We start from the raw sequence: 57,671 nt of genomic DNA on the forward strand, positions 1-57,671 counted from the left end.
ACGAACTGTTAGAATCAATATGCTTTTTTATAAGTTGTTTTTAACGCAGTTTTAATGCGATAAAAGATTAATTTTAAAGTATTAAAAAAATTGCATTGCGTTGAATAACAGCAGTGAAAAAGAGATCCAAAATATTAAGAGTAAAAGTCAGGACAGACTTATATACACAGGACCCGTGTTAAATGAAACAATTTAAGAAGAATGCTTTAGTTGTCACACTATCTATGTTCAGTAGCGCTGCATTACATGCGCAAAGCAATACTACGACAGAAGTTGAACAACTGAGAAATGAAGTAAATGCGTTAAGACAAATGCTTCAACAGTACACTCAGCAACAACAGCAGCAAGCTGTTCAACTGAGTGCTGTTGAGCGACAAGTGTCAACAGCGCCTAAGACGGTTGAAAAAACGGGTTTGGGTTTAACCAAAGGTGGGGCAGAGTTCAATTTATACGGTAATGTTCGTATGGACGCATCGTATCAGGCTGAAGGTGGTGCTCGTGATATGCCCTATAATCAGATCAATAGTGTGCCTTTAGAGGGTAATGCTGAAAATAGCGATCGTTTAAGATCAACACTTTCAGCAACACGATTAGGTTTGGATTTTAAGGCACCCATGGCCGATCAGAACTTAAACGCTAAAATTGAGGTTGACTTTTTAGGCGGTACAAACCTTGATAATTTACGTATTCGTCATGCGTATTTAAATTATGGGAACTGGTTAATTGGTCAAACCTGGTCAAACTTTGCAACCCCAGACTATATCCCTGAAACGATTGATGCTTTGGCTTATGTGGGTGCTTCAATTAAACGTACCCCTCAAGTGCGTTATACTCATAAATTCACGCCAAATACCAACTTAGTTGCAGCCGTGGAAGATCCGAAAGATAGCAGCATTAGCCAACGTATGCCTGCATTTACCGGTCGGCTGAACCATAAGTTTAATGATGCATTATCAGTCAGTGGACGTGCAATGGCGCATGAAAAACGCATTCAAAATGAAGAAAAGTGGGCGTATGGCGTAGGTGTTGGTGCCAAATTTGACATCTCTCCGGTCACTTCGGTAAAAGCCGATTATTATCATGTCAAAGGCGATAGCAGCTTTGTATCCTTTACCAACTCGGGTGTTGTTTCAACGGGTACAAGTATTGAACAAAGTGAGTTTGACTCAATTACTGTCGGTTTAACGCAGAAGTTTAATGACAAGTTACGCGGTACGTTAGCTTATGGTTATATGACTTTTGATAAAAATCAGGACTATCTTGATGCTGTCGCTGATGATACCAAAATCAATAAAAACTTATGGCAGGTATGGGGGAATTTATTCTATAGCCCTGTTCAGCCTGTTAGTCTTGGGATTGAGTATGTCTACGGTGAGCGTGAGGCGTTTGCACCTGCGGCAAATGGCAGTAAGAAAGGTGAAGACAACCGTGTGAACTTGGTTGCGATTTATAACTTTTAGTCTTTGACGTGAAACTTCGCGCATAAGAACTGAAGGAATAACCCTTCAGTTCTTATTTTTTTTATTCAATGTTTCGGTTTTTAAGCGGCTAATAACTGTTTAGCTGCAATACGATGTTCAGCTTGTAAGCGTTCTAAATCTACCGAGACTAGGTTTTGATTTTTTACGATCCATTGACCTTTGATCATTACATGTTCTGCTCGATCAGCGCCACAAAGCAATAGTGCAGCAAGTGGATCATGTGCACCTGAAAAACGAAGTTCATCTAGACTATAAAAAGCAAGATCTGCCTGATAGCCAACAGCAATTTGCCCTAAATGCTGTTCACGCCCCAACAGTTGTGCTGACCCTTTTGTTGCCCAGCCAAGAGCTAGCTCAGGCGTGATGGTTTCGGCACCATATTTTAAACGCTGTAAATACATAGCTTGACGCGTCTCAAGTATCAAATTAGAAGCATCGCCAGAAGCAGAACCATCCACACCAAGTCCAATAGGAACACCTGCTTGTATGAGCTCAAAGGTTGGGCAAATACCTGAAGCTAAACGCATATTAGAATGCGGACAATGACAAATTCCGACATGGGCTTGTCCTAAGCGTGTAATTTCCTCGGCATTAAAATGAATACCGTGAGCCAGCCATGTTCTGCTATTGAGCCAGCCTACGCTTTCTAAATAATCAACGGTTCGCATACCAAACATATGCATGCAAAAGTTTTCTTCGTCAAGGGTTTCTGCTAAATGGGTATGTAGACGAACGTCGTAAAAATCCGCCAGTTTAGCGCTTTCGCGCATAATATCTTGTGTCACAGAAAAAGGAGAGCAAGGTGCAAGTGCAATATTCACCATGGCGTCTTCACTACGCTGATGATAGCGCTGAACCAGACGCTCAGAGTCTTTTAAAATAGTATCTATTTCTTGAACAGTATGTTGTGGTGGTAAACCACCTGCATCTGAGCCTAAGCTCATTGAACCGCGAGTGAGCATAACTCGTAAACCAATTTGTTGTGCAGCTTGTACTTGAATATCAATCGCGTCAGTTAATTGTTCTGGAAATAAATAATGGTGGTCGGCTGCGAAGGTACAACCTGAAAGCACAAGTTCTGCCAAAGCTACTTGTGTCGCTAAATGCAGTTGCTCTGGATTAAGCTTGGCCCAAACTGGATAAAGGGTTTTCAGCCAAGGAAAAAGTGGCGCATTTACAACAGGAGCCCAAGCCCGAGTTAGAGTTTGATAAAAATGATGATGGCTATTAATAAGCCCTGGCGTAATGACAAGATTTTTGGCATCAAATATTTCTTCAAAGGGTTGAGTAGGGTTGGCTCCTAGAGCAATCAGCTCAGTGATTTTCCCATCTGAAATCAGTAGTCCCCCGCGCGCATCAAATGCATTTGCAGTATAAATAGCCATTGGGTTTTTAATCCATATTGAAGCCATAGATCAACCTAAATATTTTATTTGATAGAACTACAGCAACTTTTATACCAAGCTTATAATTTATCAACACAAAAAATTAGAGCAGCGTCATACTGTTTTTGACTTTCTCCATTTGCTCAACTAAATGCTTAATCATGACCTGAGAAATGCGTGAAATTTGTCTTTTAGGCGCAACACAAAGTGCAATAGTGAGAGGATATAGACCCTTTTCATGGATTGGGCTAAAAATTAGCTTTTCATTTTGGATGAGGGGATATGCATCAATATACGACAGTAAGCCAATGCCCAAATTACGTTTTAACAGTGATGTCAACATATGGATATCATTGCACTCTGTTTTCTGCGATGGCGTAAATTTATGGTGCTTATACAATGCGTTGGCATAGTCATGAATAATGAGTGGTGCGCACGGAATTAAATGCTTAAAGCTAACTGTATCTGAAAAATTGATTTTTGGGGCTTTAGCTAATGGATGTTGTTCGGACATGACAAATCCGAGTGGGATTTCGATAAATGCCAAAACATCTAGATGATGATGTTCTTTGGGATTCAGCAAAATACCAAAATCAATTTCGGCATTGGCAATCATTTTTGCAACTTGATCACTGTCTTGAATTTGAATATTAAAATTGATCCAAGGATATTGCTGGTAAATATACTCAATAGAGTCAAGTACGAAACCATCACTTAATGCTGAAATTAATCCTAACTCAATATTCCCTCGTGACAAGCCCTGAATTTCATCAAACCTGACTCGTGTCATTTGGAATTCTTTTTGCCACTTTAAAAGGTCAGCATATAACATTTCACCTGCAAGCGTGAGCTTTAGGCCATTGGGCAAGCGTTCAAATAATGGTACTCCCAGCTCTTCTTCAGCAAGAGCAATTTGGCGATGGACTGCAGACACTGAAATATAAAGTTGATCTGCGGCTTTTCTTAGACTTCCTGTTCTGGCAACAGCAATGAAATAGTCTGAAAAACGTGAAAATGGAGTGCTAATCGTCAAATGGATATACCCCAAGTATGTTTAAAAGCAAGGTAGAAAATGATTGAGCATTTTCCTAGACCGGAACAATCATAAGAATTAAGCGATTTCCATGCCAAAAACTGCAAAATCTCAGAGTTATGCGCTATGTGCAAACAAAAGGTGTTCTTATTTTTAGAATGAAATGTACGAAACATTCTAATAGACAGAATGTTATAAAAATCTTTATTTTTTAATCAAATACAACGGTTTTATCAACGAGGAAAAAATAGCTTGTTGATAGATAAATTGATGAAATAAAGAACCTTTTGTGAGTTAAATATGAATGCAATTCCAGTGCTTAATCTCTTTAGTCAACCGCATGGCAGCGACTTTGATCCAACGGATTGGAATATTTTAGCGCAGCATTGGTATCCAGTAGCGCGCATTCAGGATGTTACAGATAAACCGCAACAAGTCATTCTTTTAGACGTCAAGATGGCGTTGTATAAAACGGAAAGTGGCAGTATTCATTTAGTTCGAGATATCTGTCCACATCGAGGTGTACCTTTGACTAAAGGCTGGGTTAAAGGCGAAGACTTAGTCTGTCCATATCATGGCTTACACTACAATACTGATGGCAAGTGCGTCAAAATTCCTGCGCAACCTGAATTAACCCAAATTTCAGACCGTTTTTCTCTAACCAAATTTCCTGTGGTTCTAAGGTATGGTCTGATCTGGACCAGTTTATTTGGTCGCAATGAAACAGATGCGAATTTCCCAAATTTAGATACATGGGATCATGGTGAACATCAAGCAATTTTACCGCCATATGTAGATATCGGTGGTTCAAGTGGACGTCAACTTGAAGGTTTTATTGATGTCGCTCATTTTGCTTGGGTACATAGTGCTTCCTTTGCTGATGCCGATAATCCTGTGGTGCAAAAGTATTCAACAGTAAGAACAGACTATGGTTTACATACGGAATATGTCAGTGATGTCAGCAATTACCCACATGGCATGCAGCATTTAGCACCTGAAGGATTTTTATGGAAGCGGGTATTTGATGTTTATCCACCATTTTCAGCGATCCTGACCATATATTTCCCAGAAAACGGGGTGTTGAAAATTTTAAACGCCTGTTGCCCAGTCTCGCACAATAAAACCCGTTTATTTGTACCACTGACCCGTAACTTTGATACCACTGGAGACTTAGAAGCTGTTTACGCCTTTAATGCACAAATTTTTGCAGAAGATCAAGACATGGTTGAAAGCCAAAAACCAGAAGAACTACCACTTGATATTGGTATGGAGGCGCACTTTGAAGCAGACCGTTCTTCGACCACATATCGTCGTATTCTGGCGGAGTGGGGTTTAAGTAAGCGTTATATCGTTTAGTTTTTAGAAATGGAGTAGATCATTGTGAATCAGCCGAGCCATGAACAGATTATTCGATTTTTAAAGCTTTCAAATGATGTTGGAAGGCGTGCAATCAGTTTAGGGCACCACCCATTTGGTGCAGTATTGGTTGCACCTGACCATGAGACTGTCCTGTTAACTCAGTGCAATATTGACACTGTAAATCATGCAGAGTCGACCTTAGCACGTGTGGCTGCAACCAATTATCCACCAGAATATTTATGGAACTGCACACTATATACAGCTGTAGAGCCATGTTGCATGTGCTCAGGTACGATTTACTGGGCAAATATTGGACGCGTGGTTTATGCCATGACAGAGGAAAAACTTTTAGTGTGTACAGGTAATCATAATGAGAACCCAACCATGAATGTTTCTTCACAATATATATTTTCTCATGGGCAAAAAAATATTGATTTAATTGGTCCAATCCTTGAACTTGAAAAAGAAACAGTAGATCTACAAATGAGTTTTTGGGCCAATAGATAATATTATTATTTATTTAAATGTGGTTGATTGTCGATTTTTTATAATGCAATAATTTAGAGTTGATAATAATTTTTACTTGGTTAAATAATCTATGGTGGAACAGAAATGCATTTAAAACGAAGATTATTAAAAAGTGTTATGTTGTTTTGTGTCAGTGCTGGGACATGGATGAGTCATACCGTGTATGCACAGGATAAAGCCGCTTTTGTTTATTTAGGACCGACCAGTGATCATGGCTGGTCATATTCACATGACCAAGGGCGGATCAAAGCAGAAAAAATATTGGCAGGTAAATTTAAGACGTCTTATATCGAAAATGTACCCGAAACAGCCGATGCAGAACGGGTGATTCGTAATCTTGCACAACAAGGAAATAAAGTCATATTCGGAACGTCTTTTGGTTATATGAATGCTATGGAGAAAGTTGCGAGGCAATTTCCTAATACTGTATTTATGCATGCAACTGGCTATAAGCAAGCTAAGAACTTAGGGGTGTATGAGCTTAGAACTTATGAAGGGGCCTATTTGTTGGGCGTGCTAGCGGGACAGAAAACCAAGACTAATATCATTGGAGTTGTTGCGTCATTTCCTATTCCAGAAGTTGTTAGAAACATCAATGCATACACACTGGGTGCACAAAGTGTAAATCCAAAGGTGAGCACCAAAGTGATTTGGGCAAATACATGGTTTAATCCAGGAAAAGAGCGTGATGCTGCAATGGCACTCATTGCACAAAAAGCAGATGTGCTCATGCAAAACACAGACTCTCCTGCTGTTGTGCAAGCTGCACAGCAAAAAGGGGTGTATGCATTTGGTTGGAACTCAGACATGAGCAAATTTGGACCAAAAGCTCATTTGGCAGCAGCTGTATTACACTGGGAAAAAATTTATGAGCCAGTGATGAAACAGGTTCAGAATAAAACTTGGAAATCAACTGCTTATAAGTATGGCGTGAAACAAAATGCAGTGAATATTGAAAATTTTGGAGTAGCAGTTTCTACCGCTGAAAAAAATAAAGCGCTAGCAGTTCGAGACTCACTCAAAACAGGGGCAATTCACCCATTTTCAGGACCGTTGTATAAACAGGATGGCAGTTTAATTATAGCCAAAGGCAAAACGCTGACAGATGTAGAACTCAGCAAGATGAACTATTACGTCAGGGGTGTAGACGGCTCACTACCTAAATAAATAGTCATGACTAAATCGAAAAATAATCGCCTAGAGCTGTATGGCACACTCTGGGCTTTACACATGAGGGTTAAATATGAGTATTCCTGTTATAGATCTTCACTATGCTTTCCACCCAAATGCCAATCAGTTAGATGACATTGTGCGATCAATCCGAACGGCTGCAATGAGCTCAGGCTTTTTCTATGTGAAAAATCACTCGATAGATTTGGCTTTGGTGCAACGGCAGTTTGAACTTGCAAAGGAGCTTTTTGATTTACCTCAAAGTGTCAAAAAAAAGTATGACCAAAATAATAGTCCAAGTCATAGAGGTTTTGAGGAAATTGCAGCGCAAAAGCTCGACTTTACTGCTAAGGCCGACATTAAAGAAGGATTTTATTGTGGTAAGAACTATGCTCCAGATCATCCTTTTGTGGTCGCAAAATATCAAAATTATGGCTTAAATCAATGGCCGCATACGGAAGTGCCTGAAACTGAGGCGTTCTGCCAAGCATATATTGATGCCATGATGGGGCTCTCTGAGAGAATTATGCAGCTTTTGGCTTTATCATTAAATTTGCCAGAGCATTATTTTGATGAATGCTGTATAAATCCAATGGTAACACTAAGAATGCTACGCTATCCCGCTCATCCGAAAGATGCCGCTGCTGATACTTTTGGTGCAGGTGCGCACACAGATTGGGGTTCAATCACCATTTTAGCGCAAGATGATTTGGGCGGCTTAGAGGTCTGTATGCCTGATGGCGTTTGGGTTTCTGCACCACCGATTGCTGATACCTTTGTGGTGAATTTGGGTGATTTAATTCCAAGATGGACCAATGGCTTATATAAGTCCAATCCACATCGAGTTCGAAACTTATATTCAAATGGAAAGTCACGTTATTCCATTCCATTTTTCTATGGTCCGAGTTATTTCACACAAATTGATGCACTTCCTGGAACAATTCAGCAGGGAGAGCGCTCCAGTTACACATCATGTACGGCAGGAGAACATATGGAAGAGATGTATCAACGTTCGTTTGATGTAAAACCACAAGAAATTCCTGTTTATGAATAAAATCCTTACGTTCACTTTTTATTATAAAATTTATTTTATATAAATAATGACTGATGTGTATTTAAAATAAAAAACCACCATAAATAATGGTGGTTTTTTTATTTAATTGAAAAATTATTAAAATAATAAATATATTTATAGTGGTGCAGTTCTATTTTTCTAAATAGTTGGAACGAATATTGCTATTTATTAGAAAGAGGGTATGAAAGATCCATTTATATCGAGTCAATATATTTTTAGGTTAAAACCTAGGGAGCCGATGATGTCAAAATGTTTAGAAAATAAATTTTCGATGAAAAAAACAGCTATAAAAATAGTACTCACAAGTCTATTGGGGTTGATGGGGGCTACACAGGCATTTGCTGTAGATAAAGCTGCTTTTGTATATATTGGCCCGACCAGCGATCATGGTTGGACATATTCACATGATCAAGGACGAATAAAGGCGGAAAAAGCCTTGGCTGGAAAATATAAGACGTCTTATATCGAAAATGTACCCGAAACGGCTGATGCAGAACGTGTGATTCGTAATTTGGCACAACAAGGTAATAAAGTAATTTTTGCAACTTCTTTTGGCTATATGAATGCCATGGAAAAAGTGTCGAAACAGTTCCCTAATACTGTATTTATGCATGCAACTGGCTACAAACAGGGTAAAAACCTAGGGGTCTATGATGTGCGGACTTATGAAGGGGCGTATATGCTTGGAGTCGTCGCTGGTCAAAAAACCAAATCGAATGTGCTCGGTGTAGTTGCCTCGTTCCCAATCCCCGAAGTGGTGCGCAATATCAATGCTTACACATTGGGTGCACAAAGTGTTAATCCAAAAGTTAAAACGAAAGTCATTTGGGTGAACTCTTGGTTTAACCCAGGTAAAGAACGTGATGCTGCACTGGCCTTAATTTCACAAAAAGCAGATGTATTAATGCAAAACACTGACTCGCCAGCAGTTGTACAAGCGGCACAACAAAAGGGTGTTTTTGCCTTTGGCTGGGACTCTGATATGAGTAAATTTGGTCCTAAAGCACACTTGGCTGCATCGGTTTTGCATTGGGAAAAAATTTATACTCCAACCATGACTCAAGTGGCAAATAAAACATGGAAACCAAGTGCAACTTGGTATGGCGTCAAACAAAGTGCAGTCAATATTGAAAATTTTGGACCTTCTGTTCCTGCCAATGTTAAAGCCTCAGCACTCAAAGTACGTGATGACATTCATTCAGGCAAACTTCACCCATTTTCAGGACCGATTTATAAACAAGATGGCAGTTTGGTGATTGCCAAAGGAAAAACTTTAGATGATGCGACGCTGAGCAAAATGAACTATTACGTCAAAGGTGTAGAAGGTTCACTTCCGAAATAACGCATCGTTTGAGACGTCACGGTTTTGTCCATTTAGTACGATACGAGCTGAATGGACATTCAATGCAGAGATTCGAAAGAGCATCACAATCATGAATACACCAGACAGTCATATCACTAAGGTCATGCATAGAGAACCTCAACAAGCAAGTACTCGCTTAGAGTTAATTAATATTTGCAAAAGTTATAATTCGCTACGTGCAAATGATCAAATTCATCTCAAAGTTCATGCGGGTCAAATCCATGCCATCTTAGGCGAAAATGGTGCTGGAAAAAGCACACTCATGAAAATTATTTATGGTGCGACCAAAGCCGATGAAGGCCAAATTCTTTGGAATGGTAAAGAAGTCAAAATAGATAGCCCTTCGACAGCGAGAAAATTGGGCATTGGCATGGTTTATCAGCATTTCTCTTTGTTTGAGACTTTAACTGTTGCAGAAAATATTCAACTTGGTCTCGATGAGAAAATTGACATAAAAACGCTCAATGAAAAAATCATTGCAGTATCTGAACAATACGGTTTACCTGTTGATCCGCGCCGTGAAGTGTATTCACTCTCAGTGGGCGAACGGCAACGTGTGGAAATTATCCGCTGTCTATTACAAAGCCCCTCCCTCATTATTTTAGATGAACCAACCTCAGTACTTACTCCACAAGCGGTTCAACAATTATTTAAGACATTGAAATTACTCGCTTCACAAGGTGTCTCTATTTTGTATATCAGTCATAAACTTCATGAAATTAAAGAGTTATGTGATGAAGCAACCATTTTACGAAATGGTAAAGTTACAGGCCATGTTAGACCAGAAGAAAATAGTACCAGTGATTTGGCACGTTTAATGATTGGACGTGAGTTACCTACGTATATTCACGATGAATATCTAGGTGAGAAGCAAGTATTGTTTGAGGTTTCGAGTTTAAATCAACCCACAGATGATCCTTTCGGTGTTGCGCTAGAAAATATCAGCCTGAACTTAAAAGCGGGAGAGATCCTCGGTATTGCAGGCATTTCGGGCAATGGGCAAGCAGAACTTTTGTCTTTAATCTCTGGAGAGAAAATAACCACAAATGGCAGCATTTATCTAGAGGGGCAAAATGTCGGCAAGATATCCGCAGGTGCACGTCGTGATTTGGGCTTAGGCTTTGTCCCCGAAGAACGTTTAGGGCGAGGTGCTGTACCCAATATGACACTGTCTGAAAATGCGCTATTGACTGCATTTAGGCAGGGTTTGACTAAATTTGGACTGATTAACTTTGAAAAAACCAAACTATTTGCAGAAAAATGTATTGAAAAATTTAGTGTAAAGGCTTCTGGTGCACAAGCAGAAGCACGCTCACTTTCAGGTGGTAACTTACAAAAATTCATCGTGTGTCGAGAAATTTTACAACAGCCCAAAGTTCTCATTATTTCTCAACCTACTTGGGGCGTTGACGTAGGAGCATCAATGTTTATTCGACAAACATTGATTGATTTATCTAGACAAGGCGTTGCGATTTTGGTGATTTCTGAAGAGCTCGAAGAATTGTTTGAAATTAGTGATTACATTTGTGTATTGGCTGCTGGAAAACTATCCGAACCTATGCAGACCCGTAGTACCAATGCAGAACAAATTGGGTTGTTGATGTCAGGGATTACCAGTGTTGCACACACTGTAGATTTAGCTCATTCACAACAAGTTCAAGCTTAATCATTTCATCTAAAGGTGGTCACATGTATTTATTAGAACCTAGAGAAAAGCCTTCTCAAGTCATGAAATGGTTATCACCTGTTATTGCACTAAGTGCAATGCTGGTGGTCAGTAGCTTACTGTTTCTGATGCTTGGGGTAGATCCTGCGCGCGCACTGTATATCTTTTTTGTTGAACCGCTAACTTCACTATATAACCTCAGTGAGCTCACCATTAAAGCCAGCCCATTAATTCTCATCGCACTTGGCTTAGCTATTGGCTTTCGCGCAAAACTATTCAATATCGGTGCCGAAGGTCAACTGACTATGGGGGCTATTTTTGGTGGCGGAATTGCAATTTTATTTCATGACCATACAGGTTGGTGGATCCTCCCTTTAATGGTGGTCATGGGGGCCATTGGTGGTGCATTTTGGGGACTGATTCCTGCATTTTTGAAAACACATTTTAATGCAGAAGAGACCCTTACGACCTTAATGATGAACTATGTTGCACTTTTTGTTTTGTTATATCTGGTGAATGGGCCGTGGCGAGACCCAGATGGTATGAACTTTCCACAATCGGTCATGTTCAATGAAAGTGCGACTTTGCCTTTTGTCATTGAAGGTACTCGTGTGAATGCTTCGATTTTTATTACCTTTCTGGCTGTGGTTATTTTTTGGGTATTTATTAAAAAAAGCATGAGTGCTTATAAGTTAGAAGTCAGTGGTCAAGCACCGATGGCTGCAAAATATGCCGGCTTTTCATCAAAAAAAGCGGTCTGGCTTAGTTTAGGGTTATCTGGTTTTATGGCGGGTATCGCAGGTCTTTGCGAGGTTGCAGGACCGATTGGACAGTTAAATCCAAACATTTCACCAGGCTATGGTTATGCAGCCATCATCGTGGCTTATTTAGGTCGTTTAAATCCTATTGGAATTGTACTCTCTGGTTTTTTAATGGCTTTACTTTATTTGGGCGGTGAAATGGCGCAAATGGAACTGCAATTATCTGTTGCTATTACAGGGATTTTCCAAGGTCTATTGCTGTTCTTTTTATTAGCTTCAGATGTGTTGATAGAAAAACGTTATCGGTTTGCAAAAAAGAAGCTCAAATCAAAGATGTCAGAAACTGACCCAACTGTCGCTTAAACTTAGAGAGGAAAGTTCATTATGAGTATAGAAGTAACCGCTATTTTGGCAGGTACGATTGCAGCTGCAACTCCTCTGGTTTTTGCTGGTTTGGGGGAGTTAGTTGCTGAACGTACTGGGGTAATTAACTTAGGTGTCGAAGGCATGATGTTGGTCGGAGCAATTGCGGGTTTTGCTTTTGCAGCCCAGTATGAGGCCAGCGTAGCCAGCGCATTGTTAGTCGGGGCTTTGGCTGGGATGTTGATGTCTTTGATTTTTGCATTTTTTACACTCTCACTCAGTACCAATCAATCTGCTTGTGGCTTAGCCCTTACTATTTTTGGTATCGGTATTTCTGCATTTATTGGACAGAACTATGTCAGTACGGCTTTACCCGGACTACAAAATTTAAATATACCTGTATTGTCAGATATTCCATTGATTGGCCCCATCTTATTTCAACAAAACTATGTGGTGTATTTATCCATTTTGGCCTTTGTATTTGTTTGGTGGGTCTTGGCAAAGACGCGTTTAGGGCTGTTACTTAAAGCAGTTGGGGAGTCACCTGAAAGCGCACATGCAATGGGTTATAACGTTCTAGGTATTCGTTACTGTGCTGTTTTATTTGGTGGGGCAATGGCAGGTATTGGGGGGGCATTTTTATCGACTGTTTATACCCCAATGTGGATTGAAAACATGGTTGCGGGGCGCGGTTGGATTGCAATTGCTTTAGTGGTTTTTGCTGCTTGGAAACCAGCACGTTTAATGTTGGGTGCTTATCTTTTTGGTGGAGTGACAATTTTACAGTTTCATGCTCAAGCATTGGGTTTAAACATTCCCAATGAGCTTTTGTCCGCGCTGCCATATGTTGCAACGATAGTGGTCTTGGTGGTGATTTCTCGAGATAAAAAACTGTTGAAGCTGAATTTACCTGCATCACTTGGCAAAACATTTACCCCTTAAATTGGATCCATTGAGAAAGCTATGAAAATATTAAGTGCAGATTATGTACTCACCATGAATCAAAATTTGGATTGCATCAAAAATGGTGCCATTGTAGTAGAGGGTACTTTGATTCAGCAGGTTGGTAAACTGGAAGAGATCCGTGCTCAATTCCCTAATCTAGTGGTAGAACATTATGCAGATGCTGTGCTCATGCCAGGCCTTGTGAATACACACTGTCACTCAGGTTTACTGCGAGGTACTGCCGAAGGTTTATCTGTATGGGACTGGTTACAGCAGTTTATCGACCCAATGCACCGGGTTTTATTACCTGAAGATGCGAAAATGGCATCTTATCTGTGCTATGCGGAAGCGCTACTTTCTGGCACAACAACGATTGTAGATATGTGGCGGTTTATGGATGGCAGTGCTGAAGCTGCCAAGGAACTAGGTATTCGTGCAGTACTGGTGCCTTATGTCGCAGAGCATCCTGATCATAATTATTTTGAAACGTTGCATAGCAATGAAGTGCTGATTCAACAGTGGCATCAAGGTGCAAATGGTCGTATCAATGTTTGGGTGGGTTTGGAGCATTTATTTTATGCAGAAGAGCAAGCATTAAAACGTATACAACACTTATGTCAGGACTACCAAACAGGCTTTCATACGCATAGTAATGAAAGTAAGTTTGATGTTGAAGAAAACCTTAAACGCTATAATAAACGCCCCATTCAAACCTTAGAACAACTTGGTTTACTCGATGCACCGCAATGCTTATTGGCGCATTGTGTATGGGCTAACTCCACAGAAATCGACATCTTAAAAAACTATCAGGTGGGAGTGGCACATAATCCAATATCGAATATGAAATTAGCATCAGGTGCAGCACCTATTCGAGAAATGTTAGCTAAAGGGGTAGCGGTTGGTTTGGGAACAGATGGTGAAAAAGAAAATAATAATTTAGATATGTTTGAAGAGATGAAAACAGCATCATTGTTGGCAAAATTTGCAAATTTAGATGCTTCCGCACTAGATGCATGGTCTGTATGTAAAATGGCGACAACTCTTGGGGCTAAAGCTTTAGGTATGCAAGAAAGCATCGGTTCTATTGAAACAGGGAAGCAGGCAGATATTATTGCAATAAAAACAGCAACGCCACGAATGACCCCTTTAATTGGTGAAGGGAAATTATTCAATTTACATCATAATTTAGTACATGCAGTTCAGGGTCAAGATGTTGTCATGACCATGGTGGCAGGTCAAACAGTCGTACAAAATGGCAAGCTAATGAATGCTGACTTACAGCATTTAATTGATCAGGTGAATCGAGCAGCGCCATTACTGTTTAAAAGACGTGAAGATTGGCTTAGTCTTCGTGGGAATGCCGTCAATGAGTTACAACGTGAAATTGGATGAGAACTTAAGTTATTCATCACATAATAATAAGTCATGAAAATAAAGTACATGTTCTGCCTTTAAGCAGGTAAATTATGTTTTATAAGTAATGACATATTGGGTGCTTGATGGGAGTTACATGGATTCTTTTTACGCTTATGGCTGCATTTATGCAGGCTTGGCGAAATGCTTTCCAAAAGCAACTCAGTACGACTGTCGATGTATATGGTGTAACACTCGCAAGGTTTATTTTTGCTTTACCTTTGGCATTTATATACATCGTGAGTCTTTATCATTTTCAACCTATTGTTGAAGTTGTTCATTTTAATCCACGTTTTGCTACTTATATCTTTATTGCTGCAATTAGCCAAATTGCAGCAACTGCATTAATGGTTCAGTTATTTAAACAAAAAAACTATGCAATTGGTGTTGGGCTTGCTAAAAGTGAGGCCATTTTGGCAGCAATTGTTGCAGTTATCTTTTTATCTGACCACCTGAGTATTTTAGGCTGGGTAGGAGTCGTGATTGGCGGTTTTGCGGTATTCCTCATGTCCAAAGGTCGCGGCTTTTCCGATTTTTCATTACAGACCTTATGTATAGGTATTGGTAGTGGCTTATGTTTTGCTATCACATCGCTTTTGGTACGTGAAGCCAGTTTAGAACTCACTAATTTACCGTTTATTCACCGTGCGGCGTGGGTTCTTATCTGTGTGATTGGTACACAGTGTTCATTGCTCTTAATTTACTTAGGTAGGACTTACGCACTATTACTTATAGATTCTCTGTGGTAGCAGATGATTTTTATCGAGAATAAAGTCATCAATGAAGTTTTTGATAATTGGTCTAAATAATTTCTTCTGCCAACGATATATATTTTCAAAGATCCGCTCAAACTGGTTCTTTTGTATCTCAACGTAGGCCATCAAGGCTGAAAAAATATGATTCAAAATCAGTTTAGATCGTCTTACTTGAAACTTTTCAATATGACAAACCTGTTTAATCACCCGGTGATATTGCTCTATTTTCCAATGACTTGAATGTAATTCATGAAAACCTTCAAAGGACAATAAATCATCTTCATCTTGATGCACAATATAAAACCTCTGCTGTTCTTTTAACTGAGTCTTAAATAATTGTACAAAGCCAAAATCTTTGAGCCAGATCACTTGACCCTGATGGAAATCTGGCAATAAGCGCAGTTGAAACCATTGTCCTTTTTCTGGGGAAACCTTACGGTTACAGTCGATACCAAACATAAATCGAATACCATATTTTCTTATGGTTTTTAGATTTCCAGTCGATGAATACCAACTATCACCTGTAATAAATTGAATCTTTGCACCCCAACTGAGTACTTCACTTAACATATCCATAAAGTAATCATTCTTGGTTTTACTTTCAGATTTGTCATAAATTCGGAAATTAATTGGAATATTTTGACCATTTCGATCTGTCGCATACAAGGTAATGAGATTAATACCCTTGACGGATCGGTGGTGTTTGCCTGACCAAAAATAGCTAACCAAGTCCATATGTTGACTATATGGTTTATCTAAAACAGTATCATCAATACTGACTATAAGTTTATTATTATCAATATGTTGAATTGATTCTTGATATAGGTCGTGAGGTGTGTAGTCTTCACGCTCTAGAAAGCGATTTACACTATCATGCGAGATATTATAAGTCTCGGCAAGTTGTGTGCAGCTAATAGAGTTCGGTTCTGTCATGAGAAAGCCCATATAAATGGGTAATGTACAAGTTGCTGTAGAAGCATGTTTAATTCGTCTGATCACAGATACTTTATAAAGTATTTTAATACTTTTTTGAATCCGTCAATGCGTAAGTCCTATTAGGTATATTTCGTCGTGTTACTTTATGGGCGATGTGGCAGCGAGTGGGACTTACATTTCGCGTCAGTTTATGTAGTTTCCTTGCTTCATTGGGCTGGTTTAGCGCGATGAGTATGCAGTCCGTTCCAATTGTTAAAACATTAGGGCAAGTTGAGATCATTTTTAGTATGTTGATCTCTGCCTTTTTCTTTAAGGAAAAATTGGCACGAGCTGAACATTTAGGCATTATTTTGGTGGTGATTGCCGCTTTTCTAGTGATTTGGGCTTAATCAATAAGGCATTGTCATTTATTTGTAATGACATTGGTTATACTAAATAAATGGGATACGGAATTAACCCATATTCTATCTGCGTGTGAAGAGCTTAAACGGATATGTAGCTTAAGCTCGTACCAGTATAGATAAAGTCAAAATGTAGATTTGAAACTCTCATCTTAGCCTACAGATATGTTTTCCAACTATATGGCTTTGCTTTAAGACAAATAGTTTTTATCTGCTCCAATAACAAAAATAACGCCCAAGCAAAATAGCCCACAATAAATAGCAAACCAGATAATCATGTTTTTAAATGCTTTGTCCGAAATAGAACTATCCGCATATTTTGCTGGTTTTTTAGGGTCTAGATCTTTCATGGTTACTGCACTCAACTGAGGTGATGTGTACATTATGCAAAGCACAGACAGCATGAAACAGATACAGAACATGATTAAAAAAATATAACAGCGTATTGGCAAATATATAGAACTGTTATGGTTTTCATTATTGCCTGTTAAGCAAAAGTGAAAGAATATTCACTATGAATTTTATACATACTGAACCATGAGAGAATTCCATTTCATTCATGATCTAAATTTTTGTACATTAAATACAGTGGTACTTTGTATGTGTAGAGTTAGCCTAATTGACCTAAGCATAAAGTTTAAAATGATAGCTAGAGAGCATGATGAAAAATTTTGAGAATAAAGTTGCTGCGATCACGGGTGCAGGTTCTGGTATCGGACAGCAGTTGGCTATTCAATTAGCCAAACAAGGTGCGCATTTGGCACTCAGTGATGTCAATGAGCAAGGTTTGGCAGAAACATTAAAGCTTGTCAAAGATTATCCTGTTTCGGTCACACTTACAAAACTAGATGTTTCAGACCGCAAAGCTGTTGAGGACTGGGCCAAACAATGTGAACAAGACTTTGGCCAGATCAATTTAATTTTCAACAATGCAGGTGTTGCCTTAGCCAGTACTGTTGAAGGCTTGAGCTATGAAGATGCGGAATGGATCTTTAAAATCAATTTTTGGGGTGTGGTGTATGGAACCAAAGCTTTTTTACCCTACTTAAAGAAAAGTGGTGCTGGGCATATTGTGAATATTTCAAGCTTATTTGGACTCACTGCACAGCCTACCCAGAGTGCCTATAATGCGACAAAATTTGCTGTTCGTGGTTTTACCGAAGCACTACGTCAAGAACTAGACCTAGAAAACTGTGGTGTCAGTGCGACTTGTGTTCACCCAGGTGGTATACGAACCAATATCGCCAATAGTGCTCGAATGAGTGACAGTATTCATGCGCTAGGTATGAACCCTGAGCGTGCTAGCCGTTCTTTCAACAAAATGCTTAAAACTCCGCCAGATGTGGCAGCACAGTCCATTTTAAAGGCTGTGGGAAAAAATGAGCGCCGTGTCTTAATTGGAACAGATGCCAAAATTATGGATCTGGTACAACGCATTACACCGACAGGTTATACACAAGCCATGAACTTTTTGACTGGGAAAAAGCGTCAAAAATAAAGACTGGCAAACTTGAAGGATGATTTTATTGTTTTAACCGAGTATGCTGAATCGAGTAATTTTTCAAATCAAAAAAAGCTTCGATTTCAATGCTAAAGCATTGCATCCATTAAAATGATAAGGAGTCCTACATGAGTGGTTCTCATAACCATGATCACAGCCATGTTGAAGTGACTGCAAAAAATGCCAAGAAATTAACGCTTGCACTTGCCTTGACCACGACATTTTTAATTGTTGAGGTTATTGCTGGATTTATCACACAAAGTTTAGCCTTATTGTCCGATGCGGCGCACATGTTTACTGATGCTGCGGCTTTGGCGATTGCCTTAGCCGCCATCAAAATTGGACAAAAACCTGCCGATGATAAACGTACCTTTGGCTATCAACGGTTTGAAATCTTGGCAGCATTGTTCAATGCCATGATGTTGTTTGTTGTAGCGATTTACATTTTATATGAAGCTTATCAGCGCTTTAGCCAGCCCCCCGAAATCCAAAGTATAGGCATGTTGGTCGTTGCTGTTTTGGGTTTAATCATTAACCTAATTTCAATGAAAATTTTGGTGTCGAGCAGTCAAGACAGCTTAAATGTGAAAGGGGCTTATCTTGAGGTGTTGAGTGACGCCTTGGGCTCTGTGGGTGTGATCATAGGCGCATTGGTGATTTATTTCACGGGTTGGATGTGGGTAGATACCGTTATTGCGGTGTTGATCGGCTTTTGGGTCTTACCTCGAACTTGGGTGCTACTGAAGCAAAGTATCAATATTTTGCTCGAAGGTGTACCAAGTGAAATTGATATCGAATCCCTACGCAATGACTTGTTGGCTTTAGACGGTGTACAAGGGATTCATCAACTTAAAGTTTGGGCCATTACCTCTAAAAATGTGCATTTAACCGCGCATTTGATCGCTCCTGATGTAGATCAGAGAGCTTTATACCACCAAGCTGTGGAGTTATTAGGACATGAGCACGGCATTACCCAAGTGACTTTACAGATTGAAGATGATGAATGCCATCCACACCAACACGAACATAGTCATTAAAAAAGGCTTGACCTTAGACTTAGTCTAGGCTTTACAATAGCATCAGTTTTTTTCAGTACGACATTATGCGTTCTACCACGTGGATTAGCGTCTTAGTTGCTTTATTCATGTTCCAAAGTCTTTGGAACGTGGCGGCAGCTTTTTGCGTCCATGAAGAACAAAAAACTCAAGTCGTGACGCAACAAAATTTTCATTTTGGGCATCATCAATCCACTTTGTGTGTATCGGATGCGAAAGCACATCAACAAAGTAGTATTGATGACCATACTCAAACGGCAAATGATCAGTTTGAATTAGGTGAAGACCATCAAGATCATTTGCCTTCAATGGCACATTTGATTATTCCGAAAGAAAAAAACTATCAACTGCCGCTCGCGCTTGAGATAAAAGAACCGCCACAATTTTTTTGGCACAATGCCTATCAAGCTCCTGATTTACTGGGGCAACATCCGCCTCCTGAACTTTCCCCGCTAATGGTGGGGTAGCCTAAAACATTTCCCACCACTTCTTCTAAAAATTAGTGGGAAAAAGCATGTCGAATCAATTCAAGGCGTTTATACGCCAAGCTCTTGCTGTGGGCATAACAACAGCTACGATGCAATGGAGCTTTGCCGAACCAGTCAAGACTTTAGATGAGGCTTTGGCAAAAGTAGAGCGCTATCAGAACCAAAGTGAAATTGGGCAACAGCGTCAAAGCATTTCAGAGCTGAACATCAAAAACAGTGGTTTATGGCAAAACCCTAGCTTAAATATCAATCAAGATGGTTTTGGTTCAAATACCGATCGTGAACTCAGTATTGCCATTAGCCAACCTTTAGATGTTTTTGGACAGCGTAAGCTCGATCAAAAACTCGCAGAAACAGCACACCAACAAGGCCAATTACAGCAACAACTGTGGACAGCACAAAGCCAATTGGTGGTGAAATTTGCATGGTCGCAGTTGGCTTTAGCACAAGTTGAAAAATCGCTATTTGCCGCACAGCTCAAAGTGAGTCAAAATAATTTAGACAGTGCCAAAAAGCGCTATCAGGCGGGCAGTATCGCTTTGGTTGACTATGAACGTGCGCAAATCGAAAGCTTAGATATGCAACGTTTATATCAACAAGCAATACTGGCTGAACAAGTAGCACAGCGTCAACTCTCAAACCTTTGGGGCGAAACCAAAGCCGACATTCAACTCAATGCGACCACCATGCCATGGCCAGATCAAAGTGAAGCCACAGTACAGCGTTATATTGCTGAAGGTTGGTTGGAAAAGCTGTATGCCCTGAATATTCAACAGTCCAATTTAAACATTGAAAGTTTAAAAGTGCAGGCGCGTCCCAATCCGACCTTAAATGTCGGCATGAAACGGAGTCAAGCACCGAATGAAAATAGTGATACCACATTAGGTGTTGGCGTGGATATTCCGCTGAATATCTTTAACCGTCAGCAATACAGCATTCCGATGGCACAGCGTCAGCAAAGCTTGTTGAATCAGCAGCAGCAGCGTGAGTTAAAACAGCAAATTTTAGATATCGCCAATGCCATGCATGAGCTCAAAGGACTAAAACAGCAGTTCGGTGCGATCAGTCAACAAACAACTTTGGCAGAACAAGTACAAGTACGTACATTACAAGGTTTTAAAGCCGGAAAGCTGTCTATTACCGACATTCAACAAGCCAATTCGCAACTACAAAGCATACGTCTTGGGCAGTTACAGTTATTGCGTCAAGCATGGCAGACCGCATTGACCGCAGAAGCGCTTAGCCTCGGCACTAGTTATGAACAGATCAGTAGTTCAGATGCTTATAGCCAAATCAGTAAAAACTCAATCGCACAAATACAAGACCTCATCCTTGGCGGAGCACAATAATATGCAACTGAAGAACCAACTTGGAAAAATATCACAGCCATTGATGATTGGGCTTTTGCTTCTAGTAACGCTCCTGATTGCTATAGGAATTTGGTTTAGCTCGAAAGATAAAACCACCGATGAACATGAGCATGGGGAACATGAAGAATCTGAACATGCGGATGAGCCCGAGTCAGAAAAAGGACATGCTGAGGAAGGTGAAATTCAACTGACAGCGCAGCAACTGACAGAGCAAGGCATTCAAATCGCTTCGGCTCAACAAGGCGCGGTATCTCAAGTCACTGTTTTACCTGGAAAGCTTGTGGTGAATACCGATCAGCAAGCCCACATTTCGCCAAACTTTGGTGGGCATGTGGAACAAGTACATGTTGAACTTGGTCAAAACGTACAAAAAGGACAAACTTTAGCTGTACTGTCCGTACCTGAACTGATTGATCAACAAGCCAATTTACGGATGGCCCAAGCTAGCTTGGACTTGGCACGTCAGGATTATCAACGTGAACAGCAGTTATGGTCACAGGGCATTTCAGCTAAACAAGACTACCAACGGGCAGAAAATGCTTACCGACAGGCACAGATTACTGTGCAATCCGTGCAAAGTCGTTTAAATGCACTGGGGGCAACAGGTGGTATAAATGGTCGTTTTGCCATTAAAGCACCCATCTCAGGGGTGATTAGCCAAAAAGATATCGTGGTGGGTGAAAACGTACAATTGGCCGATCAGCTTTTTGTGATTGAACAATTTAAAGAGTTATGGCTTGAGTTTAATCTGCCTGCACAGTTATCGAGTCAATTACAAACCAATCAAAGTGTAACGTTTAAACCAAATGCCTCTGAGCAAAAATATCAAGCCGTCATCCAAAGCTTAACCTCTCAGGCCGATGCCCAAACGGGGCGCTTAGTGGTACGCGCTAAATTAAAAAGCCAAGCGGCTGAATTACGTCCAAATGTTTTGGTGAATATCTTTTTAGACAATACCAGTTCCAAAATAGCGCTTCGTGTCCATAAAAGTGCTATTCAAAACATTGAAGGTCAAACGTCAGTATTTGTGGTCGACGCTGAACAAAAAGGGCAAGTGCATTTGAAAGCACAGCCTGTTGTACTTGGACAAGCGTCAAATGATGGTCAATGGATTGAAGTCGTTTCAGGTATAAAAGCAGGACAACGCTATGTCAGTCAAGGCAGCTTTGTTCTTAAATCTGAACTCGAAAAAGGCGAGGCTGATCATGCACACTAATCATGATTTACCCAAGCCTGAGGGTTTGTTTGAACGAATTATTCAGTTCTCTATTCAAAATGCCATTTGGGTCATGCTCTTTGTCTGCACGTGGATTGCGGTTGGTGTATACAGCTATCAAAAACTGCCGATTGATGCAGTGCCCGATATTACCAATACGCAAGTACAAATTAATACCCAAGCCAATGGTTTTACCGCACTGGAGGTTGAGCAGCGGATTACCTATCCAATTGAAACGGCAATGGCGGGTATTCCAGATTTACAGTTGACTCGTTCTATTTCACGTTATGGTCTATCCCAAGTCACCATCGTATTTAAGGATGGTACAGATATCTATTGGGCACGCCAGCAGATTAATCAGCGGGTACAAGAAGCCAAAGCAGATTTACCCAGTGATGTTTCTCCAACCATGTCGCCAGTTTCGACGGGTTTAGGTGAAATTTATCAATGGGTCATTAAAGCTGAACCGAATGCCAAAAAAGCCGATGGTACAGCTTATAGCGCGATGGACTTGCGGGAGATCCAAGATTGGATCGTTCGTCCACAATTGCAACGTGTTGCAGGGGTTGCAGAGGTCAACAGTATTGGCGGGTTTAATAAAACCTATGTGGTTGCTCCTGACTTAAACCGTATGCAGCAGTTAAATATTTCCTTGAGCCAACTGCAAACTGCTTTACAGGAAAATAATGAAAATCGTGGGGCAGGTTTTATTGAGGAAAATGGTCAGCAGCTCACAGTTCGTGTGCCTGGCACACTCAACAGTCTTGCAGACATTGAAAATACAACAGTTGCCAGCCCAAATGGTAGCCCGATCCGTGTTGCGGATATTGCGCAGGTTTCAATTGATCATGACCTCAGAACAGGAGGCGCAACCTATAACGGCGAAGAAACTGTACTCGGCATCGCTATGATGATGATGGGTGAAAACAGTCGAACGGTGTCTAAAGCTGTAGATGCCAAAATTCAAGAGGTGCAAAGCAGTTTACCGCAAGGCGTTAAAATCGAAACAGTTTATGACCGCACAACTTTGGTGGAAAAAGCCATTAAAACGGTGCAAAAGAACTTGGTTGAAGGCGCAATCTTGGTGATTGTGATCCTGTTTTTATTCTTGGGTAATATTCGTGCTGCGTTAATTACAGCCTGTGTGATTCCACTGTCTATGCTGTTTACTTTAACAGGCATGGCACAACAGAACATCAGTGCCAACCTGATGAGTTTAGGGGCATTGGATTTCGGTATTATTGTCGACGGTGCAGTGGTAATTGTTGAAAACTGTATTCGCCGTTTAGCCCATGCACAACAACTGCTCAAACGACCGTTAACTCAGTCGGAACGCTTTAAGGAAGTATTTTTAGCAGCGCGCCAAGCTCGTCGTCCACTTATTTTTGGTCAGCTGATTATTTTAGTGGTGTATTTACCGATTTTTGCATTGACTGGTGTAGAAGCAAAAATGTTCCACCCAATGGCTTTGACGGTTGTTCTTGCACTGGTTGCGGCCATTATTTTGTCGATCAGCTTTGTGCCTGCGGCTGTTGCACTTTTTGTTAAAGGTGACATTAAAGAAACGGAAAGCCGTTGGATGTTGTGGTTAAAAGAGCGATATCAGCGAGTATTAGACTGTGCCTATCAGTACAAAGCGGTAGTTTTAACTTTTGCACTGTGCTTATTGGTATTAACAGGTTTACTCGCAACGCGGATCGGCAGTGAGTTTGCACCGCAACTGAGTGAAGGTGACTTTGCTGTACAGCAACTGCGTTCCCCAAGCACAGGTTTAGAAGAATCACTTCGTATTCAGGAAAATACGGAAAAGCTACTCCTGAAAAAATTCCCTGAAATACACGCTATTTTTGCGCGTACAGGAACTGCTGAGGTAGCGACCGATGTAATGCCACCGAATATTTCAGATGGTTATGTCATGTTAAAACCCCGTGATGCGTGGCCAAACCCGAAAGAAACATTGGATGAACTGCGTAGCCGTATGCAGGCGTATTTGGCGACATTGCCCGGTAACAACAGTGAGTTTTCTCAGCCAATTGAACTGCGTTTCAATGAGTTAATATCGGGTGTACGTAGTGATGTCGGTGTCAAAATCTTTGGTGATGACATGCAAGTATTAAATGCGGAAGCTGAAAAAATCAGTAAATTGATTCAACAAGTTTCAGGCAGTACCGCAGTTAAAGTTGAACAAACATCGGGCTTACCTTTGCTTAATGTTGAAATTGATAAAAGTTTGGCAGCGCAATATGGCCTAAGTGTTAAAACCATACAAGACTATGTGTCAGCAAGCATTGGTGGGCAAAATGTCGGTGAAATTTTACAGGGTGACCGCCGTTTTGACTTTGTGATTCGACTCAGTGAACAAGACCGTAGTGTCAGTGGTATTGCGCAACTGCCAATACAACTTCCAAATGGCGGCAGTATTTTACTCACTGATATTGCCACGGTAAAAATGATGGATGGCATCAACCAAGTCAGCCGTGAAAATGGCAAACGTCGTGTGATTGTCACTGCGAATGTCGAAGGGCGTGATTTGGGCTCTTTTGTCACAGAGGTACAAACTCAACTGAAGCAGTATCCACTACCAAGTGGCTATTGGATTGAATATGGTGGTCAGTTTGAAAATCTGGCCTCGGCACAGGCTCGAATGCAGATTGTGATTCCACTGGCATTATTGACGATCTTTATTTTGCTGATGGCTGTTTTCCATAACATGAAAGAAAGCTTACTGGTGTTCACGGGTGTTCCATTTGCTTTAACAGGTGGTGTGCTTTTCTTATGGTTAAGAGACATTCCCTTGTCGATGTCGGCGGGTATTGGTTTCATTGCCTTGTCTGGCGTTGCCGTCTTAAATGGTTTGGTCATGCTGACCTTCATTAAAGAGTTAAGAGGGCAATACCACTTACATGAAGCTGTTTGGCAGGGGGCGATTTTGCGCTTAAGGCCTGTTTTAATGACCGCTTGTGTGGCGTCCTTAGGTTTTGTTCCTATGGCGCTTGCCACGGGCACAGGGGCAGAGGTTCAACGTCCACTGGCGACCGTGGTAATTGGTGGAATTATTTCTTCGACGTTATTGACCTTGGTACTATTGCCAGTGTTGTATCGTTGGATGAATGCTAAGAAAGAAACGGAAGTTTAATTCTTTAATCAACTGAAGCATGGGGAGGCACATATACCCCTCATGCTTTTTTATACTACTTGATATCAGCCTAATCGCATTTAGGAGTTAAAAATGGCAAATCTGTTATAGTCTGTTATATTTTTTTCATAAAGAACTGTATCTGTCCATTTATAGCCTAAACCTTAGAATAACAAATATAGATAAAGCGTTGAGGTATTGGAAATGAACTTTTTACTGAAAAAAAATAAAGCTTGGTTTGTATTCTTTATCATTACTTTATATTCATTTCTTGGATTTTTTCTCGGATTCATTATTTGGGAATATGTTCTAAAGTAAAGCTAAACATCACGATGCAAAGGCGCAACAAAAAATGCTTTGTATGATGTTCAAACAGATATTTTTTAAGATTCAACAAAAAAGAATGAGGCCTGTGTTGCTTCATTCTTTTCTATTTGTAGTCTGCATTTTAATCATCATCAGCTAAATACATAACACTGTGTATTTAAAATGCATGATGCGCCTTACATACTTTTCTATCAATGAGTTGATAAAGACTTAAATCACTTCAAAGCCAATACCTGCATGCTGTTTTAAGCGTTCAACATAGCGCTCATCAAACATCGTTGCAGGGGTCCAAAAACCGCCATTTCGTCCCGTTTTCTCGCCATTTTTATGATGATCCAAAACTAAACTTAATGCTGCTTGCCCCAACATTTTTCCTGTTGACCCATAACCTGGATCACGGTCGCCTGTGACTTTGATTCGAAGACTTTGTCCTGCATCTGACTTGCCAATAAATCGTAAATCAAAACGGCCAGAGCGTTGTTGCTCGGGTGTCGGGCCTTCGCCTGATTTTGGGAGCATATAGCGCTCCATCAATTTACTGACAGGCTTGGTAACCGCTGCAAGCATGAATGCACCTAATCCTGCGACCAAGCTATAAGCTTTGACACGACCATTCCAACCTTGGCCTGTCAGCATGGCTTCGTTATAGCTAAAGTTTGCCCCATAGGCATTGTTTGCAAGTGCATTTGAACGGTGCACAACCCGTTCATTAACAGCAGACATAACAAAGGGGGCAATCCATGCATCAAAATCGCTGTCAAACTCAGCCGATTTTACATAGTGTTGACGTGCACTGAGTGTATGATTTTGTGGCACAAGGAGGTACGGGTTCACTAAAGCTTTGCGTAGTGCAGGATCAGCTGCGGCTTCTTGTATGACATTGATTAAACTGGCCACCGTTCCGCCAGAAGCGCCGCCTTTTAAAACTTTCACTCGCATTTTGACGTTGGTCGCTGGGGCATGCCAAAGTTGCTGTGCTTGCTGTTGTAAAAAATACACGCCCATATCAGAAGGGACAGAATCAAAACCGCAACAATGTACAATCCGTGCTCCAGAGTGTTCGGCTTGGCTTTGATACTTGTCGATCATTTTTTTAATCCATTGTGTTTCACCCGTAAGGTCACAATAGTCTGTACCTGTTTCAACACAGGCCTTGATCATCGGTTCACCGTAAAGTGCATAAGGACCTACGGTTGAAACAACCACACGGGTTTGTTCACATAGCGTGTGAATTGCGTCAGTATCATTGACATCTGCAATCATAATGTCCAAATTTTGTGCTTTTTCACCAAGCTTATTTTTTAACGCATTGAGTTTGCTTGATGACCGGCCAGCGATTGCCCACTGAATTTGTTCAGCTGACTCACCTTGCATTGAGAGGTAGTCACTTAGGTAAGTTGTCAAAATTTGTCCAACGAAGCTGGTTGCACCAAATACCACCAAATCATATTTTTTGTTTTTTATTGCCGTCATGGAGAAACTCCTCATGGAATCATGCTTAAGGTCGGTAGTACACCTGTGTTTGCTATAAATACTATAAGCTTTAAGTGAACTTGAATGTCAAGTCGGGAAAGGTGTAAATATTTACAGACATAAAATTGCTATTTATTCGCAACCTTTTACATGAATCACAGCATTAGAAAAGATTTTCACATGCTGACATTTCAATATAACCTTTCTTTTTTCTGACAGTATGCTATGTCATTAACAATAGATATGCTGGATCTTAAGTACTGCTTTAAGCAGAGGCCAATGATGTCAGTAAGACAGGGAGGCATTACATTCTTAGATATTCGTTACCCATCAAAATGTAATAAATAACATGGCTGTGCCCATAAAAATGAGAGATTAAACGTGTATTCAAGTATTTTCAGGGAATGTTGACCGTGATCCTGAAATCTTTGACTTTGAATTATTGGTCATTATGCAAAGCTAATCCAAAAATTTAGTATCTAGATGCAAAATCCACTTTAACTATGGGTGACCTAAAGATTGCTCATTTTATTTTGAGAGTGCATAAAAATCACTTGACATTAAAGTTAACTTTAACCTTAAAGTAGTTATCAGATCAAAAGAGGTGATCATGATGAACATATTTGATGCATTAACCCTACCCAATGGGACAACGATTCCAAACCGCCTTGCTAAAGCGGCAATGGAAGAGAACATGGCAACTTTAGAGCAAGCACCATCACAAGATTTATTTAATCTTTATCATACTTGGGCAGAGGGTGGTGTCGGTTTGATCATTACTGGAAATGTCATGATTGATAGCCGGGCAATGACAGGACCTGGCGGGGTGGTGCTTGAAGATATCGAACATCTTGATCTATTTAAAAAATGGGCAAATATTGGACGTGCTAAAGGTGCTCAATTTTGGTTGCAAATCAACCATCCGGGACGTCAGATGCAGTCGAATATGGGGCAAGACACTTGGGCTCCTTCTGCTGTAGCTTTAGATTTAGGAAAAATGTCGGATAAGTTTGCAACACCAGTTGAAATGACAGAAGTGATGATTGAAGAAGTCATTCAGCGTTTTGCACGCACAGCACAACTGGCTGAGCAGGCAGGTTTTACGGGTGTAGAAATTCATGCTGCACATGGCTATTTACTCAGTCAATTTCTATCACCACTCAGTAACCAACGCCAAGATCAGTGGGGTGGTTCATTGGAAAACCGTGCTCGAATTTTACTCGAAATTGTGAAAGCGGTACGTGCAGTTGTGTCTGATCAATTTGCAGTTGCGGTAAAACTTAACTCGGCCGACTTTCAGCGTGGTGGCTTTAGTGCAGACGATGCCAAGCAAGTGGTTGAAATGTTGAATGAGCTTGCTGTGGATTTGGTTGAACTTTCTGGTGGTAGTTACGAGGCCCCTGCAATGCAAGGCCAAGCCCGTGATGGAAGAACGCTTGCACGTGAAGCTTACTTTTTAGAATTTGCTACAGAAATTCGTAAAATCGCTCGAATGCCGATTATGGTCACAGGGGGAATTCGTCGTCAGCCTGTGGCTGAGCAGGTCATACAAAGTGGTGTAGAAATGGTGGGGATTGGGACTGCGCTTGCCTTAGAGCCAAATTTACCTAATGCGTGGAAACTAGGTCAAAATCTTGCCCCTGAACTCAAACCAATAGAGTGGGAAAACAAGGCACTCGCTTCGGTTGCCAACTTGTCAACTGTAAAGTTTCAGCTACGCAAATTGAGTCAAGGTAAGAAACCGAACCCTAGAGTATCACCATTTTGGGCATTGATTTTACAGCAACTTGCAATGAGCAAACGTACTAAGCAATATCGTCATCGTATGCAACGCCGTGCAAAAGCTTTGGTTTAAGTCTAAGAGAGCAAACGTCACATAGCATAAAATAGTTGCTTATGTCCTGACTAAAAGAGGGTGTAAAAGTCATCATCGTGAGAAATATCAGTCCGTGAATAAACTCACTGGTATTTTTCTTTATTCTCTACCGCATGCTTAAATATGATTGATTTTTGTATATCACAGGCTTCAAGTTCACTTGAATATAAAGAGGGTATTTCGTATGAATATTAGTGAGTTGTCGAAACTGAGTGGGTTGAGTACGCCTACAATTCGCTATTATGAGCAAATCCAGTTATTGCCTAAACCTAAGCGTTTATCGAATGGTTACCGTCAATATTCAGAAGAGGATTTAAAACAATTGTATTTGATCAGGCAGGCACAACAAGTTGGCTTTTCCTTAGAAGAGATCAAATCGTTGATCCCTGCAAATATTGCTAACTGGAATCATGAAAAATTGATTCAGACCTTGAAGGACAAAGTACAAGAAATTGTAAAAATGCAAAAAATGTTGGCTGAAAATAAAAAGAACTTACTGATCCTGATTGATTCGATACAAAATACGCCCCGAGACTTAAGCTGCGAAGAAAATGCACACCGACTACTTAATACATACTATGCCGAATCTGAAAGTGAGGCTTAGTTGAACACTTAAATAATGAAAAAGCGAAAGCACAGATAAGGAGAGCGTTTTTTTAAGCGGTATTTTTTTCCAGTAAAAAATCAATGAGCGTCCTTACACGTTTAGACTTTTGACTATTTTGTAAATAGTAGAGATAAACAGGAGGGAATGTTCTCCAGTATGGCTTGAGCACAGGAATAAAGTTTTCTTGATCAGGCTGTTGTTTTAAATTTATTAAAAAAATTCGACCGATACCGATACCTTGCCGAATTGCATCCATATTGACTTCTATATCATTAGCAATGAAAGAGACAGGCATTTCAACACTAATTTCTTTTCCATCTTCTTGTAAAAGCAATGGAGAAAGCGTATTCGCTGTTGTAAAACGATAGCCGATTAACTGATGTTGTTTTAAATCTACAGGTTTTTGCGGAACTCCATGCTGTTCAAGATAATGTTTTGATGCGAATAATCCTTGAGTTTGTTTGGGTAAAATTTGACGTGCTACCACATGTTCTTCAATTTTATTTCCAAAGCGAATACCTAGATCATAGCCCTCTTTTGAAACGTTGACCGTTCCATCGTTAATCGCAATTTCAAGTTGAATACGTGGGTATCGTTGATAGAACTCACCTAAATAGGGCTGTAAAACACTTAGATAGGCATAACGAGCTGTTGTGATTCGCACAATACCAGCAGGTTCACTCTTTAAGTCTTGAACACTTTCTAGCGCGATTGTTAACGCTTTAATTGGTTCTTGTGTGTTTTGAAACAGATGTTGTCCCGCTTCTGTAAGCTCCAAATGACGTGTGGTGCGATTAAATAAGGGTAAGCCTATAGTTTGCTCAAGTAGTTTTAAGGACTTACTGACAGCAGGTGGGGCAGTTTCAAGCTGCCGTGCAGCTGCAGCTAAACTTCCCTCATTGACGATGGCATGGAATACAACCAAATAATTATAAATTGAGCCATTCATATCAATGCACAACTATTAACTTTTAGATACTAATGTAGTGCCAATTACCTACCTTATCAATCACAATTTTTCTGACTACCATTCATTCATGTTCAACCCGATGTGGGCTTAAGTGGTAATCTGGTTAAGACAAGCATTGTATGCGTCTCAACAGCAGGCTTAATTTTCTAAAGGTAAATATGATGAAAAAAATACTCGTAATTTCAGGACATCCCAATTTACAAGATTCGGTTGCGAATACAGCCATTCTCAATCACGTAACAACTGCACTCCCTCATGCAAAAATTCGTAAGTTAGATGAACTTTACCCAGATGAAGTTTTCGATATTGAGCTTGAACAACAAGCACTGTTAGCTGCGGACATCATTGTGTGGCAGTTTCCATTTCATTGGTATGCATTACCAGCACTGCTTAAAAAATGGCTAGATCAGGTTTTTCTACATGGTTTTTCTCATGGCTCAAATGCGAAATTGGGCGGTAAGCAATTGATTTTGTCCTTTACCACGGGAGCTCCCGAAGTTGCTTATGCGCCAAATGCAATCATGCAACACTCACTTGAAACGCTATTGGCACCCTTCGACAGTCTTGCTGCATTATGCAATTTAGACATACAAGCACCAGTCTATACAACAGGTGTTAGCTATCTTGCACGTGGCGATGAAGATGGTTTACAGCAACAGACTATGGCCGCGCAGGAACATGCACAACGTTTAGTGCGCCAAATTGAAAACTTATATTGAGATGTAAATATTCAGTTATTCAGCCTTTACGGCATGATTTTACTCAGCACTTTAAATTGATACTTATGCTTTAATTTTTTGGAAATGGTTCAAATGTATTTAATCCATGTTTCTGTTGATCTCGGTGAGATCAGCGAGCAATACCATGCTCAACACATTGAATTTTTAAATCAGCAATTTGACAATAAAGTCTTTTTGACTTTTGGTCGAAATCTCTCAAAAAACAGTGCTGGGGTTATTATTGCCCAAGCTGAAAATCAAGATGAATTAGAGCGGATTGAGGCACTAGACCCTTATGTTAAACATCGGTGTGCGAACTATGAAATAGAAGAGTTTTCTCCATTAAAAATTGCAAAAGATTTTCATCTTTTTAAATAATACCTATGGAACATAAAATGAAGCTAATAAATAAAGTCGCTTTGGTCACGGGAGGAGGCTCTGGTATCGGTCGAAAAATTGCTGAACGTTTAGCCAATGAAGGAGCAAAAGTTTTGATTATGGGACGGACAAACACGCCTTTAGTTGAAACAAGTCAACATCAAAATATTGACTATGTCGTTGGTGATATTGCATGTTTGGAAGACATTTCAAACACGATTGCTGAGCTTAAACACCGCTTTGGTCGCTTGGATATTTTAGTGAATAATGCAGGTGTTGCTCCCGTTGCAAGTATCGAAAACTTAGATATTTTATCTTTTGATGCTATTTTTCATATCAATGTTCGTGGTCCTGTGGAGTTTATTCGTCAAAGTTTAGATTTATTGCGGGAGTCCAAAGGAAGCGTCATCAATATTGGCTCTTCGGTCAGCCAACGACCACTTGCAAACATGGCTCTATATTCGGCCAGTAAGGCAGCACTTTCAGCAATCACAAAGTCTTTGGCAAGAGAGTTGGCTGTAGAAAAAATTCGAGTAAATGCTGTTTCAGTTGGCCCAATTGATAGCCCAATTTATGAAAAAGCGGATTTATCTTTTGAAGAATCTCAGGCCCATATTGATAAAGTCAGCCAAATGATTCCGTTGGGGTATTTTGGTCAACCTGATGATGTTGCTTCGGTCGTTGCATTTTTAGCATCAGATGAAGCCAGTTTTGTGACTGGCGCTGAGTATGCTGTAGATGGTGGTTTTACAGCTTAGTGAATCAATTTATTTGGCCTCAAATCTATAAAAATGACTGAGAAACCAGACATAATCTAGCATAGATCATGTCTGGTTTTGGCTCTTAAAACTTCCATTGCACCGAGAGCGATGCATTTAAAGGATCGCCTGGTTGAATCCACATATCGCTATAGCTTGCGACATAGTAAGTTTCATCTAAAAGATTATGCACATTGAGCTGATAACGTAGCTGATCTGATGGGGCATAGTAAGCGTTTAAGTTGAGTAACGTATATTCAGGTAAGTTGAAGCCATTATCTGTACTGTGTCCACTACGTTTACCAACATAGACTGCCGTTGCGCCAACTCCAACTTTGTCTGCATTGGCAAGATCCCATTCGTAGTTGCTACTCACAGAACCACTATGTTTTGGCACATTACTCAACCTCGAACCTTTAACAAGGCTCTGGTCTTTTTCCACTTGTGCATCTGTATAGCTATAATTTGCACGGACAGAGAGTCGATCACTCAGTTGGGTTTCAATATCGAACTCTAAGCCTTTACTAGAGACTTCTCCAGCGGTGATCTGATAACTACTATCTGTTGGATCGGTAGTCAGTACATTTTCTTTATCCATTTTAAACAGGGCTAAACTGATTAAACTTTGTGGGTTTATTTGATATTTCCCACCAATTTCATAGCTTTTGCCTTTTTCAGGATTAAAAACATTGCCATTTCTGTCCATTCCACTGTTGAGGGCAAAGGATTTTCCGTAGTTGGCGTACCATGACCAACGATCATTCAGTCGGTAGTTTAAACCTAAGCGTGGACTGGTTTGTTGCAAGTCTTGTTGGTTGGATGTATGTGCAAGTTTATTTTGAAAATCTTGGCTAATGTGATCAAAACGCGCACCAAACAGTACACTCCATTGATCATTCAGAAAAATTTGATCTTGTAGATTCAGTGCAAAATAGCGTTGCTGTTCTTCGGTATTAATGAAAAGAGGAAGCTCTGGCGAATACTGCCCATAATTTGGATCATAGATATCAATGCTATTTGGCACGCTACTGCTGTGGTTTCGACGCAGTTGTAATTGACGGTATTTCATTTGTCCAAGTTCAGTGCTCAAAAGTACTTCATGGCGTGCCCAGCCTTGTTGGATTTTCCCAAGTAGCTCCGTTTGAAAGAGAACATCATCACTTTTATTGTCACGATAGCGACGTTGACGTTCTAATGTCCGTCCATCACTCTGAATACGACGAGGTTCACTGGAAAAGCCTTTGAGTTGAGTATCTTTTGCGCTGAGTGCATTATTCATTTTCCAGTCATCATTAAACTGATGCGCAAGTCGAAGCTGATAAAAATGATCTTTTTGAATATGATCACCATCATCAGGTTCGCCTGTAAATGTTTTTGGGTCCATCACAAATTGTTTTTGATAACTGCTCACACCACGATCAAAAGTTCCATCTTGTCGGGTAAATTCGCTATCAAAGTCCAATTGGGTCGAATCTGAAATTTTCCATGTAAGTTGAGGGGAGAAAAACCAACGCTCACTGTGCACATGATCACGAAAACTTTGATTATCTTCATGTGCGACCGCAATACGATAAGCCACAGCATCATTTATTGGGCTAGTATGTTCAAAACTGGCACGATACTTTTCTAAACTGTTAGCACGTAAATTAACTTCTGAAGAGCTTTCCCACTGCGGTTTTTTGGTGTTGATATTGAGTAAACCGCCAGCTTCCCCGCGACCATATAAAGCGGCCATAGGGCCTTTTAAAAAGTCGAGGGATTCAATATTCACCATGTCTCGCGGCGCACTGAGTCCACGGTTGACACTTAGGCCATTTCTTATAATTTGTGCCCCAATATTTGGGTCTGTACTAAAACCTCTGAATGAGAAGTTATCCCAAAATCCGCCACCATAATTGGTTTGATTATAAACACCACTTACTTGTGTTAGTGCGTCATCAATACGCTGTACATCTTGTTGTTGAATTAGAGCTTTAGATAACAAACTTCGACTGAAAGGTACGTCTAAAATGTCATGAGAAAACTTAGTCATTGCGGTACTTTGTTGCAAGCTTTCATCTTCAGTTTCGGCTTGCAATTGGATGGTCTTGAGTACTTCTGTAGAGGTTTCAGCCCATGTAAAAGAACTTAATAGGCTTAAATATAAACTGGAAGAAAGAAGTGTAAATTTATTCATCATGATGGAGCGTAGTTTAGATGCTGTATTGTTATGTTATAACATTTTGTTTGGTTTGTGTTAGCAATATTGGTTTAATCTCTAAAAAAATTAAATAAATCAAAAAGTATAGAAATAAATATTCATCATGACACAATTAAAAAAATGGGTTTAATTTTTCATTTCATTCTTAGCCATTTATTTAATGTCTGAGCCAAAATTCAGGTTTACTCAGATTACAGATGACGTTGTCAAGTCGTATATTTCTTGTAGACCTTAAGGCCAGACTAAAAGCTGTATGAGATTTTTATTTTTAAGGTTATTTCAAAATTATTTAAAAAGCTGAGATATGTTGAATAATGTGCTTGTTCATTCTAAGAAAATTGTGAATACTCAAGCCGAAAAACTTGGGCTGTAATATTATTTTTTGGGGTTAGCAACTACTGTGAAAACGTATCCTTTTTCTCGTTTACAAAAAGCATTACTGGCGGTTGGTTCATTTTCATGTCTAGGGCTGAACTCGGTATGGGTACATGCGGCAGAAGACAGTGATGTGGCACAACTTGCAACCATAACAGCGACTGCTCAAGCTGAACCAGCTACGTATTATCAACCCAAAGTTAATTTGTCTGGTTTTGCCCAGCAAAACCTTGCAGCCATTCCTGCATCTATTAACACCGTTACTGCTGAACTGATAGCAGATCAACATGCGAAAACACTCAGCGATGTAGTAAAAAACGATGCATCTGTTGGTGATGGCTATGCACCGATTGGCTACTATGCAAACTTTGTAATGCGGGGATTTAGCCTAAATGCCGGATCAAGTTATTTACTGAACGGTAATTTGCTTCGTGGTGAGCAAAATGTAGCGCTTGAAAATAAAGAGCAAGTCGAAATACTCAAAGGCATGAGCGCGATTCAAAGTGGGATGTCGACCCCAGGTGGAGTCGTGAATTATGTAAGTAAACGCCCCAAAGATGTCCAATCTTTAACTCTTGAAGCAGATAGTCATGGCGGTAGTCGTGTGGCAACAGACTTTGGTGGATGGCTTGGAGACAATCAACAGTTTGGTTATCGTGTGAATGCAGCGTATGAAGACATTCATCCCTATGTTGAACATGCTGACGGTATACGTTTGTTTGGTTCCTTGGCTTTAGACTGGAAAATTTCAGATCGTTCAAAACTCGAATTTGATATTGAATCACAGCGTCAAAAACAGCGTTCGGTACCGGGCTATCAGCTATTGGGTGGTGAAACTGTACCGACAGGAGTGGAATGGGATCGTTTGCTGGGTTATCAAAGCTGGAGCAAACCGATCACCAATGAAAGTCTAAATACGAGTCTTAAATATAGTTATCAAATCAATGATAACTGGAGTAGCAATCTGTCAGCTTCACAAAGCCGTGTGATCGTAGATGATTACTCTGCTTTTGCCTATACCTTTGACCAACAGGGTAACTATGACATTTATGATTTCCGCAGCCCAGATGACAGTTATCTCACCAATCAATTTAAAACAGGTTTGAACGGAAAATTCAGCACTGGAGCATGGCAACATAGCCTGAGTTTAGAGTTGTCACATGCTTACAAACGTCATACTCAGTATGATGCAATCAATGAATGGATAGGTTCAGGAAATATTGATCATGATCCTATTACCTATACACCTACAGATAAAGCCTTAGGTAATCATTACAAATCATTGGATAGTCAACAAACTGCTTTAAACCTACTAGATCAAATCAAATTGAATGATGCATGGTCAGTTTTGTTGGGCGGTAAGCTTTTACATTTAAATGAAAGTGCCTATGCTGCGGATGGTAACAATATTCGCGAGACCGACTTTAATCGTTTCTTACCGCAACTCGCTCTGATGTACCAGCCTTGGCAAAATACTCATCTTTATGCTTCTTATGCAAAAGGGATAAGCGATGGTAGTCAAGCGCCGTGGTATGCCAATAATGCTTATGCTACCTTAGCGCCAAGACATTCAACTCAGTACGAGTTGGGCCTTAAACAGCAATGGCAAACGATGTTGTTCACAGCGGCATTATTCGATTTAAGACAAGACAATCAATATACCAATAGTGCTAGTAATTATGTCACCGATGGTGAACAACACAACTTAGGTTTGGAATTGGGATTGCAAGGTCGTGTTGCTGAGAATCTAGATATGACATCGACGTTGGCACTGACCCGTTCACGTTTAGAAGATGTACAAGCAAATGAATATGCAGGGCATCAGACCCAAAACGTACCAAAGCTACGTTTTGCCAGTCATGTGTCTTACCAAATGCCTCAAGTCGAGGGCTTACGTTTACTTGCAGGTATGCAATACAGCAGCAGTAAATACGCCAATAAAACGGGTACGGTTAAAGTTTCAGGCTATACCGTATTCGATGCGGGTGCAGCTTATAACTTCCGTGCTTATGGTTATGAAAATATGCTGCGTCTGAACGTGGACAACCTGTTCAATAAAAAATACTGGCGCGATGCAGGAAGCTTCTTCGGGGATGATTATTTATTTCTGGGCACACCACGTACAGCGCAGTTTTCATGGACTGTGAATTTTTAAGAAATACGTTTAAGTAAATAAAAAAGGCATATTCCACAATATGCCTTTTTTATCTGATGATGAATTGTCTTAGACTTTACTAAAGGGCTCTTTTCAGTCTCTATTATATTGATAGGTCAATTATTTTTCGAACTGACTTGAAAGGTAATCACGATTGAGCCATTTCAAAACAACCTGTGTCAATGCTTTGGGCTGTTCCATAGGTATCATGTGCCCCGTATTTTCAATCACAGCCAAGTCGGAACCCTTTATTTGTTGATGTAATTCGTTGGCTTCATCTGCTGAACGGATTTGGTCTTGCTCACTGTAAATAATCAAAGTGGGGCATAAAATTTTTGTTGTATCCTGCTCATTTCTATTCAGCAGAGACTGTCTCACAAAGGTGTCATAGCCTAAATGCTGTCCCATTTTCTGAATCTTATGTATCAGCCTATCATTGTAATTATTTGAAGGGTGCAAGGTTTTCCGAATAGCCGTTGAACTTAAACCTTTAAATATTTCTTTTGAACTCAGTTTAATCACCATCATTTTCTGCTGTCTTTGCTGTGCTGTATCAGAACGTAGTGAGGATGCAATGAGAATCAATGCAGAAACTTGCTCTGGAAACTGCTCCGCTATAGACCTTGCAACATAGCCACCTAAAGAAAAACCGATCAAGATAAATTTTGGAGGTAAAGAGCGGATCATATATTGAGCAATTTCTGGGATGGAATTTCCATGCGATAAATTGGCTCGAATCAATTGCCATTCTGAGGGCAGCTCTTGCACAAAGTCATCCCATAAAGATTGATCTAACATAAAGCCCGGAATCAAAACCACAGCTAAAGATTGTTTTATCATTGGCCTATTCATTTCTGAGGATGTTTTAAAACAACTAAAAATATTGACGAAATAACGCTGCGGCGATGATGCCAGAGGCAATTGCAAGCAATGGCTTTTTCACCACCAACATCACAACAAGCGTCGTTAATAAGGCCAATCGCGCGCCATTATCGCCCTCAACAGCAATCGGAGCTAAAAGTGCGACCAGTACAGAGCCTGACATTGCAGTAATAAACCGTTGAGCAGTATCAGTGATGGGGACATAAGACATAATAAATACGCCACCCCAACGTGTAACAAGTGTGACGAGGGCCATAATTGCGATGATGGTCAACGGATATGCTGTACTTAGCTCTATATTCATATTTTTTTCTCTTTCCAAAGCAAACCAATAACACCACCTGCGAGTGCGCCAATAACCACATGACTATTTTTCGGCAAATACCAATAAGCCAATAGTGAAATACAAGCAGATGCAGCCCAAATCAACACCATGCGTAGATCTTTTTTTCCACCTACAACCATTGCCAATAAGAAGCAAGACATAACCATATCAAGCCCAAAAGCATTTGGATTTTGAATGCTATGCCCAAAATACAAGCCAAGCCATGTACCTATAATCCATGCGACCCAAAGTGCTAAACCTCCGCCAAATAACAATCCAAAACCAGATTGACCTCGGCTAAAGGCTTGTAAAGATAAAGCCCAGTTTGCATCCGAGATCACAAGCAGAACACCGTATCTTTTCATTGGAGAAAGATGGCGTAACCACGGGTAAAGAGAAGCCCCCATTAAAAGATGACGTGCATTAATAAAGAAAACGGTAATCATCAACGGAAACAATGATATTTGTTCGCCCCATAATTCCAAAGTTGCAAATTGGGAAGCGCCTGCAAAAACCAAGGCGCTCATTAACATACTGGAATCGTTACTTAAACCTGTATGTGTCGAGGCCAATCCAAAGGCTGCACCAAAAATCACAACGAAAAGTGAAATAGGCAATAAGCTTTTAAAGCCAGACCAAACATCTGAAGTGTTGAGGCTATATATCTCTTGGGTTGTATTAGACAAAGCTATTTCCTTTTCATTATCAGTCGTATGTCTCAAGTTAGGGCGTGAGTAGCAGAGTGGCATCAATACAACTTGATACTTTGTAAGACTTGATCTGTTGTAAATTATGCACTTAGAAAGAGAAAAAGAAAAACGCATAAAACTTAAGTATACTATTTGAAAATCGAATAGGTGGGGCGGTCTTGAACTTAAAAGATTTGCAGATTGACTGGTTAAAGTGCTTTGTCACAGTGGTTGATATGGGAACGTTGTCTCATGCCGCTCCTGAGCTTTATCGTTCACAGTCGGCGGTAAGTATGCAGCTCAAAAAACTAGAAGATGCGCTACAGTGTCAACTTCTCATCAGGTCCCATCGACAGATTGAATTGACCGCTGAAGGGCAGCTTCTTTTAGGTTATGCAAGACAGATTTTGGATTTACATCATGAAACGCAACAAGCTTTTCATAAAGATGAGCTAGTGGGGCGAATTCGACTGGGGGTCCCTGATGATTATGCTGCGCAATATCTCACACCTGTATTAAAGCGCTTTGCACCACGATATGGAGGCGTTGAAATCGAACTCTATTGTGAACAATCCACTTCTTTGATTCCGCGTGTGGATAGTGGAGACTTGGATTTAGCCTTGATTTCTCGTGATGATCCTCGGCAGGGTACTTTGCTGTTCCACGAACCAATGGTCTGGGTCGGCTCACCACAATTTGATATTTGGAAAAATGACCCGCTACCTATAGCTGTTTATGAAAGTGCTAGTCTAGCTAAACACAGTGCAATTCATTCACTCGCTTTACAGGGACGTCGTTATAAGGTGGTTTATCACAGTTCTAGCTTAGTGGGGCAGATCGCTGCTGTTGAAAGTGGTTTGGCTGTTGCTGTCCTGACCAAATGTAGCGTGCCATCTCATTTAGATATTTTAGGTGCGGAACAGGGTTTAGGGCCTTTGGAGCCGATGGAAGTATCGGTCTATCGTAGTCGTATCTCACAGGGCTCTAAAGCCGTAGATCACCTTTATGAGCTTTTAATTAAAACCTTGCGACAATCAACGGCCTATTAAAAAGTTTGACATTATATTTGAAAGAAAAAAGTATATGAATAGGTTAAATGTCTATATGTATTTTCAATATTTTGAGTGTATACAGATCCCTATAGATATTCATGATGTTGGGTTTTAGTATCCACTTGAGTTAAAAGCAGTTTGTTAATGCAGTGTTAAAATACACTTTTAACTTACGTGGATACTGATATAAATACTCGCAGTCTTATTCAGGCTGAACACCACAGGTATTAATGGTCATTGCTACCATGACGTAATGACCAACCAACATACAAAATTCAACAACTTGGTCATCATTAAAGTATTTTTTGAGCTGCTGAAATTGTGTGTTATTTAAAGTTTTATCCGTGAGTAAAGCATCTACACTGTTGATCATCGTAGCGAGTTTGTCATCTCATAATTCAGAATGATCTAGCGTAATAGATTCAACAATACGATTTTTAATACCGAGTTCTGCTGCAAAATGGGTATGGTGTTTCCATTCATAAGAGCACTCTAGTTTCCAAGCAATTCTAAGGACAATCAGCTCTTTATCAACACGACCAATATTTCCTTTAAATAAAATACTTTTCATAAAAAAAAGATAATTGGGAAATAGTTTATCTAAACGAGCCAGTACGCCAAACACATTCAGCGGCACTTTAGATTTGGCACCATATTGCGTGACTTTAAGAAAAACCTTCATACATTTGGCGATGACATAACCTTGAAATAAAATGTGTTTATTTCAAGGTTCAGTGATATGAAGTTAACTTTAAGTACTCATGTTCGTGTCTATAGTAAACTGCAGTTTTTATAAGGTATCCCGAGCTACAACTGAATTAACCAGCTTTTGACGTTTGTCTTTATATTTGAAGATAAATCCAACTGCAAAAGCAAAAAAAATCATAATCACTGAATACACTGCAGCAGGGATGGCAATAGTGGTACTGCCGAGTACCGAGATCGCAATAGTTAAAGCGACTGCGCTGTTATGAATACCAATTTCAAAAGCACATGCTCGAGCTTCTGCTTCATTCATCTTAAATATTTTAGGAATAAAATAGCCGATGGTTAAGCTGATCGCACAGAATAGTGCACAGACTAATCCAACATCAGCAAAATAGCTGGCGATATTTGCCTTTTCTTTGAGTAATGCACCAATACAGATAACCACGAGAAACGTCACCGAAAAGTATTTTACGAAACTTTCCATTTTCTTGGCAAAATGTGGTTTTTTTGCACGAATAATCATACCGATAACCAAAGGCAGTAAGATCAGTAGAAAAACTTGGATCAGTTTATCTAGTTGAATTCCAACAGTGGTGTCATCTTGCATAAAATAGGTCAGTGATAAGGTTGCAACTATAGGTAAAGTAAAGGCTGCAATCACCGAATTAAAAGCAGTCAGTGTGATATTCAGTGCAATATCACCTTTGAAGAGATAGCTGAATAAATTGGCAGTACTCCCGCCAGGTGAGGCTGCTAAAATCATCAGACCAACAGCGAGTAGTGGTTTGAGCTGAAAAAGTTTGGCTAGACAAAAGGCAATCGTAATAAGAAGTACCAGCTGGCAAAACAGTGCAATGAGTACATTTTTAGGGTTGTTTTTAACACGTTTAAAGTCTTGTAGCGTGACTTCAAAACCCAAGCCCATCATGATAATAATCAGGGCAATCGGCATACCGATGGTGATAAATGCTGAATCCATAGCAAGCTTCCTTCATAGCGCGTGTTATTCAATTTTGAGTGTCTAAGGGATGGAATCGTTTACAGCGTTGCTGAGCAATTTTTTTTAAATGAATATTTTTTTGCTGTGTTACGACGCTTTTCTTAAACACGTTTGATCACACTTAATATCAAGCAGTCGAGGAAAATACTTTGGTAGAAAAGTGCCAAAAAAATGTACAAACGTGACAATTTTGCTATGATGAATATTGCCTATAGTGATCAATATATAAATGAAAAAATTGAAATAATTATTCTATAGGTCGGAGTTAAAAATGGATTTTGACGACAAGAGCATGTCTGCTCCAATTATTCCTGTACATTTGCCTGCTGCATTTGTGCGTATGACTATGTCACGCGGCTTTTCAGCCACAGCTATCTTAGAACATTCAGGTATACATATTGATGATTTAGAGTCTATTGATACGTATTTCACCTTAAAACAAATTGCAGTCATTGTTCAAAACGCACTCAATTTAACCAATGATCCAGCGATTTCTGTCTCATTTAGTCAGCATATTCGGTTATCACATTTTGGTTCTTTTGGTATCGCACTGATGTCAGCACCGACCTTAAAAGATGCCTTTTTAGTATGTAATCGTTTTAGTACATTGATAGATCCAACAATACATTTCTCGTATGAAATTAAAGACCGAATGGTCTGCATTCGTTTTGGGAAGCAGATTCCACTTGGCTTAACCTATTACTATACGCAAGAAGCACTTTGCCTTTCAATCATTCGGATTTTAGGGGATTTATTAGAACATGAATTGCCACAGCTCAAGATTGAACTCGATTATGAAAAACCTAAATATGCTGAAAAGTTTAGTTTCTTAAATGCTCCAATTAGTTGGAATAAGCAGCACTGTGCCATTTATTTTAATGTCAATGTGCTTGATGAGAAGCTTCCGGGTGCTGACTTTCCTGCCTTTCAAAAGGCTATAAAGATGTGTGAAGCAGAGCAAAATCTATTTAAACAACACGGGGAAAACTGGCTGATTAAATTAAAACTGTTGGTTTTACAAAATTTACAGCAGCCTTTGACAGCTGAAGAAATGGCAGAACGGCTGCATTTATCTAGACGGACTTTCTTTAGAAAGTTAGCTGAGCATGATACGACTTATGATGCATTGGTGTCAGCTTCGCGTGCTGAAGTGGCAAAGGATTATTTACTCCATAAAAAAATCACACTCATCGAGCTGTCCAATCATTTAGGCTATAACGATGTATCGAACTTTACCAAGGCGTTTAAGCGTTGGTTTGGTATGCCACCGAAGCAATGGCAACAGGCTCAGTTACAGCGTTTAAAAGTGACTTAGTTTAAAAAAAGCGATCAAGTGATCGCTTTTTTATAATCATGTTATGGCTATGTTTTATAACAAAGGTTGAAGTTAATTCATCCAGTTTTTGATATAAAAGTAGTCCATTTCAATAGACTGACAGTATTTATGTGCTTAAAAACGGTAACCTATTTTTAAGCCATAACCCCATGCATCATTGTCTTTATAAATTGCATCATAATTGTCTGTACCAAAATCAAAACCTGACTGTGCTTTGGCATCTCCAAACATAAAATATTTCAAACCCAAAGAAATATCATAATTGGGTGCAGGTGCATATTTTGCACCCAGTCCAATACTCCAATATCCCTCGGTTGGACCTAGTGTTGTCACAGGGTTACCCGCGCCACTGTCCCAGCCGAGTGAGACAGAACCTGACCAATGTGTATTGAATTTACGCCCTATACCAATATTGGCTGCGTATTGGTCATCACTATATGCCGCAAGATCAACAGCTTTTCCTGTGAGTTGCGTGGTGAGCTGTGCAAGACGTTCAGGGGAAATTCGAAACTTCGACCATTCCACCCAGCGAAAATTGGCGAAAGCGACTGTATCTTGCATAATGCCAGATTGCAGATCAATATTCACAGACTGCGGTGTGGTGACGGTTGACTCCAATGTTGTTGTACCCAAATTGACATAACCCAGAGCTGGATTGGTCGGATTTAAAATCTGTACAGATTCAGTCATGTCAATGTCATGATCAATTTCAGAACGATAGGTCACCGCAGCCTGTAAGGTAATTTCAGGAATACTGTAAGCAAAACCTGCGAGCCAGCCTACACCATCTGTTTCTGGTGCATTCATGTCATATTTAATCCAGTTATAACCGGCACCTCTTAAACGACTATTGCCTTTGGTGGTTTGCAGTACAGGTCCTGCATAGACGTTGAAGTGTTCATTGGGTTGATAGCCGAGAATCGTACTTAAACTTTGTGTGACTACTTCAGATTCAGATTTTTCAGTGCCTTGAGTGTATGCTGGATAGTCTTTAATAGGGTAGCCTGCGTCTGCACCAAATGGATGGTCATATAAAAAGCCTATAGAAAAATGGTCTGTTAATTGGAATTTTAAAGCTGCACTAGGGAATGCGTAACTATTTGCAATATCACCAGTTTCCATATTGGCTGCTGTCGTTAGCCCCCCTTTACTAAAATCAGGTTTAATTTTTCCAGAAACATTTGGATCGAGTACGGAATAACCTGCTTCAAAATAATTACCTTTTTGTAAGAAGGGTAAAATAGACTGACCCGAACGATCTATTGCTGCGGCATATAGCTGCCCTGTAGATAAGTAAATGATTGAAAATGCAACGATGCGTATTTTCATTTTAAAATCCTTTTGTACTGTTGTTTGAACTGAGCATCTGTGCTCTGTACGTCTATTTTTATTAAATTTAAGGATTGAAAATGGTATAAATGTGCCAATCTTTTGGTGAATTGGTGTCATCTCATCGGCTAGAGCAAATCATTGCTTCTATTTGGAAAAAGCAAAATATGAGAAAAGAGAAACATTAGAAAAACGAGATATTAGAAAAATGAAATAGCATGGACGGATACAACAAAGCCTATGTGTTGAAGACATAGGCTTTATAGTTATTGCATGATTGAGGTGGTGAGCAGTACTACATTAGTTTTCATTTATTTGATAACGTTCGAGTTCTACAGGATCATGTGCACAGAAAAATTCAATCTCATCGCTATGTTGTGCTTTAAGTGTTTTGAGCTTTTCTAAGCTATTGTGTCGTGCTTGGGGTATGGCTTGTACCATCCGCTCAAAAAACTTGAGTCCTGTTGGCATATGGTCAGTTTCATCTAATTGGCTATGGTGGTAATAGGCATCACCACAATGCAATAACCATTTGCCCGAGTCTTGTGGCACGGCTATACCAACATGACCTTTGGTATGCCCAATAAGTGGGATGATAAAGATATTGAGCTTGAGCGTCTCCTCTAATGAAATCGCATCCAGTCCAAACCATTGACTATTGGTTTGCTTATAGACTTGCCAATTGGGTGTAGGCTTAAATTGATTAAACCTAAAGCGTAATTTGTCTTTCCATGTGGGTTGGGTAATTTGCTCAAGTTCAGGCTGATAGACATGGACTTTGGCTTGAGGAAAATCGGAAAATCCACCTGCATGATCCAAATCTAAATGGGTTGGAAATAAATCAGTTACATCGGCAGGGTCATAACCAAGTTGCTTGATTTGTTCAAATGCGGTTTCTTGTGGATCGAGTTTCGGTTTAAAACTTTTCTGAAAGGTTTTTCCAAGACGTTGGATGTCTTGTAAGCCGATCCCTGTATCAACCATCATCAAACGGTTGTCATGTTCGATCAAAAGGCAATGACAAACCAATTTACCCGGTTCGGTATATGAGCCTTGTCCATTGATCAGTTTGGCGCATAGTGGACACATTGTCCCACAATTTAAATGATGTATTTTCATGCTGTTCTCGTAGCTGGTTTTTTCATGAGTAGGCTTTTTATAGATGATTTTCTCACAGATGGACTTTTCATGTCGTGAATTTAAACCCAAAGGGGTAAATAGGTTTTTTCAAAACACGTCATATTCAGGGGAAATGACGCGTGATGGAATGATTACAGCGTCAACACAATTTTTCCAAAATGCTGATTTTTCTTCATTTTGTCGAAGGCATCATTAAACTGCTCAAATGGATACACTGCATCAATCGGCATTTTGATTTGACCTTCTGTCAAAGCGGGAATGAGTGCATCTTTCGCTTTCTGGATGACTTCTGCAATTTCATCTGGATTACGTGTACGGAAACTCACACCTTTGTAATTGATCCGACGCATTGAATGCTGATCAAAATCAACTTCACCTGTTTCACCCGCCATACGTCCGACATTGACAATGGTTCCAGCGATCTTTGTAATGGACATGGTGGCGTTAAATAAAGGGCCTGCCAAAAAGTCGATCACCAGATCTGCACCTTTGCGTTTCGTGAGTTTGAGGACCTGTTTGGCCCAGTCTTCATCTTTGGTATTTACTGTTGCATCGGCACCAAATTCAGCCAGCTTTTCAAGTTTATCGACTGTGGTTGATGTGCCAATCACTTGTTTTGCACCTAAATACTTAGCCACTTGCATTGCCATCAAACCCACAGCCGAGCTTGCACCGACAACCAGTACATGATCGTCTGCTTGCAACTGTCCATTGGTCACAATGGCATCATGTGTGGTTTGTAAGGCAACAGGTAAAGTGGCTGCTTGCTCAAAACTCAGATTATCGGGAATGGGATAAATCCATGCTGCATTGGCTAAAGTATATTCAGAAAATGCGCCAGGGCCTGCACCCATGACACGGTCACCGACTTGCCATTGTTGAACCGCTTCACCTACTTCAACGATCTCGCCAGCCCATTCTACACCGACAGGAAAGCCGAGTCCGCCGACAAAGCCATGTGTTGCACCCGTTAACATATTTAAATCTGCCCGATTTAGCGCACAGGCTTTGATTTGAACTAGAACATGATTTGGCATGACTTGAGGTTTTTCTAACTCACCTAAAACTGCGCCGTGTTCACCTGATAATATGGATTTCATCATAGACCTCGAACTATAGACCTTGGATTTAAAGTTTACGAATCGGTTTGCTACCGTTCCAGCCGATGGATGCCTTTTTGATATAGTCAAATATCTGTTTTTTACTGCCTGCCAACTCAGAAATTTCTAATGCAGTACCGATAACATGTTCAGTATCAAAATACGCCATCCGACCTTGTGGCCCACCAATTTGGCCTTCGTGCACAATGCTAAAGCCTTGATCCTGAAGGTGTTGATACATGGCATCATAGTCTTCGGTCCAATACGCAATATGTTGAAAGCCTTCACGACCTGAATTTAAGAAATCCTGATACATCGACGGTACATCATTGGTTTGCTGGATCAACTCGATCTGTACATCGCCTGAATTGGCCAGTGCAACTTTCATTTCAATATCATGCGGTTGACCTTTGTATTTGAAATTGTCCAACATGGCATTTTCCACATAGAACCAAGGGCCAACGCCCAACTTGATCCATTCATCCATGGCTTTTTCGATGTCTTTGACGATGTAACCGTTTTGGCAAACTGGACCTAAATCTTTACTCATGGGAATTTCCTTTTCTAAATTGAATTGAATCGGGCAAATGTATTTGCCCTTAACAGACTAAATTCGAGTTTTAAGCCAGTTTTGATGCATCAAAATAATCGCTAATTTCTTTCGCCAACATGATGTCGCCATCAATTTTTAATTTGCCACTCATAAAGGCCATTGCACCTGAAATTTTGCCCGTGATCAGTTCAATGAACACCTCATCACTGGTGGTTAGTACAACATCGGCATCAGCATTTTCACCTTGCTGAATGTCACAAGTGCCATCATTAATTTGAATCACGTAAGGGGCAGAAAGCTGTAGCTGCAGAATGCATTCAACACCATCTGTATTTTCTGGGTTTAATGCAGTTGGCAGTTGATTTAAGATGAAATCATTGATATTCATGGTCTAATCCTTTAATGAATAATGTAAAAGCGTTTAGGTTTGTATTTAGACTCATCTTCAAATGTATTTTCATCGTTTGGATTTAAAGTTGAGTGCTGAGCTGACTATAGGGCACAATGCAAAAAGGGTATTGACGTGAAATGGAATTCATTGACCTGAGATTTTGAAATGATGTCTCAGTCGAGATATGGATATGTGGGAAAATGATGCAAGATATTGATCCTGTACAGAAAAAGTATAGTGTTGCCGTGCACTATATGCGTTTGCTTTTCGACTATTTACAGCGAAAAAATTATCCTGTATCGCAGTTTTTAGCGGAAATTAATCTCGCACCAGATCTGTTTGATCGACCCAATGATCGTGTCGATTTTCAGACCTTCAATCAGGCCTGTCATTTATTACAAGACAAATTTAAACAGCCTAACCTTGGAATTACGCTCGGGCAGTTGGTGACGACAGGACACTTAGGCCCACACGGTTTTGCACTCATGACTTGTGCAAATGCACGTGAAGTCATGCAACAAAATATCCATTATTCTGCGCTCACTATTGATGCGGGCAGCAATATTTTTGAACGGCATGGGAAAGAATATATCCGCTACTGGAAAAGTAATTTGTCAGGTGATCAACCTTTAGGAAAACTGCAAGATGAATTACATCAAGCTTCTTATGTGACTTTATCTCGTCAGCTGTTTAATCGGCAGGATTTGAGCCCACTTTGGGTCTCTTTTCAGCATGAACAGCCTGAAGATATCAGTGAATATAATGCGCTGTTTCGTTGCCCACTGATTTTTAATGCCAAAGATACAGCGATTGGTTTTCATGAGGACTTTTTAGATTATCCATTACCAAGCTCGAATGAGTCGGTGCATCTGGTCATGAGTGATTTGAGACAGCAACTTTTAAAGCAATTGGGTAATCATCTCGAACCCTCTTGGTTAGCAGTCGCACGTAAAGCGATTATTGAATCGTTTCAGTTAGGTGGCTTGACCTTTGACGAGCTGGCACAGCAGACAGATTTTACAGTGGACGAACTTAAAACAGAGATGCTTCGGCATCATCTGAACTTTAGGCATTTTGTAGATGAAATCCGTCAAAGCCTTGCGATGAGCTATGTGAGGAACCCACAACTCAGTTTAGTGGAGATTGCGTTCTTACTGGGTTTTTCAGAACAAAGTGCTTTTCAGCGCGCCTTTAAACGTTGGACGGGCAAAACCCCAAAAGAATATCGAAGTTTTAATACATAACCTGAGTTCGATATAAAAATCTTGATAAAACATGATACTCGGAAACGTCATCCGCAACTGTTTGAGGCAGGACTATTTCTATAAGGTATTGTTTCTGCGACTGATTAAATATATTGCTGGCGGTTGACGAGTTTTGCGGTTGACAATGGTTTTGCCCTTACGCCATACATGGCTCATCCCGAAAGAAAAGTAGGGCTAGCCGCAGGCTGATCCTAAAATTGGGTAAAAACGCAGCAAGACTCCGCATGATTTTATTGTTTTTTCAATAGGTTAAAGATATAGTTGCGTCTAACTCACGTTACATAATGTATTTTAGAATAAAAAAAATCGCTTGAAGCTCAAGGGTCTTCAAACGATATAAAAAGCATAAGCGAGATAAAAAATAAATGATTAAATCACTAATGTCCCAAATTGAAGTGCACCTAAAATTTCCGTTTGCTTAAGTCCAGGGAAAAGCCAATAGGGCGTAGATTCACTGCTACATGCACAACTTGGAAATGCAGGATTAGTTTTTAATGGGCCAGCGATGGTTTTTTCCATGACCATGGAAATATATTGATCATTACTGCCTTCTTGGGTATTTCCGTTCAGAATCACTTCTACACCTGTGCTTTCGGCATAGTCTCGAATCGCTTTGATTTTTGAACTTTTCGGCTCATAAGCATCTAAACTGATGCCATTTTCAGAAGAAACAAAAATCTGCTGATCGACTTTTGCAACCAAAGAATGATTACCTTCGGTATGTCCGGGCGTGTGAACCAAGGCTAAACCTTCACCCAAAGCCAGACTTTTCTTAAATGTAATGACTTTATTTGCATCAATTCCTTCAACGGCATTTGGACAATACCAGTCCGATTGCACAGGAAGTAAGCCTTGAACACAGTTCCATTCTTTTTCATGCACCAGTAATTTTGCATTTGGAAAATAGGCAGGCTGATCCTTTGTACCGAGCCATTTACGAAGTTCTTGGGTGTGCAAATGATCATAACTAATATAATCCACTTGTTCAGGCTTAATTTTGAGTCTTTCTAGCGTTTGCTCAACAGAGGTGTATTGTGGAGCAAAGACTTTTGAGGCACTTTCGGGTAATGAACCTGCAAGTCGTTCAAAAAATGGCGTTTTACGATTATTCACTACATCAGTAGGTGAGAACAATAAAACTCTCAGTTGCCCATGAAAGTCTTTGTATTGAATCACGAACAAACGGTTGAGCAAATGTAAAAAAGGGAAGGTCAAAGACTTTTGTGCAAACACACCAGTGTAACCATACCAAGTCGGATAGGGTGCTCGAACCAAATCAATACTTTGATAATATTGTACATCTGCCTGCTGCATGAGTTTTTGTCGAAACTTTAACGATGCTGTTCTGACATTTTCCAAGCGTTGTTTAGGCGAAGGCGCATTACGAGTACCATCAAAATCCGAAATTTCTTGCATGCCTAAGGGTTTGAATAGATCTGCCATTAATTTTATCCTTTATTCATTATTACAGTGATCTATACGTTGTTAGCGCTTCGCTTTCGTGACTTTGCTTAAGTCTTTCATATCGTGTAGAAGACCCGATGCTGCTTTGTAAAACTGCAAAATACCTTTGGGGGATTTGAGGTTAAAGCCTTTAAAGAGCTGTTTGATAATGCTTAAAGTATCGAAATAAATACGCTCACACACCAACTCTTCACCTTCAAAAATAAAGAAAGCACACATACGCACACGGAACGAATTTCCTGTAGGAGGTACAGAACCTAAATAACCTTTGTGTGTACCTAATAGCCAAAATTCACAAATCACAGCATCTTCGGTATGACGTAGTGCGATTAACTCGTGATGTTGGTCGGGAAATGCTTTACGTGAGGTACGATGATAATTTAGTACATCATCACGTCCATCATGTGTGGCACCAGTCGCGATTAATTCATAATGCGGATGAGGAAAGGTACTGAGCACAGCATCAAAATCCTGTTTTACTTCATCGGCAAAGTGATCCAGTACCAGTTTTTCGCGAAAATCCATTAATTTTTGATCTAACATATTGGCATCCATTCATATGGGCTAAGGTTAGTTTTCAATGTAATGAGATCTGCTCTATTGAGATGGTAGTGGCGTGTCATATTTATGGTGAATAAGTGCCAAATTTCATGAGGTGTTTAAGGGGTGCAAGGATCGAGCTACGCGATATAGGCAAAAGTCATTGTTTTAAAACATAAATAAAATATGCTTATACAGCATATAAATGACCAACTATAGAAAAGTTAAAAAATATTTGACTTCATTTTAAATTATATTAATAATTAAGTGAGTACTTAATTATTTTATTCTGTTGATATGGCACGTCCTTTAAGTGAAGAAAAACGTCAAGCGATTTTAGATGCAGCGACTAATTTGATTGCAGAGCAAGGTCTCAGCGTATCCACAGCAAAAATTGCGAAGCTAGCCAATGTCTCTGAAGGTACGATTTTTACGTATTTTCAAAATAAAGATGAGCTCATTAATCAGTTGTATCTGAGTCTCAAACAACAGTTACGCTCAGCGCTCATTTTGCCTGAACAGTCTGTTGAGTTACGTGAGCAGGTTCAAGTTGCTTGGCGAGCTTATATTTCTTGGGGATTATCTAATCCTCATGGACAGCAGGTTTTAGCCACATTAAGCTTATCTTCTATTGTGACAGATACAACCAGAGCGATAGGTAATGATGCTTTCTGTGATATCAGCATTGTTCTTAAAAATGCGATGGCAGAGGGAGCGTTAAGTCATCAGTCTCCTGATTATGTCGGCGCAATCATGGTGACGATGGCGAATACCACGATGGAATTTATGAAACTTGATGTAAACAATGCTGAAGCGTTATTACGCGATGGTTTTGCAGCATTTTGGCGAGTGATTGCATATCAGTAATTTTTTTAGATATTAAATGAGTAATTAATCACTCATTTAATATGAATTTAAAAGGCAATAAATTTATGAAACTTATTATTTTGGGTGCAACAGGCATGGTCGGGAAGAGTGTATTGCGTGAAGCCTTACAGAAAGATGATATCGAAGCCGTTCTGGTGGTTGGGCGGCAAAGCTGTGGCATCGAGCATGCAAAACTAAAAGAGTTGTTGCTAAAAGATTTATTCCAAGTGACTGAAATACAAAATGAACTTATAGGATACGACGCGTGTATTTGGGCGATCGGGACAAGTTCTGTGGGTAAAAATGAAGCTGAATATGCCAAAGTTACCGAAGAGCTTACTTTATTTTGGGCTGAAAACTTGGTCCGAATCAATCCTCAATTTTCATTTTGCTATTGCTCTGCGGGTGGTGCAGGTGGTCGTGGTATGTGGGCACGAGTACGTCAGCGTGTAGAACAAAAATTACAGAAGATGCCTTTTCAATATGCCGGCGCTGTACGTCCAGGTTTTATTCGAGCAGGAACAGGAATTTCGAGTAGAACACGAGCATATCAAATCGGTGTGGAGCTGATGAAACCTTTGAATCCTATTTTTCCATATCTGGTTCGATATTGCCCGTGGTTATTTACGACGTCGGAGATCTTGGGACAAGCCATGATTGGCATTGTACAAGGTCAAGCAGACCGTTTCATTCTTGAATCAAAAGACATCAACCAACTGGGGCAACGTTTACTAAACAGTCTGGCTTAAAGCTTAATTTATATATTTTTATTTGGAGTTTCAAAAATGAAGCAAGATTTAATAGGCAAAATCATATTAGTTACAGGTGCGACTAATGGTATTGGCAAGGCAGCCACCACGGAATTTGCAAAACGTGGTGCATCTGTCACTTTAATTGGACGAGATCAAGAGAAAACAGAACAGATTGTAAACGAGCTTAAAGCTTCGACTGGTCATTCTCATTTGGATTATATTCTTTGCAATTTAACAAAGTTGGCTGACATTCGTCGTGCAGCAGAAGAGTTTAAATCTAGACATGATCGCCTCGATGTATTGGTAAATAATGCAGGAGCGACATTTAAGAAACCAGTATTGGGTTCAGATGGTTATGAAATTACATTTGCATTAAATCATTTAGCCTATTTTCAAATGACTATGGCATTACTCGATTTAATTAGAAACACACCCAATGCACGTGTGGTCAGCACTTCAAGTTCTATGCAGGCACGAGGAAAGTTAGACCTTGCCCAAACCCCTTACAACACAGAAGTTTCTGGGCCAAGAGCATATGGAACTTCCAAACTGGCAAATATTTTATTTACTAAAGAATTACAACGAAAGCTTGAGGGCACTTCGGCCGTTGCCAACTGTTTTGAGCCTGGCATGGTCAATACAAGTTTTGGTGCATTTGGTACAGATCAAGGTTGGTTCATCAATTTAGTTTATAAATTAGCACAGCCGTTTGCAGTCACTCCTGAACAAGGGGCTGATTCTTTGATTTGGCTTGCAACATCTGCTGAGGCAGCATCGTTAAAAGGACAATATATTTCGAAACGCAAAATCGCTAAGCCTGCTAAGCAAGCATTAGATGACAAGCTTGCTACTGATCTATGGATTTTGAGTGAAGAACTCTGCGAAAAAGCCAAGTAATTTGAATTAAGAATCAAAGGGAGTCATGGTCATCATGCAATACATTCTTGTTATCGGAGTTCCATTACTCTTCGTTATTGGCATTGCTGTATCTGCAATTTATGTGGATGCTAGATTAAGAACATCATTCGGCCTAAACGCAAATAAGAAAACGGCGATGCTTGCTATCGCCGTCGTGACTATGCTGTTAATCATGATTATTTTAACTGCGACATCTGCAAGTAAAAATATGGGTTATTTTTATGTTGTCGGCGGTTATTTATTTACCTTTTATATTTTTTTATTACTGATGCTGGTATTTTTTCACCTTTTAAAATTAGTTAAACTTCCAAGTAATCAAATAACAGGAATATTGTCGATCGTTTTTGCAATCATCATCACGGTAATTGGTGCGATCAATGCGCGTAGTTTTTCAATTACAAGCACTGAAATTAAGCTGAAAAATTTATCCAGCGATTTAAATGTTGTACAGCTTTCAGATGTTCATTTGGGTCATCATCGTGGTGCTGATTATTTAAGTAAGATCGTGCAGGAAACCAATCAGCTCAAACCAGATTTTATTTTAATTACAGGTGATTTGGTTGATGCTGATGTTGCTTTGTCTGAAGATGAATTTAGACAATTAAAAAAATTGCAAGCCCCAGTCTATTATGTTGGAGGTAATCATGAAAATGAAATTGATACCGACAAGACTTTGCAACTCATTCATCAAAATGGGGTGAACATATTACACAACCAAAGTGTAGAGACGCATGGTGTTCAATTGATTGGTTTAAACTATATGAAAGCAGATGACAAAACCATTGATTTACATCCATCAAATCAAAAGCAAAGCATTCAGTCTGTTATGAATCAGCTTGATATTTCACAGCATCAGCCGACTATTTTGATGCATCATAGTCTTGTTGGGATTGAGTATATTGCAGATAAAAAAATTGATTTAATGCTTGCAGGACATACACATGCAGGACAAGTTTTTCCAGCAACTTGGATTGCAAAATATGTTTTTCCATTTAATCAAGGAGTATATCGAATCAAGGATACTCAAGTTTTCGTATCACAAGGGGCAGGAACATTTATGTTACCTATTCGATTAGGGGCTAAAAATGAGATTAACTTTATTCAGTTAAAAGCTGAGTAAATGCCATGAATCAATAAATCTCTAACGATATTAATGGTTAGAGATTTATAAATGAAACTGATTAGATTAACCCAGTCTTTTTGCTAATGAGATAGTCTTTTAAGCCCATTGGTAATTTACGAAGTAAATAATAATCGCGCAGTTTATTGGTATGGATTTCATATTGATATTCAGGTTTTTCTGCATCTAATATGTCTACGATGGTATCTACCACAGCGATAGCAGGTAATCCAGTTTCAAAAGATTTTTTTGAACTGTCGTAAAAACGTTGCATTGCCTTTCCATAAATTGGGTGCGATAAATATTTTTTCACGTCTTGCAATATTTTTTCTGCCATAGGGGTTTGAATTTGTGCAGGCTCGACGACGGAAACCTTGATGCCTAATGGCTGAAATTCTAATTTCATCGCCGTCGATAATGATTCTAGTGCAAATTTACTGGCAGAATAAAACCCTGTAAATGGTAAAGTGCGTAGCCCACTTTGTGAGCTCATATTAATAATTTTAGATGGTTCTGAATTGTGAGATAAGAAAGGGAGCAGTGCTTGAGTCATGGCATGTACACCGACCACATTAACACCCAAAATATGTTCAAACTGCTTTTTACTTAATTCCATGAGTGGCCCATTATAAATCACGCCTGCAATATTGATTAAGGCATATAAGGGTTTTTGGTCTAGTAATTCAGACAATGCCTGTTTTACATTTTGTATATCATCTTCATTTAAAATATTCATGATGAATGGGTGGAAATTTTTCGGGATACTTTCTATTGAGTTTTTATACTCCTGTTCATTAAGTACCGTACCATACACGGTATAACCTAATGCAGATAAGGTTTTTGCACATTGAAAGCCAATGCCAGATCCTGCACCTGTAATAAAAACGGCTTTATTTAAATTTTTCATGAGAAACTCCTTTTATCGTCATATTATAATTTATTATCTATTACAGATAAGAGATGGTAGTCAGTGCTATTGAGTATTTCAGTTGCGCCCAATTATCTTTGGTGTGAAATTTAAGATTTTGGATGATGGATAAGACTGTTTTATCTATTCGTCAGTGGCTCTAATCCAAGTCTCTGTTCTACCTAAAAGACTAGATCCAATATAGCCCCGCATACTTAAGCGTCTGCCATTTTGAGTGACTTTGGCTTTACCTTTATATATTTTTCCATTTGTCACATCTAAGGCATAACCCTGAATATATTCGCCATATTTTGTTGAGGGCTTTAAATTCCAAATCACTTTACTGCCTAGCAATGGTTTATTTTTAAAAGGTTCAGGGCATTTAGAACAAACTGAATTTTGACCTAAATTTTCATCTAATATCTTAATGTTTGTACCTGAAATGGTGCGATCTGATTCTTCTTTAAATTCTACGATTGCCTTTAATTTTCCTGTTCCTGACTCAAGCACCAACCATTTTCCAATAATAGGTTGCTCGGCAAATAGTGATGTAGAAAATAAAAAAATACAGGAAATGAGCATTTTAATGGACAAGTTGGAATTCATATTCATTCCTTGAATAATATAAAAAAATAGAATTGATTGGTTGTTTTTTAAATTGATAACAGTCGTTAAAATTATTTTTAACGCTAATATATGCCTCTATCAATGTTGCCAAATCTTTATTTGGCCTACCTTTAATGGGTTAATTTAGTTTTTGTTGTGATTTGTTAATGGTGAATGAGTGCCATTTTATATTGCATCTGTGCCAAAAAAGCATTATTTCAGTATTCTGATATTGTCTATTTTTAATACTTGAATATCATTTCCTAATCATTTTAGGAGATAAAAATGAGTTCAAAAATTAAATTAAGGATTTTACATAGCGGTTCAACGATTGTGGATGGTTCTACTATTTTTGCCCCTGAAAAAATGCCGAAGTTTCCCAAATTGGCAATGTTGGGCATTATGCGAACGGATCGCGATAAACTTGAAATTCCTGTAACAGCCTATTTAATCGAACATCCGAAAGGAAAAATTCTGATTGATACTGGGTTTCATAAAGATGTTCGACTGCATCCAGTCAAGAATTTAACTCTGATTCATTATTTAGTGAATAAACCATTACAAAGTCGTGGGCAAGCAGTTGATGAAATGTTGGCAGAACTTGGGATTCAGCCTGAAAACCTTGACTACGTTATACTCACACATTTACATACTGACCACGCAGGGGGCGTTAAACAATTCAAGCATGCAAAAAAGATTTTGGTGAATGATCGAGAGTTGGCTTATGCACAGAAAAATAAACTCGAATTTGTGGCAAGTCTATGGGAAGGAGTTCCCTTAGAAACATTTAAATTTGATCGCTCAGATATCGGTCCTGCCAATGAATCTTATGATTTATTTGGAGATGGAACGATTCAGTTGGTTTACCTGCCCGGTCATACCCCTGGATTGACAGGTATACTCATTCAAAACAATGGCAAGTGCTTATTGTTAACCTCAGATTGCGGTTATGCCAGAAAATCTTGGGAGCAAATGATCTTGCCTGGGGTGATGGCTGATCGTGAAAATACCATCAAATCTCTCAAATGGATTCAACAATTATCTCAACAAAAGGATTGTATAGACTGTCTAGCAACTCATGAAATGGAGTTAGACGCGATGATACTTGAGATTTAGAGAGAATATATTTGATTTAAAGCCTTAAACAATATGGATTTTTAGTATGTACTTTAAATTAAATTTCAGTAAAGAGTCATAAGAAAATATACGAATAAATAAAATATAAAGGTGTTCTAATGATAATAGGATCATTAAAGTGAGAGCACCTTTAGGTGCTCTACTTTAGGATTTAGTTACAATACGATATTATTTTTGCGTTGATTGGAATATCTACTGTAGAAAAATATTGAGAGACCAATGATATATAAACACATTGAAAGTAAGAGCAAAGAAATCCCAGCAGCATAAAGTAGCCATGCTGCATAAATTACAGCGACTATTGCGATCAAAATATGTTTAGTTCGTTTATTTCTCCATGACTCTTTCAAAT

Annotated in this window: 54 protein-coding genes and 2 pseudogenes (1 of these 56 running past the window's edge); 33 read left to right on the forward strand and 23 right to left on the reverse strand. The window is 39.6% G+C overall.

Annotation, left to right across the window (positions count from 1 at the left end; genetic code table 11):
* Window positions 1–182 precede the first annotated feature (182 nt).
* Window positions 183–1,460, forward strand: a complete 1,278-nt coding sequence (locus ACZ8ZH_RS08590; protein WP_119063938.1) for a DcaP family trimeric outer membrane transporter — start codon at window positions 183–185, stop codon at window positions 1,458–1,460.
* An 80-nt stretch (window positions 1,461–1,540) separates the two neighbouring features.
* On the opposite strand, the gene ACZ8ZH_RS08595 is transcribed toward ACZ8ZH_RS08590, so the two are convergent.
* Entirely contained in the window at window positions 1,541–2,893 is a 1,353-nt protein-coding gene (locus ACZ8ZH_RS08595) for an 8-oxoguanine deaminase (RefSeq protein WP_110975462.1), read from the reverse strand.
* 76 nt (window positions 2,894–2,969) lie between these two features.
* A complete protein-coding gene (locus ACZ8ZH_RS08600) occupies window positions 2,970–3,893 on the reverse strand; it encodes a LysR family transcriptional regulator (RefSeq protein WP_119064045.1) in 924 nt (307 codons plus the stop codon).
* A gap of 306 nt (window positions 3,894–4,199) precedes the next feature.
* Here ACZ8ZH_RS08600 and ACZ8ZH_RS08605 point away from each other — a divergent pair, with 306 nt between their 5' ends.
* The 10 genes and pseudogenes from ACZ8ZH_RS08605 to ACZ8ZH_RS08650 all read left to right on the forward strand — a co-directional run.
* Window positions 4,200–5,255 (forward strand): aromatic ring-hydroxylating oxygenase subunit alpha, encoded by a 1,056-nt coding sequence (locus tag ACZ8ZH_RS08605; RefSeq protein WP_119063939.1) that lies wholly within the window; start codon window positions 4,200–4,202, stop codon window positions 5,253–5,255.
* 24 nt (window positions 5,256–5,279) lie between these two features.
* Window positions 5,280–5,765 carry a nucleoside deaminase gene (locus tag ACZ8ZH_RS08610; protein WP_086210927.1) on the forward strand — a complete coding sequence of 162 codons (486 nt, stop codon included), beginning with the start codon at window positions 5,280–5,282 and terminating at the stop codon, window positions 5,763–5,765.
* Between the two features lie 138 nt (window positions 5,766–5,903).
* The gene (locus tag ACZ8ZH_RS08615) at window positions 5,904–6,953 is read left to right on the forward strand and encodes a BMP family ABC transporter substrate-binding protein (RefSeq protein ID WP_228157007.1); all 1,050 of its coding nucleotides are present in this window, start codon (window positions 5,904–5,906) and stop codon (window positions 6,951–6,953) included.
* A gap of 76 nt (window positions 6,954–7,029) precedes the next feature.
* The gene (locus ACZ8ZH_RS08620; RefSeq protein ID WP_119063940.1) at window positions 7,030–8,010 is read left to right on the forward strand and encodes an isopenicillin N synthase family dioxygenase; all 981 of its coding nucleotides are present in this window, start codon (window positions 7,030–7,032) and stop codon (window positions 8,008–8,010) included.
* A gap of 340 nt (window positions 8,011–8,350) precedes the next feature.
* The gene (locus ACZ8ZH_RS08625) at window positions 8,351–9,373 is read left to right on the forward strand and encodes a BMP family ABC transporter substrate-binding protein (RefSeq protein WP_228199441.1); all 1,023 of its coding nucleotides are present in this window, start codon (window positions 8,351–8,353) and stop codon (window positions 9,371–9,373) included.
* A 124-nt stretch (window positions 9,374–9,497) separates the two neighbouring features.
* Window positions 9,498–11,060: an ABC transporter ATP-binding protein gene (locus ACZ8ZH_RS08630; RefSeq protein ID WP_228199442.1), complete on the forward strand. Its 1,563-nt coding sequence runs from the start codon at window positions 9,498–9,500 to the stop codon at window positions 11,058–11,060.
* 23 nt (window positions 11,061–11,083) lie between these two features.
* Window positions 11,084–12,184 carry an ABC transporter permease gene (locus ACZ8ZH_RS08635; protein ID WP_119063943.1) on the forward strand — a complete coding sequence of 367 codons (1,101 nt, stop codon included), beginning with the start codon at window positions 11,084–11,086 and terminating at the stop codon, window positions 12,182–12,184.
* A gap of 21 nt (window positions 12,185–12,205) precedes the next feature.
* A complete protein-coding gene (locus ACZ8ZH_RS08640; RefSeq protein WP_119063944.1) occupies window positions 12,206–13,126 on the forward strand; it encodes an ABC transporter permease in 921 nt (306 codons plus the stop codon).
* A 21-nt stretch (window positions 13,127–13,147) separates the two neighbouring features.
* Window positions 13,148–14,521 (forward strand): amidohydrolase family protein, encoded by a 1,374-nt coding sequence (locus ACZ8ZH_RS08645; protein WP_119063945.1) that lies wholly within the window; start codon window positions 13,148–13,150, stop codon window positions 14,519–14,521.
* 107 nt (window positions 14,522–14,628) lie between these two features.
* A pseudogene (locus ACZ8ZH_RS08650) lies at window positions 14,629–15,252 on the forward strand (EamA family transporter); the annotation flags it as partial.
* 15 nt (window positions 15,253–15,267) lie between these two features.
* On the opposite strand, the gene ACZ8ZH_RS08655 reads toward ACZ8ZH_RS08650, so the two are convergent.
* Window positions 15,268–16,296, reverse strand: coding sequence for an IS701 family transposase (locus ACZ8ZH_RS08655; RefSeq protein WP_086197162.1), 1,029 nt, complete (start codon window positions 16,294–16,296; stop codon window positions 15,268–15,270).
* Window positions 16,297–16,352: 56 nt separating this feature from the next.
* On the opposite strand from ACZ8ZH_RS08655, the pseudogene ACZ8ZH_RS08660 reads away from it, so the two are divergent.
* Window positions 16,353–16,622: pseudogene (locus ACZ8ZH_RS08660) on the forward strand (EamA family transporter); the annotation flags it as partial.
* 203 nt (window positions 16,623–16,825) lie between these two features.
* Here the strand turns inward: ACZ8ZH_RS08660 and ACZ8ZH_RS08665 are convergent.
* Window positions 16,826–16,984, reverse strand: coding sequence for a hypothetical protein (locus tag ACZ8ZH_RS08665; RefSeq protein WP_162900279.1), 159 nt, complete (start codon window positions 16,982–16,984; stop codon window positions 16,826–16,828).
* Window positions 16,985–17,295: 311 nt separating this feature from the next.
* Here ACZ8ZH_RS08665 and ACZ8ZH_RS08670 point away from each other — a divergent pair, with 311 nt between their 5' ends.
* The 7 genes from ACZ8ZH_RS08670 (at window position 17,296) to ACZ8ZH_RS08700 (ending at window position 25,718) form a co-directional block, all read left to right on the forward strand.
* Window positions 17,296–18,132 (forward strand): SDR family NAD(P)-dependent oxidoreductase, encoded by an 837-nt coding sequence (locus ACZ8ZH_RS08670; RefSeq protein ID WP_470247929.1) that lies wholly within the window; start codon window positions 17,296–17,298, stop codon window positions 18,130–18,132.
* Between the two features lie 131 nt (window positions 18,133–18,263).
* Complete coding sequence (locus tag ACZ8ZH_RS08675) at window positions 18,264–19,172, forward strand: cation diffusion facilitator family transporter (RefSeq protein WP_119063947.1); 909 nt, start codon at window positions 18,264–18,266, stop codon at window positions 19,170–19,172.
* A gap of 65 nt (window positions 19,173–19,237) precedes the next feature.
* Window positions 19,238–19,657: a cation efflux protein, CzcI-like gene (locus ACZ8ZH_RS08680; RefSeq protein WP_087527476.1), complete on the forward strand. Its 420-nt coding sequence runs from the start codon at window positions 19,238–19,240 to the stop codon at window positions 19,655–19,657.
* Between the two features lie 47 nt (window positions 19,658–19,704).
* Window positions 19,705–21,027, forward strand: a complete 1,323-nt coding sequence (locus ACZ8ZH_RS08685; protein WP_119063948.1) for a TolC family protein — start codon at window positions 19,705–19,707, stop codon at window positions 21,025–21,027.
* Between the two features lies 1 nt (window position 21,028).
* Window positions 21,029–22,264 carry an efflux RND transporter periplasmic adaptor subunit gene (locus ACZ8ZH_RS08690; protein ID WP_119063949.1) on the forward strand — a complete coding sequence of 412 codons (1,236 nt, stop codon included), beginning with the start codon at window positions 21,029–21,031 and terminating at the stop codon, window positions 22,262–22,264.
* Window positions 22,254–25,400, forward strand: a complete 3,147-nt coding sequence (locus tag ACZ8ZH_RS08695) for an efflux RND transporter permease subunit (RefSeq protein WP_086210915.1) — start codon at window positions 22,254–22,256, stop codon at window positions 25,398–25,400. The genes ACZ8ZH_RS08690 and ACZ8ZH_RS08695 overlap by 11 nt, the downstream gene beginning before the upstream one ends.
* 204 nt (window positions 25,401–25,604) lie before the next feature.
* Window positions 25,605–25,718, forward strand: coding sequence for a hypothetical protein (locus ACZ8ZH_RS08700; protein ID WP_086210914.1), 114 nt, complete (start codon window positions 25,605–25,607; stop codon window positions 25,716–25,718).
* 219 nt (window positions 25,719–25,937) lie between these two features.
* On the opposite strand, the gene ACZ8ZH_RS08705 is transcribed toward ACZ8ZH_RS08700, so the two are convergent.
* Complete coding sequence (locus tag ACZ8ZH_RS08705) at window positions 25,938–27,191, reverse strand: saccharopine dehydrogenase family protein (RefSeq protein ID WP_416202570.1); 1,254 nt, start codon at window positions 27,189–27,191, stop codon at window positions 25,938–25,940.
* A 622-nt stretch (window positions 27,192–27,813) separates the two neighbouring features.
* Here ACZ8ZH_RS08705 and ACZ8ZH_RS08710 point away from each other — a divergent pair.
* Together ACZ8ZH_RS08710 and ACZ8ZH_RS08715 are read left to right on the forward strand one after the other, a co-directional pair.
* A complete protein-coding gene (locus ACZ8ZH_RS08710; protein ID WP_119064049.1) occupies window positions 27,814–29,055 on the forward strand; it encodes an NADH:flavin oxidoreductase/NADH oxidase family protein in 1,242 nt (413 codons plus the stop codon).
* A gap of 205 nt (window positions 29,056–29,260) precedes the next feature.
* Window positions 29,261–29,680: a MerR family transcriptional regulator gene (locus tag ACZ8ZH_RS08715; RefSeq protein ID WP_119063950.1), complete on the forward strand. Its 420-nt coding sequence runs from the start codon at window positions 29,261–29,263 to the stop codon at window positions 29,678–29,680.
* A gap of 52 nt (window positions 29,681–29,732) precedes the next feature.
* Here ACZ8ZH_RS08715 and ACZ8ZH_RS08720 read toward each other — a convergent pair whose 3' ends face one another.
* Complete coding sequence (locus tag ACZ8ZH_RS08720) at window positions 29,733–30,632, reverse strand: LysR family transcriptional regulator (protein WP_086210911.1); 900 nt, start codon at window positions 30,630–30,632, stop codon at window positions 29,733–29,735.
* 179 nt (window positions 30,633–30,811) lie between these two features.
* On the opposite strand from ACZ8ZH_RS08720, the gene ACZ8ZH_RS08725 reads away from it, so the two are divergent.
* The 3 genes from ACZ8ZH_RS08725 (at window position 30,812) to ACZ8ZH_RS08735 (ending at window position 32,508) form a co-directional block, all read left to right on the forward strand.
* Window positions 30,812–31,372, forward strand: a complete 561-nt coding sequence (locus tag ACZ8ZH_RS08725; protein WP_470247908.1) for an NAD(P)H-dependent oxidoreductase — start codon at window positions 30,812–30,814, stop codon at window positions 31,370–31,372.
* A gap of 84 nt (window positions 31,373–31,456) precedes the next feature.
* Complete coding sequence (locus tag ACZ8ZH_RS08730) at window positions 31,457–31,750, forward strand: YciI family protein (protein ID WP_086210909.1); 294 nt, start codon at window positions 31,457–31,459, stop codon at window positions 31,748–31,750.
* Window positions 31,751–31,767: 17 nt separating this feature from the next.
* A complete protein-coding gene (locus tag ACZ8ZH_RS08735) occupies window positions 31,768–32,508 on the forward strand; it encodes an SDR family NAD(P)-dependent oxidoreductase (protein ID WP_119063951.1) in 741 nt (246 codons plus the stop codon).
* Window positions 32,509–32,593: 85 nt separating this feature from the next.
* Here ACZ8ZH_RS08735 and ACZ8ZH_RS08740 read toward each other — a convergent pair whose 3' ends face one another.
* Window positions 32,594–34,687 (reverse strand): TonB-dependent siderophore receptor, encoded by a 2,094-nt coding sequence (locus ACZ8ZH_RS08740; RefSeq protein WP_119063952.1) that lies wholly within the window; start codon window positions 34,685–34,687, stop codon window positions 32,594–32,596.
* A gap of 421 nt (window positions 34,688–35,108) precedes the next feature.
* Between ACZ8ZH_RS08740 and ACZ8ZH_RS08745 the strand changes: the two genes are divergently transcribed.
* The gene (locus ACZ8ZH_RS08745) at window positions 35,109–37,238 is read left to right on the forward strand and encodes a TonB-dependent siderophore receptor (RefSeq protein WP_119063953.1); all 2,130 of its coding nucleotides are present in this window, start codon (window positions 35,109–35,111) and stop codon (window positions 37,236–37,238) included.
* Window positions 37,239–37,358: 120 nt separating this feature from the next.
* Here the strand turns inward: ACZ8ZH_RS08745 and ACZ8ZH_RS08750 are convergent, their stop codons facing one another.
* From ACZ8ZH_RS08750 to ACZ8ZH_RS08760, 3 genes are read right to left on the reverse strand one after another with little or no spacing between them, the layout of a single operon-like run.
* Window positions 37,359–38,078: an alpha/beta fold hydrolase gene (locus tag ACZ8ZH_RS08750; protein WP_119063954.1), complete on the reverse strand. Its 720-nt coding sequence runs from the start codon at window positions 38,076–38,078 to the stop codon at window positions 37,359–37,361.
* Between the two features lie 34 nt (window positions 38,079–38,112).
* Window positions 38,113–38,424, reverse strand: a complete 312-nt coding sequence (locus ACZ8ZH_RS08755; RefSeq protein ID WP_086210496.1) for an AzlD family protein — start codon at window positions 38,422–38,424, stop codon at window positions 38,113–38,115.
* Window positions 38,421–39,131 carry an AzlC family ABC transporter permease gene (locus ACZ8ZH_RS08760; protein WP_086210497.1) on the reverse strand — a complete coding sequence of 237 codons (711 nt, stop codon included), beginning with the start codon at window positions 39,129–39,131 and terminating at the stop codon, window positions 38,421–38,423. Before ACZ8ZH_RS08760 ends, ACZ8ZH_RS08755 begins: the two co-directional genes overlap by 4 nt.
* 182 nt (window positions 39,132–39,313) lie before the next feature.
* On the opposite strand from ACZ8ZH_RS08760, the gene ACZ8ZH_RS08765 reads away from it, so the two are divergent.
* The gene (locus tag ACZ8ZH_RS08765) at window positions 39,314–40,183 is read left to right on the forward strand and encodes a LysR family transcriptional regulator (protein ID WP_119063955.1); all 870 of its coding nucleotides are present in this window, start codon (window positions 39,314–39,316) and stop codon (window positions 40,181–40,183) included.
* Window positions 40,184–40,388: 205 nt separating this feature from the next.
* Here the strand turns inward: ACZ8ZH_RS08765 and ACZ8ZH_RS08770 are convergent, their stop codons facing one another.
* From ACZ8ZH_RS08770 to ACZ8ZH_RS08780, 3 genes are all read right to left on the reverse strand, one after another.
* Window positions 40,389–40,559 (reverse strand): carboxymuconolactone decarboxylase family protein, encoded by a 171-nt coding sequence (locus ACZ8ZH_RS08770; RefSeq protein ID WP_162900281.1) that lies wholly within the window; start codon window positions 40,557–40,559, stop codon window positions 40,389–40,391.
* Between the two features lie 18 nt (window positions 40,560–40,577).
* Complete coding sequence (locus ACZ8ZH_RS08775; RefSeq protein WP_086210499.1) at window positions 40,578–40,868, reverse strand: carboxymuconolactone decarboxylase family protein; 291 nt, start codon at window positions 40,866–40,868, stop codon at window positions 40,578–40,580.
* 108 nt (window positions 40,869–40,976) lie between these two features.
* A complete protein-coding gene (locus ACZ8ZH_RS08780; RefSeq protein ID WP_086210500.1) occupies window positions 40,977–41,873 on the reverse strand; it encodes a bile acid:sodium symporter family protein in 897 nt (298 codons plus the stop codon).
* Window positions 41,874–42,165: 292 nt separating this feature from the next.
* On the opposite strand from ACZ8ZH_RS08780, the gene ACZ8ZH_RS08785 reads away from it, so the two are divergent.
* Window positions 42,166–43,209, forward strand: coding sequence for an AraC family transcriptional regulator (locus tag ACZ8ZH_RS08785; RefSeq protein ID WP_086210501.1), 1,044 nt, complete (start codon window positions 42,166–42,168; stop codon window positions 43,207–43,209).
* A gap of 135 nt (window positions 43,210–43,344) precedes the next feature.
* Here the strand turns inward: ACZ8ZH_RS08785 and ACZ8ZH_RS08790 are convergent, their stop codons facing one another.
* The 5 genes from ACZ8ZH_RS08790 to ACZ8ZH_RS08810 all read right to left on the reverse strand — a co-directional run bounded on the left by ACZ8ZH_RS08790 (window position 43,345) and on the right by ACZ8ZH_RS08810 (window position 47,740).
* Window positions 43,345–44,559, reverse strand: a complete 1,215-nt coding sequence (locus ACZ8ZH_RS08790; protein ID WP_119063956.1) for an OmpP1/FadL family transporter — start codon at window positions 44,557–44,559, stop codon at window positions 43,345–43,347.
* A gap of 300 nt (window positions 44,560–44,859) precedes the next feature.
* Entirely contained in the window at window positions 44,860–45,678 is an 819-nt protein-coding gene (locus ACZ8ZH_RS08795; RefSeq protein WP_119063957.1) for an MBL fold metallo-hydrolase, read from the reverse strand.
* A gap of 152 nt (window positions 45,679–45,830) precedes the next feature.
* Window positions 45,831–46,802, reverse strand: a complete 972-nt coding sequence (locus tag ACZ8ZH_RS08800) for a quinone oxidoreductase family protein (RefSeq protein ID WP_470247909.1) — start codon at window positions 46,800–46,802, stop codon at window positions 45,831–45,833.
* Window positions 46,803–46,827: 25 nt separating this feature from the next.
* On the reverse strand, window positions 46,828–47,349 hold the full coding sequence (locus tag ACZ8ZH_RS08805; RefSeq protein WP_086210504.1) for a VOC family protein: 522 nt from the start codon (window positions 47,347–47,349) through the stop codon (window positions 46,828–46,830).
* A gap of 70 nt (window positions 47,350–47,419) precedes the next feature.
* Window positions 47,420–47,740 carry an SCP2 sterol-binding domain-containing protein gene (locus ACZ8ZH_RS08810; RefSeq protein WP_086210505.1) on the reverse strand — a complete coding sequence of 107 codons (321 nt, stop codon included), beginning with the start codon at window positions 47,738–47,740 and terminating at the stop codon, window positions 47,420–47,422.
* A gap of 203 nt (window positions 47,741–47,943) precedes the next feature.
* Here ACZ8ZH_RS08810 and ACZ8ZH_RS08815 point away from each other — a divergent pair, with 203 nt between their 5' ends.
* Entirely contained in the window at window positions 47,944–48,987 is a 1,044-nt protein-coding gene (locus ACZ8ZH_RS08815) for an AraC family transcriptional regulator (RefSeq protein WP_086210506.1), read from the forward strand.
* Window positions 48,988–49,377: 390 nt separating this feature from the next.
* Here the strand turns inward: ACZ8ZH_RS08815 and ACZ8ZH_RS08820 are convergent, their stop codons facing one another.
* Entirely contained in the window at window positions 49,378–50,451 is a 1,074-nt protein-coding gene (locus ACZ8ZH_RS08820) for an MBL fold metallo-hydrolase (protein ID WP_086210507.1), read from the reverse strand.
* Between the two features lie 42 nt (window positions 50,452–50,493).
* Complete coding sequence (locus ACZ8ZH_RS08825; RefSeq protein ID WP_119063959.1) at window positions 50,494–51,015, reverse strand: ester cyclase; 522 nt, start codon at window positions 51,013–51,015, stop codon at window positions 50,494–50,496.
* A gap of 294 nt (window positions 51,016–51,309) precedes the next feature.
* Between ACZ8ZH_RS08825 and ACZ8ZH_RS08830 the strand changes: the two genes are divergently transcribed.
* The 4 genes from ACZ8ZH_RS08830 (at window position 51,310) to ACZ8ZH_RS08845 (ending at window position 54,669) form a co-directional block, all read left to right on the forward strand.
* The gene (locus tag ACZ8ZH_RS08830) at window positions 51,310–51,879 is read left to right on the forward strand and encodes a TetR/AcrR family transcriptional regulator (protein ID WP_110975054.1); all 570 of its coding nucleotides are present in this window, start codon (window positions 51,310–51,312) and stop codon (window positions 51,877–51,879) included.
* A gap of 65 nt (window positions 51,880–51,944) precedes the next feature.
* A complete protein-coding gene (locus tag ACZ8ZH_RS08835) occupies window positions 51,945–52,628 on the forward strand; it encodes an NAD-dependent epimerase/dehydratase family protein (RefSeq protein WP_119064051.1) in 684 nt (227 codons plus the stop codon).
* A 36-nt stretch (window positions 52,629–52,664) separates the two neighbouring features.
* On the forward strand, window positions 52,665–53,528 hold the full coding sequence (locus ACZ8ZH_RS08840; RefSeq protein WP_119063960.1) for an SDR family oxidoreductase: 864 nt from the start codon (window positions 52,665–52,667) through the stop codon (window positions 53,526–53,528).
* 34 nt (window positions 53,529–53,562) lie between these two features.
* Window positions 53,563–54,669: a metallophosphoesterase gene (locus tag ACZ8ZH_RS08845; RefSeq protein WP_162900282.1), complete on the forward strand. Its 1,107-nt coding sequence runs from the start codon at window positions 53,563–53,565 to the stop codon at window positions 54,667–54,669.
* Between the two features lie 61 nt (window positions 54,670–54,730).
* On the opposite strand, the gene ACZ8ZH_RS08850 is transcribed toward ACZ8ZH_RS08845, so the two are convergent.
* Together ACZ8ZH_RS08850 and ACZ8ZH_RS08855 are read right to left on the reverse strand one after the other, a co-directional pair.
* Entirely contained in the window at window positions 54,731–55,576 is an 846-nt protein-coding gene (locus ACZ8ZH_RS08850; protein WP_119063962.1) for an SDR family NAD(P)-dependent oxidoreductase, read from the reverse strand.
* 144 nt (window positions 55,577–55,720) lie between these two features.
* The gene (locus ACZ8ZH_RS08855) at window positions 55,721–56,182 is read right to left on the reverse strand and encodes a DUF2147 domain-containing protein (RefSeq protein WP_162900283.1); all 462 of its coding nucleotides are present in this window, start codon (window positions 56,180–56,182) and stop codon (window positions 55,721–55,723) included.
* 285 nt (window positions 56,183–56,467) lie between these two features.
* Here ACZ8ZH_RS08855 and ACZ8ZH_RS08860 point away from each other — a divergent pair, with 285 nt between their 5' ends.
* A complete protein-coding gene (locus ACZ8ZH_RS08860) occupies window positions 56,468–57,298 on the forward strand; it encodes an N-acyl homoserine lactonase family protein (protein WP_086210515.1) in 831 nt (276 codons plus the stop codon).
* A 176-nt stretch (window positions 57,299–57,474) separates the two neighbouring features.
* Here ACZ8ZH_RS08860 and ACZ8ZH_RS08865 read toward each other — a convergent pair whose 3' ends face one another.
* Window positions 57,475–57,671, reverse strand: partial view of a basic amino acid/polyamine antiporter gene (locus ACZ8ZH_RS08865; RefSeq protein ID WP_470247910.1) — the end only. It continues 1,132 nt past the right edge of the window; only the last 197 of its 1,329 coding nucleotides appear in the window; its start codon lies off the right edge, out of view; its stop codon occupies window positions 57,475–57,477.

Source organism: Acinetobacter sp. SW-226, from assembly GCF_055632855.1.

Coding starts and splice junctions, on each gene's coding strand:
- ACZ8ZH_RS08590 (WP_119063938.1), top strand. CDS start 183: ATGAAACAATTTAAGAAGAATGCTTTAGTTGTCACACTATCTATGTTC.
- ACZ8ZH_RS08595 (WP_110975462.1), bottom strand. CDS start 2,893: ATGGCTTCAATATGGATTAAAAACCCAATGGCTATTTATACTGCAAAT.
- ACZ8ZH_RS08605 (WP_119063939.1), top strand. CDS start 4,200: ATGAATGCAATTCCAGTGCTTAATCTCTTTAGTCAACCGCATGGCAGC.
- ACZ8ZH_RS08615 (WP_228157007.1), top strand. CDS start 5,904: ATGTTGTTTTGTGTCAGTGCTGGGACATGGATGAGTCATACCGTGTAT.
- ACZ8ZH_RS08620 (WP_119063940.1), top strand. CDS start 7,030: ATGAGTATTCCTGTTATAGATCTTCACTATGCTTTCCACCCAAATGCC.
- ACZ8ZH_RS08625 (WP_228199441.1), top strand. CDS start 8,351: ATGGGGGCTACACAGGCATTTGCTGTAGATAAAGCTGCTTTTGTATAT.
- ACZ8ZH_RS08630 (WP_228199442.1), top strand. CDS start 9,498: ATGCATAGAGAACCTCAACAAGCAAGTACTCGCTTAGAGTTAATTAAT.
- ACZ8ZH_RS08635 (WP_119063943.1), top strand. CDS start 11,084: ATGTATTTATTAGAACCTAGAGAAAAGCCTTCTCAAGTCATGAAATGG.
- ACZ8ZH_RS08640 (WP_119063944.1), top strand. CDS start 12,206: ATGAGTATAGAAGTAACCGCTATTTTGGCAGGTACGATTGCAGCTGCA.
- ACZ8ZH_RS08645 (WP_119063945.1), top strand. CDS start 13,148: ATGAAAATATTAAGTGCAGATTATGTACTCACCATGAATCAAAATTTG.
- ACZ8ZH_RS08665 (WP_162900279.1), bottom strand. CDS start 16,984: ATGAAAGATCTAGACCCTAAAAAACCAGCAAAATATGCGGATAGTTCT.
- ACZ8ZH_RS08670 (WP_470247929.1), top strand. CDS start 17,296: ATGAAAAATTTTGAGAATAAAGTTGCTGCGATCACGGGTGCAGGTTCT.
- ACZ8ZH_RS08675 (WP_119063947.1), top strand. CDS start 18,264: ATGAGTGGTTCTCATAACCATGATCACAGCCATGTTGAAGTGACTGCA.
- ACZ8ZH_RS08680 (WP_087527476.1), top strand. CDS start 19,238: ATGCGTTCTACCACGTGGATTAGCGTCTTAGTTGCTTTATTCATGTTC.
- ACZ8ZH_RS08685 (WP_119063948.1), top strand. CDS start 19,705: ATGTCGAATCAATTCAAGGCGTTTATACGCCAAGCTCTTGCTGTGGGC.
- ACZ8ZH_RS08690 (WP_119063949.1), top strand. CDS start 21,029: ATGCAACTGAAGAACCAACTTGGAAAAATATCACAGCCATTGATGATT.
- ACZ8ZH_RS08695 (WP_086210915.1), top strand. CDS start 22,254: ATGCACACTAATCATGATTTACCCAAGCCTGAGGGTTTGTTTGAACGA.
- ACZ8ZH_RS08700 (WP_086210914.1), top strand. CDS start 25,605: ATGAACTTTTTACTGAAAAAAAATAAAGCTTGGTTTGTATTCTTTATC.
- ACZ8ZH_RS08710 (WP_119064049.1), top strand. CDS start 27,814: ATGAACATATTTGATGCATTAACCCTACCCAATGGGACAACGATTCCA.
- ACZ8ZH_RS08715 (WP_119063950.1), top strand. CDS start 29,261: ATGAATATTAGTGAGTTGTCGAAACTGAGTGGGTTGAGTACGCCTACA.
- ACZ8ZH_RS08720 (WP_086210911.1), bottom strand. CDS start 30,632: ATGAATGGCTCAATTTATAATTATTTGGTTGTATTCCATGCCATCGTC.
- ACZ8ZH_RS08725 (WP_470247908.1), top strand. CDS start 30,812: ATGATGAAAAAAATACTCGTAATTTCAGGACATCCCAATTTACAAGAT.
- ACZ8ZH_RS08730 (WP_086210909.1), top strand. CDS start 31,457: ATGGTTCAAATGTATTTAATCCATGTTTCTGTTGATCTCGGTGAGATC.
- ACZ8ZH_RS08735 (WP_119063951.1), top strand. CDS start 31,768: ATGAAGCTAATAAATAAAGTCGCTTTGGTCACGGGAGGAGGCTCTGGT.
- ACZ8ZH_RS08740 (WP_119063952.1), bottom strand. CDS start 34,687: ATGATGAATAAATTTACACTTCTTTCTTCCAGTTTATATTTAAGCCTA.
- ACZ8ZH_RS08750 (WP_119063954.1), bottom strand. CDS start 38,078: ATGATAAAACAATCTTTAGCTGTGGTTTTGATTCCGGGCTTTATGTTA.
- ACZ8ZH_RS08755 (WP_086210496.1), bottom strand. CDS start 38,424: ATGAATATAGAGCTAAGTACAGCATATCCGTTGACCATCATCGCAATT.
- ACZ8ZH_RS08770 (WP_162900281.1), bottom strand. CDS start 40,559: ATGATCAACAGTGTAGATGCTTTACTCACGGATAAAACTTTAAATAAC.
- ACZ8ZH_RS08775 (WP_086210499.1), bottom strand. CDS start 40,868: ATGAAGGTTTTTCTTAAAGTCACGCAATATGGTGCCAAATCTAAAGTG.
- ACZ8ZH_RS08780 (WP_086210500.1), bottom strand. CDS start 41,873: ATGGATTCAGCATTTATCACCATCGGTATGCCGATTGCCCTGATTATT.
- ACZ8ZH_RS08785 (WP_086210501.1), top strand. CDS start 42,166: ATGGATTTTGACGACAAGAGCATGTCTGCTCCAATTATTCCTGTACAT.
- ACZ8ZH_RS08790 (WP_119063956.1), bottom strand. CDS start 44,559: ATGAAAATACGCATCGTTGCATTTTCAATCATTTACTTATCTACAGGG.
- ACZ8ZH_RS08795 (WP_119063957.1), bottom strand. CDS start 45,678: ATGAAAATACATCATTTAAATTGTGGGACAATGTGTCCACTATGCGCC.
- ACZ8ZH_RS08800 (WP_470247909.1), bottom strand. CDS start 46,802: ATGATGAAATCCATATTATCAGGTGAACACGGCGCAGTTTTAGGTGAG.
- ACZ8ZH_RS08805 (WP_086210504.1), bottom strand. CDS start 47,349: ATGAGTAAAGATTTAGGTCCAGTTTGCCAAAACGGTTACATCGTCAAA.
- ACZ8ZH_RS08810 (WP_086210505.1), bottom strand. CDS start 47,740: ATGAATATCAATGATTTCATCTTAAATCAACTGCCAACTGCATTAAAC.
- ACZ8ZH_RS08815 (WP_086210506.1), top strand. CDS start 47,944: ATGATGCAAGATATTGATCCTGTACAGAAAAAGTATAGTGTTGCCGTG.
- ACZ8ZH_RS08820 (WP_086210507.1), bottom strand. CDS start 50,451: ATGGCAGATCTATTCAAACCCTTAGGCATGCAAGAAATTTCGGATTTT.
- ACZ8ZH_RS08825 (WP_119063959.1), bottom strand. CDS start 51,015: ATGTTAGATCAAAAATTAATGGATTTTCGCGAAAAACTGGTACTGGAT.
- ACZ8ZH_RS08830 (WP_110975054.1), top strand. CDS start 51,310: ATGGCACGTCCTTTAAGTGAAGAAAAACGTCAAGCGATTTTAGATGCA.
- ACZ8ZH_RS08835 (WP_119064051.1), top strand. CDS start 51,945: ATGAAACTTATTATTTTGGGTGCAACAGGCATGGTCGGGAAGAGTGTA.
- ACZ8ZH_RS08840 (WP_119063960.1), top strand. CDS start 52,665: ATGAAGCAAGATTTAATAGGCAAAATCATATTAGTTACAGGTGCGACT.
- ACZ8ZH_RS08845 (WP_162900282.1), top strand. CDS start 53,563: ATGCAATACATTCTTGTTATCGGAGTTCCATTACTCTTCGTTATTGGC.
- ACZ8ZH_RS08850 (WP_119063962.1), bottom strand. CDS start 55,576: ATGAAAAATTTAAATAAAGCCGTTTTTATTACAGGTGCAGGATCTGGC.
- ACZ8ZH_RS08855 (WP_162900283.1), bottom strand. CDS start 56,182: ATGAATTCCAACTTGTCCATTAAAATGCTCATTTCCTGTATTTTTTTA.
- ACZ8ZH_RS08860 (WP_086210515.1), top strand. CDS start 56,468: ATGAGTTCAAAAATTAAATTAAGGATTTTACATAGCGGTTCAACGATT.